The following is a 57,671-nucleotide window of genomic DNA, read 5'->3' as shown; positions in this document are numbered from 1 at the left end:
TTGACCTTAGGGAAAATTAAATGGGGAAATGTCTCTCTTGTTGATCCAGATAAAGTAACATTAGTTGCACTAGCGCTTGGTGCATTACTCGCATTTGTTGCGGCGATGCGTATTACAAAATCAAAAATAACAACACCTGTACAAGAAGGAAGCAGACTATTACAAGCTGTTGGCTGGGCTGTAATTTTACCACAAATGTTAGCAGCACTTGGCGGTATATTCGCGAAGTCTGGCGTTGGACAAGTTGTTTCAGACTTAGTCGGACAAGTGCTACCGACAGAGTATCCGTTCGTTGCCGTTATGGCGTACTGTTTAGGCATGATGCTATTTACAGTCGTAATGGGAAATGCATTCGCAGCGTTTGCTGTTATTACTGGCGGAATTGGCTTACCTTTAATAGTTCAAATGCACGGCGGAAACCCAGCAATTATGGCAGCACTCGGTATGTTTGCTGGATATTGCGGAACGCTGCTTACTCCAATGGCAGCAAACTTTAATATCGTACCTGCGATGCTTTTAGAGCTAAAGGATAAAAATGCGGTTATTAAAGCGCAAGTACCAATTGCTCTTTCAATTTTTATCATAAATATGTTTATTATGTACGGCCTAGTATATCGTTTCTAATTAGGAGGATAAAACTATGAAAACAGTATTATTAACAGGGTTTGATCCGTTCGGCGGAGAAAATATCAATCCAGCTTGGGAAGTAGCAAAAGGTTTGCATGAAAAAACAATTGGAGAATACAAGATAATAAGCAAACAAGTACCAACTGTATTTCATAAATCAATAAGCGTATTAAAAGAGTATATAGAAGAACTAGCGCCGGAAATTATTATATGCATTGGACAAGCTGGGGGCAGACCAGATATTACGATAGAACGTATCGCAATTAATATTGATGATGCAAGAATCGCTGACAATGAAGGGAATCAGCCGGTAGATGTACCGGTTGTAGAAGAAGGAGCGATTGCGTATTGGTCTACACTTCCGATGAAAGCAATCGTAAAAAAACTTCGCGAAGAGGGTATACCGTCATCTGTTTCACAGACGGCAGGCACATTCGTTTGTAATCACTTATTCTATGGACTTATGCATGAACTAGAGAAACATGATAAGAAAATAAAAGGCGGATTCATTCATATTCCGTTTTTACCAGAACAAGCGAGTAATTATCCAGGGCAACCGAGTATGTCACTTTCTACTATTCGTAAGGGGATAGAATTGGCAATCGAAGTAACGACGACAGTTAAGGTAGATATTGTAGAGGTTGGGGGCGCAACGCATTAAGTAAAATGAATTGTACAACACCTCCTGTAAACAACTGGTATAATAAGAATAGGAAAATACATAGAGGTGATTTTTGTGCAACAATTTGAAGAAGTACGTTCAATTTTAGAAAAAGCGAAGAAAATTACAGTATTAACAGGCGCTGGTGCAAGTACGGAAAGTGGTATTCCAGATTTTCGTTCAGCAAATGGGTTGTATGCTGATGCGAATGTGGAGATGTATTTATCAAGAGGGTATTATAATCGAAGTCCGAAAGAGTTTTGGAAGCATTATAAAGAAATTTTTCAAATTAATACGTTCCATCAATATAAACCAAATCGTGGACATCGCTTTTTAGCTGCGCTAGAAGAACAAGGGAAAGATATTACGATTTTAACGCAAAATATTGACGGTTTACATCAATTAGGTGGCAGTAAGCATGTCATCGATTTACATGGAACACTTCAAACAGCACATTGTCCAAAATGTAAATCAGGCTATGATTTACAGTATATGATTGATCATGAAGTACCGCGTTGTGAGAAGTGTAATTTCATTTTAAATCCAGACGTTGTTTTATACGGAGATACATTGCCGCAATATCAAAATGCTATCAAACGTTTATATGAAACAGATGTGCTTATCGTTATGGGAACATCACTAAAAGTACAGCCTGTCGCTTCATTCCCGCAAATTGCAAAGAGGGAAGTAGGAGCAACAACTATTTTAGTAAATGAAGAGTTAACAGGACAGGAATATAACTTTGATTTTGTTTTTCAAAATAAGATTGGTGAGTTTGTTGAAGGGTTATCTTCAATGAAATAAGTTATCGAAAAAACTGAGGTATCTGCCTCAGTTTTTTATTTGAGTAATCACTGTTTTAAGCCATATGAAAACATTTTGATAATGTAGTAACAACATCTCTATAATTTATAAAAATCAATTTGCCCCATTTTTCTTTTAGAATAATATTCATGTTATTGTGCATTAAGGGAATGGTAATAAATAGGATGTAAAAACAAAAAACTGAAAATTAAATCTTTTATTTCTTTTATAATTAATATAAAATTCTATATATATCATATAAATAAATTTGATACATAATGATTTTGCGTAGAAATGTTAATAGAATGAAGCGAGGGAGCGAAATGAGACAGAAAAAGGAGCAGAAAAAACAATCGAAAAAGAAAAAGACTCATATTCCATTTCGGTTAAATGTACTATTTTTTATTGTCTTTCTTTTATTTTCAGCTATTATAATTCAATTAGGTAAAGTACAAATCATTGATGGAGAAACGTATAGAAATGAAGTAAACAAAAAGGAAGATGTAACGGTAAGTACTCCCGTTCCTAGAGGGAAAATGTTTGATCGGCAAGGTCACGTTATTGTAAATAATAAACCATTACGAACCGTTACATATACGAAAATGAGAGGAGTAGACTCGAAAGAAGTTTTACAAGTAGCAAGAGATTTAGCTAAGCTAATTGAAATGTCGCAAGAGGACATGGATAAGTTAACAGAGACAGATAAGAAAGATTTTTGGATGCAGTTAAATGAAAAGCGGGCAGCGGCGAAAGTAACGAAAGAAGATGAGAGTAAATTTAGAAAGCAAGAAATAGAAGGAAAAGAGTTAGATAAAAAAGTAGAAGAACTGCGCCGGGAAAGAATTACACAAGAAGAACTAAATGAGCTTTCAAAGGAAGATATAGAAGTATTAGTAATTAAAAGCAAAATGAATGCGGGATATAAAATGACGCCGCAAATCGTTAAAAAAGATGTAAGTCAAAATGAATATGCTGTCGTTAGTGAAAGGTTGGCAAGCTTACCAGGGGTAGATACGACAGTAGATTGGGAACGTGAATACCCAAATGATAAAATACTGCGCTCTATACTAGGTAGCGTTTCTAATGAAAATGAAGGATTGCCAAGAGAACAATTAGATTATTATTTAGTTCGTGATTATAATCGAAACGACCGTATTGGTAAAAGTTACATTGAAAAACAATATGAAGATGCACTACATGGAACGAAGGAACAGTCTAAAAATATTATGGATAAAGCAGGGAAGATTGTTCGAACAGAAAAAGTGACTGAAGGAAAAAGTGGAAATAACTTGATGTTAACAGTCGATATGGATTTACAGAAAAGAGTAGAGGGCAGCCTTGAAAAGAATTTACGAGCCTTTCATGCTGCAGAGCCAATGATGGATCGTGCGTTCGTAGTAATGATGAATCCGAAAAACGGTCAAATTTTATCAATGGCAGGAAAGAAAATTGTAAATAAAGATGGCGGTATGCAAATAGAAGATTATGCATTAGGAACGATGACAAGTTCTTATGAGTTAGGGTCAACTGTAAAAGGGGCTACTTTATTAACTGGATATCAAACAGAAGCGATTAAGCCGTATACACATTTCTTTGATGCGCCAATGTATTTTAAAGGAAGTTCTAAGCCGAAGAAATCGTGGAAAGAATTTGGGGATATTGATGATTTAAGAGCTTTGCAAGTGTCATCGAACGTTTATATGTTTAATACGGCTTTAAAAATGGCAGGCATTAATTATGTCCCAAACAATCCATTAGACATTAAACAAGAAACATTTAATAAAATGCGCTACTATTTTAGACAATTTGGCCTAGGTGTGTCGACTGGTATTGACCTGCCAAATGAATCAATTGGTCAAGTAGGTAGAACTGATAACATACCCGGATTTTTACTTGATTACGCGATTGGACAGTATGATACATATACGCCGCTTCAGCTTGCACAATATATTTCCACAATTGCAAATGGCGGTTACCGAATGAAACCACAAATTGTACAAGAAGTTAGAGAGCAACCGAATAGACCAGAGGATGTAGGAAAAGTCGTTCGGTCGATTGAACCAGTTGTATTAAATAGAGTGGATATGGACACTTCGTACATTAATCATGTAAAAGAAGGATTTAGAAGAGTTTTTCAAGAAGCTGACGGAACAGGTACCGGAACGTTTAAAGGTCTACCATATAAACCAGCGGGAAAAACAGGAACAGCTGAGACAGTATATGGTGGAGAAAGTGATATTGGAAGAGATGAGAACAACAACCGAAAAAAATGTTATAATTTAACTCTTGCCGGTTATGCACCATATGATGCTGATCCGGAAGTAGCTTTTTCAGTTGTTGTACCATGGGTGAATGATGATAAATCAGGAATTAATTCTGCGATTGGTAAAGAGATTTTGGATGCGTATTTTGAATTAAAAACAAATAGATCAAATGCAAATTCAATTCCAGTAGAACAACCGAACAAGGCACAGTAAAAATAGTATCACTGCATGGAAACATATTGTGCAGTGATATATTTTTTGAGTTAAAAAGCGCTTTATAAGGTGGGAATGGATATGAAAAAGGAGATTAAGAGAGGCTGGGGAAAGTACATACTATTTATATTGGTGATAGTCATAGGCTACCATTCTTTTACTTTATGTAAGGTGGAAGGGGAATCGATGCAGCCGACTTTATATGAAGAAGACTACGTATTTGTAAATAAAGCGGTAGTACGTCTTTCTAATTTACAACACGGAGAAATTGTCATTATAAAAGAAGAGGATGAATCGAAATATTATGTGAAACGTGTAATAGGGCTTCCTGGTGATGTAATTAACATAACGAACGGAAAGGTATATGTGAACGATAAAAAGCAAGAAGAACCATATACAAACAAAGATTTATTTAACAACACACAAGTGTTTTATAATTTTCAAAAGACAAAAATTCCGCCAAATAAGTTATTTGTAATGGGAGATAACCGCGAAGTAAGTAGAGATAGTCGAAATGGCTTAGGATATATTGAAGAAGATAACATAATAGGCAAGGTGGAATTTGTATATTATCCTTTTTCAAAAATGAAAATGATAGAATAAGTGGGGGATGAGCAAAACCCCACTTATTAAAGTTTCACTTTATTTTCTTTAAAAAACCTTTTGGATTAAATGATATGAAAAATTTATGTTTAGACTCGTCGATTATGAAGTTATTATTTTTAGTTAAAAACTCATCCACAGCTTCCATCGGGCCAGGACCCCAATCGGGAAGAAGCGGATTTCCATTAATGGAGGTATCTTCTACAATCATATAACTGCCAGTAGTGACGATAGATTTATATAGTAATAGTTCTTTGGAGACATGTTCTTTACTATGATCAGAATCTAAAATAACTAAAACCACATCATCAGGTTTGCGCATGCTTACAATTGTTTGGATGGCCTGCACAGAAACAGAAGATGCTGTTAAATACGTAATCCGATTATGTGATGGCCGATTTGGCTGCGGAGTTATATCGATAGTAAGTACGTGACCTTTTCCAATTAAATCTAACATAGAAGCTAAATACAGTGCACTACCACCGTGAAAAGTCCCGCATTCAATAATTAAATCGGGCTTTAATTCATAAATAATTTCTTGATACAAAAAGAGATCAGAGGGAAGTTTACAGATTGGAACCCCGAACCAGTGTGTATCGTTTAACCACACGAGGCTGTTGTAATATTGGTTTAGAAATTCATTGCTTATATTATCGATTTTAAATTCTCCTTTCTAAAAAGGATTCTCTCGTTTGACGTAAAGTGTTTACGCATGAAAGTTGTACTATATATTATGTAGTAAGGAATTGTAAGGCGAGTGTTTTTACTTGAAAATAAGCCAAATAACTCATGTGGAAAATGAAAGGAAATGATCGTATGTACAAATACACAATTTGTTTTATTAGAAAAAGCGATAAAATACTGCTATTAAATAGAAATAAAAAGCCGAATATGGGGATGTGGAATGGTGTTGGAGGAAAAATAGAAGAGAATGAAACGCCATACGAAGGAATAATTAGAGAAACGTTTGAGGAAACGGGTATAGAACTTTCAAGTGTAACGTATAAAGGGACTGTTGTTTTTAAAGGTAAAGATGAGCCCCAGGCTAGTGAAGGAATGTATGTGTTCGTTGCTGATTTTCCAGATGGAATGCAAATGAATACACCATTACGTACGGCTGAAGGATTATTAGAATGGAAAGAAATTGATTGGATATTAGATGGTGATAATAGAGGTGTAGTTAGCAACTTACCAAAATACTTACCGACAGTAATAACAGAAGAAAATAAGTTAAAACATATATTCACGTACGATAACCGGAATATTATTAATTACACAACTGCATGTTTGACAGAAGATGATGCGAACAAGCGATATGAAAAACAACTCATTTCTCAATAGAAGAGGATAGTGAAAAATCACGTTTTGTTCTCATTATATATACGAAGTGATTATATGTTTCAGAAATACAATTTATTGGTCAGAATTGTAATATGTATGATATAACTTTTCTTATGGTGAAAGCGTAGAGAACATACGTAAACGGAACAAAAAAGAGGTGGCTTTGCCGCCTCCTTTTTGTTAGCTGTGAATCGCCTTAATCATAAATCGATGTTGCTTCACATCAAAATATCCTTTTTGTAAGATAATTTCATGTATACGATATAACTCCTCATAATACCTTTCGATAGTAAAATCAGGAATTTGCCACGGAATCGCTTTTAAATAGTAGACGATAGCGCCAATATCATAAAAGCGTTGGAAAGGGAATTCTTCCTTTGCTTCTAAAATAGTAAATCCAGTTTCCTCTAACTCACTACATGCTGCTTCAAGTGACCAACTTGCAAATTCGTTATTTAGCGGTGCGTTAAATTGCTCATTAAGTTCCACACAATCAAGACCACCAACTTGTTGTGTAAGGAAAATCCCATTTTGAGAAAGGATTCTTTTTACTTCAGAAGCAGCATATGATTCATGTTGGTTTAGGATTAGATTAAACTGACCATCTTGAAATGGCAATGCAGTATCATCGTTCACCTCTACAACAGTAACCCCTAAAGGCTCTAATTTCTTTCGAGCAATTGGCACGTTTGGAGCGTAGCCCTCAGTAGCATAAATAGTTGACGGGAACGGTTGTAACATAGATAAAAACTCTCCGCCGCCAGTTCCCATATCTAGCATTGATTTAGCGCGTTGCATAAGTTGGAAAGCAGTACTGCCGTACGACCACGATAAAGGCTCGCTCTTCATTCGACCCGTTTCTGAAATGAAAGAAAAATCCCAACCGCTAAAATGTGTATTTGCACTTTCTAATAAAGTTAAAAATAATGGATCACGTTTCATAATTGTATCCTCCTATTTTGTAAGTAAATGATATGGTGAGAAAAGAAAAAAGGAGGACCTCTTATGAAAGGGGAACGGTTTTACATTTCGTGTTCGAATAGATTCATATAAATTCGCTCCTTGTGAGAATAGTAATTTATATATTCGGGATAATCGAGTGGGAATCCTTTGAAATTATGGGATAAGGTAGTTGTTTGATGAAAGATTGGATGGAGTGTACAGAAAAAGGTTGCACTCAAACTTTAGAAAAGGTATTTAGTAAACTTAAATTTCCGCCCAGCCCTTTTATGAGATATGTGATATTTCTCACTACTATTAAGTAACAATAAAGTCGTACTGTTTATAAAAGAAGTGACGTTTTTGTATCCCTTTGGATTTACTTATCTATGGGATAAGTAAAGAAGTAGACATATAAACTGAATATAAAAACGTTTTAATTCTTTGAAACATTCCATAATTTAGTATTGTTATATATGGAATAATTTATTTGTACGAAAAGAGGAATAAGATGTTTATACAAAAGTATAAGGGTTTGATGCTGGGGGTAGTTGGTGCTGTATTAGGAGTAATATCCTTTGTTTATTTTAAAGATTTAGATTATATATAAGACGGGCCTTAAGTTATTATCTGTAACATTAATCATTATAGGTCGGGTTATTGCCTGTGATTCGACCCGTTTCAATAAAAAAAGAGAATAATAACGTATAAGATTATTATTATATAAATTTAGCTTGTTGAGCATGAGGAATACTAATCTTACAAAATTGTAAGATTAGAAGTCACATAGTTAGATAGAAGTCATTAACTTATGAAAAAAACTCATCTATAATCCAGATATAAATCATTTACTAAAGGAGTATTCTAATGAAAAAAATTATAAGTTATACGGTTGTTATTGCTATTTTTATAGGAATAGGATTAGGAGTAAAACGTTATGTGCAAGGTCCAGGACAACCAGTCGATGGGATTCTAGTTAGTGGTACTGCAACTGACGTAGAAAAAGTTAAACAAGAGTTTAAAGATGACACTAAACAATCAATAGACTATAAGGTAAAGTACGTCACAACAACAAAAAGGAGTCCATTATCAGAAGAAGATAAGAAACAAAATGATACAAATGAAGAATTTGAAATCAACACTACAGAATATGCAGTTATTAATAGTTCTACCGCGGTAAAATTATTTAATAAGGGACTTCTAAGAGCTAGAAAAGATCCAAATTTAGCATCTATTATTTCTGAGAGGGTGAAAGATAAAAATAAAGTATCTAGTGATCAGAATCTATTATTTTCTTATGCGGCTAAGGATTCTATGGTTGATAATTTTGAAAATAACCAGTTGAATTTGAACGGTAAGATGGTATCTGCCCAGTATGTTAAACAGCAAATTTGGATTGGGTATGCCCCAATGAACCTTGTTATTCTAAAAGACCAAGACTATAATGCAATTTCTGAATCAGAGTCAATAATGAAATTAATTCAATTTAAAAAACGTGATTTTGATTATAAAAACAAACAAGAAGTAGATAAAGTTTTACAACAGATTGATAAGGTCTCATCGAATAATCAGTATAAAATAAACTTTGTAGAGGTACAAGACTAACTTAAAATGATAAGAAGGTGATATAAATGGAAATCGTAAGAATAGAAAATGTAGTCAAAAGTTATGGTGAAGGAAATAGTAGGGTAGATGCTTTGAAGGGCATAAATCTTTCTATACAGCAAGGGGAATTTGTATCAATCGTAGGAGCTTCTGGCTCAGGTAAAAGTACATTGTTACATATTTTGGGAGGGTTGGACCGTCCGAGTTCAGGACAAGTATTTATTGGAGAGAACAATATTTATAATTATTCAGATAATGAACTTTCGATATTTAGAAGAAGAAAAGTTGGTTTTATATTTCAGTTCTTTAATTTAATTCCTGTATTGAATGTACAAGAGAATATAGCTTTACCCACTTTACTAGATAATGAACCTGTAGATAATCCTTATATGGACGAAATTATTGAAATTCTGGGACTTCATGAAAGACGAAATCATTTACCATCTGAATTATCAGGAGGTCAGCAACAACGGGTTTCGATTGGGAGGGCACTTATAAATCGCCCACATTTAATCTTAGCTGATGAACCTACAGGAAATCTGGATACTCAAAATACAAAAGAAGTCATGGATTTATTAAGATTGACAGCAAAAAAATATAATCAAACTATTGTATTGATTACTCACGATTTAAAAATTGCATCAACTTCTGACCGTATTATTACAATTGAAGATGGCCAAATCATTTCCGATCAGTGGCTATCCACGAATAAGCCTAAGACGGGAGGAAACTAATCTTGATTGGTAATTATAAACAATTAAGCAGGAGATACTTAAAGGGAAATAAGAAACGAACAATTTTAACTTTGATAGGAATCGTACTCTCTGTATCGTTAATTTCTACAATCGGCCTATTTATGAACGGTACTCAGATTTCTCAAATCGAGAATACGAAAAAGAGGCAAGGGTATTCTTTTCATGCCGTTGTATTAAATTACGATGAATCGATATTGAAAAAAATTAAATATAACCCGCAAATTGAATCATTTGGTTTAATGTCACAGGGAGAAACAGTCCAAGTTGGAGAGGCTGCTGTACAAATGAATTTTGCTGATGATAACGCCTTGGAATTTTTAAAATACAGTATTATTAAGGGCAGATTGCCATCTAATGATCAAGAAGTTGCTGTTGATCCCTGGGTATTACCTTATATAAAAGAAAATATTCAAATAGGTGATTCATTCGAATTAAATGAAAAAAAATACAAATTGGTTGGTTTTCTAAGTGATAGTACATATACACAGGAAAATAAGGTGGGACGGTTACTAACCTATAAGAGTAAGTTTAGCGCTGGTGAAGGAAAAATATTAGTTGGAATTAGCTCAAAAGCAAACTTTAATGAGGTTTTAGAGGGACTCAAGGCCATTTCCGGAGAAAATAATATTAATATAAGTAATGAATTAATTCAATTAGAGAAACCAGGTTACAATAATTCGATTATGGCTACGCTAATTATTACAATCAGCATTGTTGTGATAGCGACAATTGTTGTGATTTACAACGCTTTTCAAATCAGTGTCGTAGAACGAACGAGGCAGTTTGGCTTGTTGAGAAGCATTGGTGCAACACGAAAGCAAATTAGACAAATCGTTCTGAGAGAAGCTACTTTTCTGGCTGTTATCGCTATACCAATTGGAATTATATGTAGCCTAATAGCACTTGCCTCTCTGCAGTTCACTTTTTCACTTTTAATGGAAAATAGTAAAGCGGTCTCGATATTTTATGTTGATTGGAATATTTTAATAATCAGTTCGATTATTACCTTGCTTTCTGTAATAGCGTCAAGTTTGTACCCAGCTTATTTTGCAGGGAAAATCTCCCCTTTGTTGGCAATTAGTAGCAGGTTGTCAATTAAAAAGGAACAAATCAAAAAACAAAAGAATTCCATGGTGAAAAAACCTTTATCTATTCCTTTGAGCATGGCTATGAAAAATGTTAAGCGAAATAAAAATCGCTATACCATTACAATCTTATCAATTATTATAAGTAGTGTGTTATTTATTACTTTCTCGTATTTAATGAGTGTTGCATTTGCATCTAAATCTTTTGATAAGTTATCTGTTAAATCGGATATTACAATTAAGATAGTGGATAATAATCCAGATCATTTAGCTGAAAGTGAACAAGTTTTGCATCAATTGAAATCACTTGAAAATATATCTAAAGTATACGAAAAACAGGAGAATAGCTTTGAAACTAAATTAAAGGATGTAACTCAATCTTCCGCGACAGTAAAGGAAATAGAAAACACGATTGGAAAAAGCTATACCATTACAATCGTAAATAATTATCAAGAAAATAAAACAAAAAAAGAAGAAAAACTTACTTTACAAGTGCTTGCATATGGTTTCATCACAGTCATTTCTTTAATTAGTAGCGTTAATATCCTCAATACTATAACTATAAGTATCATGACTAGACGAAAAGAATTGGCCGCTTTGAAATCCATTGGTATGTCACAAAAGGATTTGAAAAAAATGATTACCTATGAAGCTTTGATTTACGGTTTTTCTGGAAGTTTACAAGGAATCTTTTTTGGCTGTATATTGTCTTATATTATATATTTAGCTATATCTGATATGTTGAAAATGACATGGACGATTCCCTATGAGGCTTGTATCATTACGTTTGTTTCAGCTTTAATAATTAGTTATTTATCAGTCTTAAATCCATTGAAAAAAATTCAACAAGATAATATTATTGATAATATTAGAGAACAATAATATTATAAGCCTGGCTAGATTATAGCCAGGCTATTGTAATTGGAGTATAAGCTAGGGGAAAAAAGGAGAGGGCATACTTGAATAAAAAAATATTACTAGTTGAAGATGATGAAGCTCTTGGCATAGCCATCGAATTTTCATTGAGAAATGAAGGTTATGAGGTGATTAGAGCGTCCAGTGTAAAAGAAGCTAAACACCAGTTTGTTCACAATACATTTGATTTGTCCATCCTTGATATCGGCCTACCAGATGGTAATGGTTATGACTTATGTTTGTATTTTAAAAAGAAAAACGAGAATTCGATTATTATTTTCTTAACTGCACTAGATGAAGAAGCAAATGTGGTAATGGGGCTGGATATAGGCGGTGATGATTATATAACCAAACCTTTTCGGGTTAGGGAACTCATGGCCAGAGTGAAAGTACAATTGCGTAAACAAGCGTCGCTAGAAACGCCATCTCAAATTTTAAGATCTGAGAATATAAGAATCGATACGAACCTAGTCAAGGTTTATAAAAATTGTGAAAGTATTACATTGACGAATTTAGAATACAAGCTGCTATTGAATTTCATGAAGAATTCTCACAAAGCATTAAAAAGAGATGAACTCCTACAACAAATAACAGAAGGAGAAAATGCTTTTTTTGATGAAAACACGTTATCTGTATACATAAAGCGTTTAAGAGCTAAAGTTGAAGACAATCCTCAAAAACCACAGTTTATCGTTACCGAAAGAGGATATGGTTATCGTTGGAGCAAGGACGTGATTGGGTGAGCAAGATAATGAAAAATACCGAGTTAAAAAGCTATATGACGATACTAGCCGTCCTTTTATCTATATTTGTGATTTACCAATTTATTATTCAACAATTATTTTATGATCATTTGAAAAGAGACTCTATTGCAACATGGGGGGAAATTACAGCTAGGTTGGTAGAGCAGAATCCAGAAAATGAAGCGGAAATTATGAAAGTCTTATCAAGTCATTCGTCTCACTCAAGTAAATATCAGGAAAAAGGGACAGAGATCCTAAAGCAATATGGATTATATGAAGACTTGGATTCAAAATTTTTTCCTCACTTAAATAATCTAATTATTAATCACAATCAATTTATGATGTGGGGATTGATTGCTTTTGGATTTTTACTTTTTGTTGCAAACTACATGCAACAAAAAATTATTTTCAATAAGATTAGCCAGCTTACTAGAGCTGCAAAAAAGATAATCGAGGGAGATTACTCGGTTGTCATCAATGAAAATAAAGAGGGGGATTTCGCGAAACTGGCGATTTCATTTCGTTCAATGAGGGATATCATTAGAAAAAATATGCATGATTTGCTTGAAGAGAAACGGTTTTTAGGAGAAATGTTGCAGGATATATCTCATCAGTTAAAAACGCCGCTTTCAACTATTTCTATCTATAATGAAATGTTGTTAAATGAGAAACTATCCCGAGAGCAACAAGCTCAATTACTACAAAATAATGATATTCAGATTTCTAGAATGAATATCTTAATTCAGAATTTGTTAAAAGTAGCAAAAATTGATGCAAAAGCGATTTCGTTTGATAAAGAGCCAGGGAATTTAGTAGATACGACTGAGGAAGTACTAAATCGCTTGCAAAGCATGATAAGTGATAAAAATATTTTGATTGATTGGAATGCACCAAGAGAAATAGTCGTTATTCACGACAAATTATGGATGCAGGAAGCTTTGTTAAACCTGTTGAAGAATGCAATCGAACATTCTAAACCCGGTGGTAAAATAATGATTCAGGCCAAAAATTCTCCAATCTATACAGAACTAGTAATCCAAGACTTTGGAGAGGGAATTTCAGCTGAAGAATTACCCCATATTTTTGAACGATTCTATAAATCAAGTAGTTCTAAAAAGCACGGATCGACCGGAATTGGATTGGCACTTGTCAAAGCTATTATAGAGGCACATCACGCCTTAATTACAGTTGAAAGTGAAAAAAATGCTTATACAAGATTTACAATTATTTTTATGAAATTTTAATAACAGTTTGGTATATATTTTAATCTTTTTAATATAAAGGGGTTTTTTTATGTTTAATAGATTGAAGTGTTTTCTTTTATCTGAGAAAGACATAGTTGATACTGTGAAAAAATACAAGGAGGAAAAAATACACGTTTCCATAATAAAAGATTTTTTAGGGGATTTAATCTTAATAAGAACTTTTACATTTTTAATGTTTGTTCCAGTATCAACTTTTATTTTTTCAGTTATAATTTATGGAGCTGTTTTCTTTATATCAGGCATTAAGATTACTGTTTGGGGCATCACTATAATGTTATTAGTTCCAATAACATTACTTTTCTATATGAATATAACTAATACATCAATTATTATTACTGATTTAGTGAGAAAATTTTTATTAACCATAAAATATCTAAATCCATTTTACTCAATCATAAATAAACCTTGGCTCTTTATTTTTGAATTATTAATTGGTTTTTTATATGTATTTCTGCTATCTTTATTTTCTATTTGGATAGTATTACATTCATTAGAAATAGATTTTTCTGAATTTAGTTCGGAGGACAATCGAAGTTTTCAATTTTCAATTATTATTTTACATACAGCAATTTATTTGTTTATAAGAGTTCATGGCCAGTATTGTAAGACAACTAAGCAAAAAATTAAAAAGCTGAAAATGAAGTTTTATTTATGGTTTTGTTCTATGATTGCAAGTATTGTATATATATTTGAATCACTCTTTAATTATATGAATGGAATCCAAGCAATTTATTTTATTTTTGTTTTAATGATTGCTTTAGAAAGAACAGTGACACATTATAAGAAATTTATAGATTTTTTAGAATGTGAAAATTTGTATGAAAAATATTTTTAGAGAGAAAAGTCTTTTGAAATATAAAAAGTTATACCTACTAAATACTGGACGAGTAAAAAAACGCTATTCTTTTTCTAGAATCATAGGAAAAGATAGCGTTTTTGTTTAATATACTCAAAAACAAAAATCTTTTGGTAAATTACCATTTTTAATAACTGTTCTTAACCCATGTTTTATAATCCAAGGATTAATAGGATGCTGTTTATCACGTAATTGCTGTAACCACTGAAAAACGAGTTCTTTATCTTCTTTCGTAATATCGTTAATATGATTGGCTACAGATTTTTGAACATATTTAGAAGGGTCATTCATTAATGGTTCAAGAAGTTGTAAATTGTACTGAAAATCACCTTTTAGAGCTCCTATTTTTTTAGCCCAAGGAAGCCTTGGTCTTGTACCTTCAGAAACTAATCTCCTAATGTGGCTGTTTTCGTCATGAATCCACTGTTGTAATATGTTTAGTGTATCTTCATGGTATGTTTCAAGAAAGGGCCGAATGGCATATTCAGCAGTATTCCTTTTCGTTATTTCATACATTGCATTAAACGAGATTTTAAAATCGTTAAGCCCATATTTTTCAACGTATTTTGCAACAGGCATGTACATATATCCATTTGTAAATGTGCCTACTCCGGTTGTATTTTCTGGTCCTAATGTTTTCAGTAATATATGTATTGCGGCATTAAAATCTTTTTGTAAAGCATTGTGTAATTCATCTGCAATTACTTCAATACGCTGTTTTAACTCTAAATTTTCAACTTTACAAGCTACAGAATCTACAAAGATGCTTTTAGAGAAACAAGGATCGTGTTTACAAATAGAATCAGCTATTTTTTCTGCTAATTCTTCATTAAATAAAAATTTTAACGGAACATATTTACCCATTTTTTCACCTCGGTGGTCAAATGAAAACAATTTTTATTTTTTAATCGACAATCCATAAACCAAAGTCTCACTCGGAGTCGTAATACTAAAACCTGTCGTCTTATAGTCAAGCTTCACTGTATCACCAGTGTAGTCTTTCGTAAATGAATCCATTTGTACGATAAGCTCCGCATCTTCATATACAACATCATCTGCGTTAAATGTATCCCAAATTAAATCGACATCAACGAAAATACTACAAGAGTTTGTCATTGTTCCTCTAATGCGAATGATCTTTTTGTCTTCACGTTCTAATCTATGTATAGCTGCTTTTGCTTCATCAGTAATGCGAATGTTCATTGTATCCCAACCTTTTATTTATATTTCTTCTATTATGGCAAAAACAGGAGCAATAGGGAAGGAAAGAGGTTTGCAACAAAAAACGAGCAAACAAATTTGTTTGCTCGTTTCACTTTATTTTAGTTCACATTTATCAAGTGGAATCACTTTTGTTTTTTTCGTAAATTTATATCCTAACCATAGTACTAAGAAGAGTGGTAAACCGATGTAAGAAACGAGTACGCCATTCCAATCGATTGATTCACCCATAAATGCGCCGTAGTTTTGTCCTAAAATTACGATGATACAAAGTGTAAATGCGAAGATTGGACCAAATGGGAACCATTTTGCTCTATATGGTAAGTCTTTCAAATCTTTTCCTTGTGCAATATATGCTTTACGGAAACGGTAATGACTAATTGCAATGCCGACCCAAGCGATAAAGCCAGACATTCCTGATGCATTTAATAACCAAATGTATACAACACCGTCACCGAATAAAGAAGCAATGAAAGCGATACTACCGACAATTGATGTTACGATTAATGCGTTAACAGGTACACCGCGGCTATCTAATTTACCAAGAAACTTTGGTGCTTTTCCTTGGCGAGCTAAATCCCAAAGCATACGAGTTGATGCATACATACCAGAGTTACCAGCAGATAGTACTGCCGTTAAAATAACAGCGTTCATAACAGAAGCAGCAAAGGCAACGCCCGCTTTTTCAAAAATAAGTGTAAACGGACTTACTGTAACATCACTTGCAGCAAGGCTTTCAGTTGTATAAGGAATTAATAAACCGATAACGAGAATTGCAAGGATATAGAATAAAAGAATACGCCAAAAGATTGAACGAATCGCTTTCGGAATATTACGCTCTGGATCAGAAGTTTCACCAGCAGCTACTCCTAATAGTTCAGTACCTTGGAATGAGAAACCAGCTGCCATAAACACACCGATAATTGCCATGATACCGCCGTTAAATGGTGCATCTGCAACAGTGAAGTTTTTAAATCCAACCGTTTCACCGCCCATAATTCCAAAAATCATCATGAAACCAACAATTAAAAAGATAATAATCGTAACTACTTTAATAAGTGCGAACCAATATTCAGATTCACCAAACCCTTTAACAGATAAATAGTTTAAAAGGAAAATAATAGCTAAACATAATCCGCTCCAAATAAGAGAAGGGGTATCTGGGAACCAAAATTTCATAATTAATGTTACGGCTGCAAGTTCAGCAGCAATCGTAATTGCCCAGTTATACCAATAGTTCCATCCAAGTGCAAAGCCAAGTGATGGATCAACAAATTTTGTTGCATACGTACTAAAAGATCCAGTAACAGGCATGTAAGCTGCAAGTTCAGCTAAGCTTGTCATTAAAAAATAAACCATAATTCCAATTGCGGCGTATGCAATTAATGCGCCACCAGGTCCAGCTGTATGGATGACACCACCACTGGCAAGAAATAGTCCGGTACCAATTGTACCACCGAGAGAAATCATCGTAAGGTGACGAGATTTTAACCCGCGTTTTAATTCACCTTGTCCTTGTGTAGTTTGCGTTTTAGAGGTAGATTGATTTGTTGCGCTATTCATGTTCAACACTCCTTTTCTTGTAGGTTAGGAAGGAGCGGGGGAGAAAAATACAAAAAACCGCCAAAGGAATTTGGCGGAACGTTTCACAAATAACCACCCCATCATACCCTTCCGTTAAGATAGCACCCCACGTTTACACGGTAATTTTGTAAACGTGACAGTTCTGTTCCTTTCGGAGACAGCCCCAGCTCATATTTCCAGAGAAGAAATATAAACTTCGGCAACTTTTCCTTTCAAACGGAGTCAGCTGACATTCTCTGTGTCTCGTCCGTTTTACTATTAAAAGTCGCAACCTCTACCTCATCGGATTGATGAGGATTTATATATTGCTAAGATTTTTAATATATGGCAATTGTAATGACTTTCTGAATATATTGCAAGATATTTTGTTAGGAAAAGTCAAAAAATATCGGTTATTGTATAGGAAACGCTTGCAAAACTCCACCCGAACCTACTATTATGTAGCAATAAGCAAAGAAAAAATTGTTATACAAATGTTTCGCAAAAAATATTGAAAAACCCTCTAAATTAAAAGAAAATTCAGAAAAATATAATTCGACATTCATAATAAAGTCATATTATTTGTTATAATTAGGGTAACGTTTAAGCAAAAAGGGGAAATCAAAATGAAATTAGAAACAGAAAGGCTCTATATAGTGCCGTGTACAGAAGAGAGGATTCAAGTCGCTAACGAGCAAGGATACAATAGCGGCCCGCATATTGTAGGGCATGTAAAGAATGTAAAAAAAGATGCAACTTTATTACCATGGGGGGCGTGGTATGTTCTTCGAAAAGAAGATGATAGCGTTTTAGGTGATATTGGGTTTAAAGGGAAACCAAACGAGAATCAAACAGTAGAAATTGGCTATGGATTCATTGAGAAATATTGGAATCAGGGCTATGCAACAGAAGCTGTAAAAGAACTAATCGATTGGGCTTTCAAAACAGGTGAGGTAGAAACAATAATTGCAGAGACACTTCTAGATAATTATAGTTCGATGCGTGTTTTAGAAAAGTTACATATGAAGAGAGTAAATGCTACAGAAATGATGATTAATTGGAAAATAGAAAAATAAAAAATACCGCTCTAAATTGAGCGGTATTTTTTATAGTTATGGTAGCATTTGCTTCTGATCATTCGGATACTCAGCCGTTGACGTATTAGGACGATTGGAATGATTACGAACAGCAATGAAAATAGAAATAATAACGACAAGACCAACTGCAACGTAAGAAAGTGAAATAATAGTTGGATCCACTTTAAATGTAGTAAGCAGTGTACGAATGTTTGTAAAGATAATAAGACCACCAACTAATACGCCAAGTAAATGAGAAGGAACGATGCGAACTAGCCATGCCGCGATTGGTGCCGCTACGATACCACCGAGCATGAGAGAAAATACCCAAATCCAGCTTACTTGTTCCCAGCCAAGTGAGATGAAGAAGCCGATTGTTGCAGCGAGTGAAACAGGAAATTCACTCGTATCTACAGATCCAATAACTTTTCTAGCTTCATTTCCTCTTGCTAGAAGAACAGGTGTCGTAATCGGCCCCCAACCACCGCCACCAGTTGAATCAACGAATCCAGCGAATAAACCAAGCGGCACAAGTTGTTTTGCAGACATACGCTTATTTGAAGTGACAATTTGTTTTTGAATGATGAATCGTAATAAAATATAAACCCCTAAAGTAAATAAAAATACGGAAATGTACGGTTTAATTACATCACCAGGTAAATTGCTTAAAAAACATGCCCCAACAAATGCGCCGATTGCCCCAGGTAATGTAAGCCTGGAAACTGTATATTTATCAACGTTTCCAAATTTGATATGAGATGCGCCAGAAGCTGCAGTTGTAACGACTTCAGCTAAATGAACCGATGCGGAAGCTACAGCCGGTGCAATACCAAACATTAATAATAGTGAAGTAGACGTTACCCCATACGCCATTCCGAGTGCTCCATCGATCAGTTGAGCGAAAAATCCAATAATAGCAAAGACAATTAATTTCTGCATAAATAATCCCCCTGTAATAATAAATGAAAAAGACACTTTTCCCGTATGAGAAAAGTGCCTTTGGTTTTTCCAATCAGCAATAATTAAATTTGTTTCATTATAATACATATTAATCGTATAAATCAACTAGGTTTTAAAGTTTTTGAATTGAATGAAAGAAAAATAAAATATACAATAAAAGGATGGAGAGAAAGGGGAGAAAGAATATGTTAGCATTTGATCATCTCGTTCACGCAGTGCAATATACACCGGAGGAAGCGGCAAAACAAATGCAGGAGCTTGGATTTCATACTGTATTAGGCGGAGAGCATACTACTTGGGGTACTTGGAATAGTTTAAGTTATTTTGACTTATCATACATAGAATTTTTAGCAGTTCAGCATGAAGAAAAAGCGAAAGAAGCAGAAAATCCATTAGTACAAGAAACAGTGGTGAAACTACAAAATGGAGAAGGAATGCTACAAATCGCGATCCGAACAGATGCAATTGAGGAGCTAGCAGTTAACTTTAATAAGTACGGCTTACATACGATAGGGCCATTTGAAGGGAAACGCATGAGAAAAGATGGCCGGCTTTTAGAATGGAAAATGTTATTTGTTAAGCAAGAAGAGAACGGACCGAAATTACCTTTCTTTATACAGTGGAATGAAACGGACGAAGAAAGAAGAAACGATTTACGTAACAGTGGGATGATCACTGAACATAAAAACAAAGTGCAACAAATTGAAACGATTCATTACGCAGTAAAAAACGTTCGAGAAACAGTAAGGAAATGGAAAAAAGTAATGGGACTATCTACAAGCTCAGTTGTGAAAAATGAAAAATGGAATGCTGAGAGTCAAAGTGTAGTGTTTGGAAATATTCATGTGCAGTTTTGTGAACCGATTGGAGAAGGGCTAGTACTAGAACATTTGAATAAGAATGGCGAATATCCATTTGCAGTAGAGTTTAAAGGTGGAGATAAACGAGAGCATGAAGTGCTAGGTAGTTTGTACATATATTAATAGAGGTGAACGTTGTGAAAGAAATGCTTAGGGAGATAGAGAGAATACTAGAATGGCCTCGTATGTTAAAAGCGACTGTTATTTCAAAAGGCTTTTCATTCGATGAGAAATATAAAATTGAATTAGAGAGTGGGGCCTCGTATTTTATTAAAGTATGCGATTCATCATATTTTGAACGGAAGCAGGAAGAATATGAATATATGCAGCAGCTAGATTCTTTACATATTCCTATGCCAAAATTAATTCATTTTATTAGTCTTACTAAATTCAATAAATGTGTACAAGTTTTTGAATGGATTGATGGATTAGATGGTGAAGATATATTAAGAACGTTGTCTACAGAAGAGCAGTATAGGGCTGGAAAAAAGGCTGGAGAAGTACTAAAAAAGATTCATTTAGTTGAAAAAGAAGATAAAAGTAATTCATGGGAAATGTCTATATGGAGTAAATATGAGAGATACTTAGAAGCGTTGAAAGAATATGAAGTAGACTTTTTTCGTTTAAATACAGTGATAGATTTTGTAGGAAATCATAAAGATTTATTGAAAAATCGTCCCATCGTATTTTTACATGACGATTTTCATCCGGCTAATATAATGATTGACCAAAATGAGTTTCGGGCTGTCATTGATTTTGCTAGATTCGATATTGGTGATCCTATTCATGATTTTTATAAAGTAGCACTATTTACAACGAATATAAGCAAACCATTTGCGGTTGGACAAGTTCACGGTTATTGCGGAGGAGAACCTGATCTACATTTTTGGAAACTGTACTCATTATATGCAGCAATGATATTCCCGGCTGATATCGTATGGACAAACCGAAGCACACCATATTTATTAGATGATATGAAGGAAAGATTAAATGGAATTTTAGAAGATCATAATGATTTTTCATCCTATATTCCAAAATGGTATCAATCAAGCGAATTTAATAAATAAAGGAGTAATTTATATGGATAAAATAGCAGTAATTTCAGATATTCACGGTAATATTCAAGCATTAGAATCCGTGTTGAATGATATTAAATTAAGAGGAATCGAGCGCATTATTTGCCTTGGAGATTTAGTAGGAAAAGGACCTCATTCCAGTGAAGCAATTGAAATCATTCGTAAAGAATGTGAAGTAGTCGTAATGGGAAACTGGGATGATTTTATTACAAAGCCGACTGAATTTGAAGCATTAAAATGGCATCAAAAACAATTATCGGAAGAACAAAATGATTATTTAAGAAGTTTACCATTTTCAATCGAATTTTTTATGAGTGGAAAACTCATTCGTATGTTTCACGCTTCACCGAGAAGTTTATATGAAAGAATTCAACCACACGCTTCAAGAGAAGAACGTATTAGTATGTTCGAAAATAGTGATCTGACAGAAAATATAGAAGGAGAAAGAAAACCAGATGTCGTTTGTTACGGCGATGTTCACCAAGCGTTCGTTCAAAATTTCAGAGGGAAAACGTTATGTAATGCCGGTAGCGTAGGAAACCCACTTGAAATAACGCAAGCTTCCTATTTAATATTTGAAGGAACATATAATGAAAAAGAAGCGGCGAGCTTTTCTATTCAACTTGTACGAGTACCGTATGATATTGAATTAGCTATCAGATTAGCAGAAGAACTCGAAATGCCAGAAATTGAAGAGTATAAGCAAGAGTTACGGACGGCCTTATATCGGGGGTTTAAGGGGAAGTAAGCTAATAATATATCAACGATTTTTCAAATATATCTATCATAACTTAAAATATATCAACGATTTTTTCGATATATCAACGATTCGACAAAGGATATCGATTTACCGACAAATAGTGACATGAATTGTTACTTATAATTATATTATGTAAACTAATTATAAAGGGAGATATCATGAACCGAAAACAACGAATCAAAGAAATTGCAGATCATATTGTAAAGCTAAACTTAACCTATCCAACAAGAGTTGGAGTAAGTGGTATTACAGCATCAGGAAAAACAACATTTGCAAACGAATTAGCGGAAGAAATAAAAAAACGAGGATTACCAGTAACACGCGCCAGCATTGATGATTTTCATAATCCAAGAGTGATTCGCTATGCAAAAGGAAAAGAATCTGCAAGAGGGTATTATGAAGATGCACACGATTATACAGCTTTCAAAGAAAGATTATTAATGCCTTTAGGACCTAACGGGAATTTACAGTATGAAACGATTTCTCATAACTTAATAACGGATATGTCTGTACATAATGAGCCGCTATTGGCCACGCAAAATATGATATTAATAGTAGATGGAACGTTTCTATTGAAAAAAGACGTTGCGTATTTATTTGATTACAAAATCTTTGTAGATACAAATTTTGAGATTGCGAGAAAACGTGGTGCTAAGCGGGAAACTGAAGCTTTTGGAAGTTATGAAGAAGCAGAGAAGATGTTTTTGAACAGATATCATGCGGCCTGTAAGTTGTATATAGATGAGCATAATCCGAAAGAACTTGCAGATGTTTTATTTGAAAATAGTAAATTTGATGATCCAGTAGTTCTATTTAAAAGACATTAATACAGTTTATATAGGAGGAATGAACATTTGTTTAGATGGTTTCAAAAAAATAATAAAGTGAATGAAGAGAAGGATGGACAATATTTAGAAATCAAAAATGAACAGATAAATGAACAGTTAAAACAAAAAATAATGGAACTAGAGAGTATAAGTGAAGACATTTGCAGTAAGTATCAAAAAATATATGAAGAACGTTTTGCGCAAAATGGTAAATTAAATTTGAAGCTGTCAATTAAAAGAGATATAGACGGTGATGAATTAGAAGGACTAACATCTAACAATTGTTTAGACTATGAATATAGATCAGAAATTAATTTTGAATATGATGCTTCAAAATCATGGGAAGTCTGTACTATTTCGCTTTGGTACTATCACCAAGGATATCGAAAAAGTAGTAGCATAGGAACACTTTATAGCGGAACGATTAATGAATTAGAAGAAGAAGTTAAAGTAACATTGGAAGAACTGTTACATAGTGAAGATAATTAATGATTCCATTTTATATTGCGTTAAGAATGGGTTTAATTTTATGATACTAATAGGGAATAATTTAGGAAGAGAAATTTAAAGGGGATAAAAAAATGACAGAAGTACTAGAACTAAAAGAAGAACTACTACAAATTAAAAATAATAATTATGCTGTACCAGAAGACGTAGATGCATATCCATATGCGCAGTGGATGCTAGATTATATCGGATCACCAGATGCTGAATTACGTGATGATTTAATTTATAGTACGCTTCATACATGGATTACAAATGATGTGTTTAGACAAAAAGAATTACGAGGGTTAATGCTACAAGCAATTAGCCCTGATTATTTATTTTATAAAATCGGTGAAAAGGGAACAGACTCTGTTTTTAAACGTGCATTCTCTGTATTAATTCCACCACTTATTTTATCTGTTCATGAAAGAGAACCGTTGTTATCGGAAGAACAATTGTACAGTGTGGCAGAACAAGTGTTGGAATATGTATATTTAGAAGAAGATGTAAGGGGCTATGTAGAAGGAAAAGGCTGGGCACACTCTACTGCACATGCAGCAGATGCACTTGATGCTTTAGCACGTACAATACAAAATCGTGAGTTCTCATATGCAATACTAGCTGCCGTTCGTCAGAAGGTACGCTTACATGACTACGTTTACATTCACTTTGAGGATGAGAGATTAGTAGCACCAATTATGTCGTTACGTAACCAAAATCTTTTAACTGAAGAAGAGTGGAGCAACTGGTTACATAGTATAGCAACTGTTGAGGACATCCGACATCCGCAGCATGCTATTTTAGTACAAAATATTAGATCGTTCTTAAGAAGTTTATATTTCAGAGTTTTAGAGACAGAGGGTAGCACAGCCTTTACAGATGATATATTGGAGACTTTGAAAGGGTTGCGTAGGTATTAAAAATACGTTTTTCTAAGAGAAAAGTACATAAAACCACTACCTCCCAACCATACTAATAAAATGTGTTGGAGGTGAGTTTTATGGACAAAAAAGACTTTGAAAAGGTGTATAATGATTATTTACATCAAGGAGAAGAGCAAGCTCAATTTGAAGTAGGCCATGAAGTCAATACAGGAGCAGAACAAATTGTTGCTGTTCGTAAAAATGATGATGGAGATTTAATAGCGTTTAAAACAAGTAGCGGGAGAGAGTTAGATTATATGACTGCTCTTAATGAAGCGAAATCAGGGAAGTTAGCTCATGTGGACGTATTTCATAAGTATGGCAGAGATATTATACGTAGTGAACCGGATGGAATAAAAGAAAATAACTTAGATAATTTACCTTCATTTTAAACGGGTAAACCTCAAGAAGAGAATGTTCATTACGATATTCTCTTCTTTGTTTTGCGAAGTTTTCCTAGCAAATAGACGATTCATTTTTAAAGTGCGATCATACTTTTAAAGAGCGCTCTAAATTTCTCTTTATCTTCTGCTGTAAATGGTTTCGGTCCCTTTGTACGTTTACCACTTTTTCGAACCATTGCACTTAAATATCGTGTTTGTAACAATTGTTCAATGTTATCATTCGTATACTTATAGCCTTTATGGTGTAGTACGATACAGCCTTTTGCTAAAGCGAGCGAAGCAAGACCGTAATCTTGTGTTACGATTAAATCTTCTTTTTTTGCTAACTGCATAATTCGGTAATCAGCAGCATCTGCTCCGGAATCAACATATATTGTTTCCACACCTTTCGGCTGCTCTGCATTAGAATAATGAGAAAAACTAGTAACGAGTGTAACAGGAATTTCCGCATTCGTAGCTTCAAAAATAATTACATCTTTTACAGGACAAGCATCTGCATCAACGTAAATTTTCATTTTTATCACTCCTATAAATAGGTTCGTGTTGATAATAATGGTAGATTTAGGTTTTGTCAAATGAGTAATATCTTCCTCAATTTAATACGTATGTATTTTTATAAAATAAACGGATATTTCGAACTAAATAACGAATGTACTATAGATTTTAATAAGTGGTTATATGTAGTGATGTGAAAATTTCTTAATACGAAAGTATTAGGAAGTTTTATTTGAATTTCATTCTGCGGATTGATTTTTAATAGTGTTTATTTGGATAAAATAGCAATAGAATATATAAATAAAATGTATTTTAAATTAGAGGATCATTTCATGTTACTGCTCTATGCAATGGTTTCAAAAGATAAGTAAGTCTGAAATTAATCAGGAGGGCCGAATGAGGAGTTTCGATTTATCACAAACAACTATTAATATATCAAAAAATGATCTTATTTATAAAACGAATGATAATAAGTATTGGGTGTATGAAGTGATTTTTCAATCGCATGAAGGCATACCACCTCATAGCCATCCATTTGGAGAAGATTGTGCAGTTGTGTTGTCAGGTCATTTGGATTATTATATTTCAAATAAAATAATGATTCGTGCATCAAAAGGAGAGATTGTGTTTGGGTGGAAGAACCATATACATGGCTATAAAAATAATGAAACAGAACCCTTGCATCTATTAATTTTCGTTGCGCCGAATAAAATTGGGCTAGAATATTTACCTGATGATGATCCAAAAATTGTGCACGTACCGGAAGAAAAGCGAATAATGAAGCTTTCCGAATATCAAGTAGTACATTCCCCTTTTTCTTCTTTTGAAAGAATAAAAATAGATGGTGAATATTCAGAAGCATATAATGAGAATGGACTTATGGTGTTTATTGATATCGAAAATAAACAAATGTATATATTTGAGGGTGAGAATGTGGAGATAAAAACTTCAAATCCCATAGTATTTATTAAGTATACAGCTAGATTGTGAGAATGGAGAGTTGCTTTTCTGTATTTATAATAGATATGTAGTTAAGAATATTAAAGAGGAATATTTTACAGAAAATAGGGGGTGGGTTTTATTATTTAACTTGTAGACAACGAAATAGAAATGACCATTTATTGAGGAGAGCGATATTTATATGCAGTTATATTTTTATAATGAAAACTTCAGAAATACAATAAATCAATATACATTGTCAGAAGAGCAGCTTTGTTATACAGGTTTACCTAAAAAGCTTGTAAAACTATCGAGTGAGGATTCAGATCGGCATTCAATTTTAGCTATGAAAGATAATGAGCTTGTAACGTTTTTTGTTTTACATAAAAATGACGGGGTTAAACCATATACAAATAATGAAAAATCTATTTTAATAAGAGCATTTTCAACAGATTTTCATCATCAAGGGAAAGGATATGCAAAACAAGCTTTAAAGATATTACCTGACTTTGTCCGAAATAACTTCTTAGGTATAAATGAAATTATTTTAGCAGTAAACGTTAAAAATGTAGCTGCACAATCTTTATATGAAAAATGTGGTTTTTGTGATAATGGGGTTAGAAGGATGGGGCGGAAAGGTGAATTAATCATAATGAGTTACAATTTATAAGAATCATTCTTAGAAGTAGGGAAGAAAGATAAAGAAAAACGAAAAATTTCGAAAAGAAAGCCCCTGTATCAATCATCAGGAGCTTTCTTATAATTTAATTTTGGAATGAAGCTTCTTTTCATTATTTTTTGCTTACTTATTATCTGGAGTTAATGAATAAAGAAGTTTTAAATGTATTAAAAAGTTATTTTATTTCCCACAAACCAAAATAGCCTCCCGCAAATGAGAAATCCCTTCCTCAATTTGATCAATATTCACTTTTCCATAAGATAAACGAATATAACCATCTTTCGCGCCGAAAATACTACCCGGCATAAAGGCGATTTCTTGTTTTAAACTTTGCATAATGAGTTGTTTTTCGTTTATAGGTTCTTTTAATTTCCCCCAAATGTATATACCACCAGTAGGGTTTGAAAAAGAGATTTTGTCGTGAAGTTGCTCATTTAAGGCGCGAACGATAACGTCTCTTTTTTCCGCTAATTGTTTTCGTAACGGTACGATATGCGACTGAAATGGCACAGTTTCGAAAAATTGCTGCATAAGCCACTGCGGGAAAATACTCATACCTAATTCCATTTGGTGTCTTGCGTCGGATAACCTTTCTACTACAGACTGCGGGGCAACAAGCCAACCAACTCGTAAGCCTGGTGCAATCATTTTTGATAAAGAATGTACATAAATGACAGTTCCGTTTTCATCTATTGATTTCAAAGTAGGACAAGGTTGTTTCTTTTCTAGCGTAAGTAAACTAGACGGATCATCTTCAACGATTGCAATTCGTAAATCTGCACAAAGTGATAATAGTTTTTTTCTACGGTTTGGATGAAGCATCGTTCCCGTAGGGTTTTGGAAATTTGGATTTAAAAAGATCATTTTAATACGGTGTTTTCTATATAACTCCTGTACATCATCTGGGTTAATCCCATGTTCATCAACAGGTAATGGGAAAATACGAATACCTGCTGATTGGAATAGAGGCAGGGAATAACAGTGTGAAGGACTTTCGAAAGCAACAGCATCACCTGGATTTAATAAACATTGTACGATAAGATGAAGTGCTTGCTGTGCGCCAGATGTAATCATAATGGATTGTTCAGTCGCCTCAACTTTTAAATATTCTTTCATATATTTTACGACCGCTTGTCTTAGCGGGAGATAGCCTTGCGGATGATCGTAACTTAATGAATGCGTTAACGGTTGTTCACGTAAAATCGCTTGTAGTTGATCGTGGGGATAAAGATTACAATCGAGCTCTCCGTTTGCAAAATCAATAATATTTTCATTTTGTTGTACTTCTGCCCGAATATGGCGAAGTAGTGGTAAGTTTGGTAAAAAAGTACCACCTTCTACGAAATTTCTCCAGTTCGGCGTTAATGTTGGAGAAACACCCCACATATGTGTACTCACGCGTGTTCCTTTACCAGTCGTACTCTCTACAATTCCCATAGCACGTAGTTCATTATAAGCAGTCGTTACTGTACTTCTGTTTACATTTAACTGCGTAGCTAATTTCCGTTCTGAAGGGAGGAAGCTTCCTGGAGGAAGTTCTCCATATGTAATACGTTTTTCAATAAAGTCAACAACTTGCTGATAAATAGGGATTTTACTGTCACTATCTAGTTTCCATTCCATAAAAAACGCCTCCGTATCTCTTATATACATCAAGTATAGCAAATTGGCTGGGTAAAAAAACAGCCAATTGGACGGTGTTATATCCAGCCAATTTTACTATGCTAAATAGGGAAGGGGAGATTCGGATGAAACGATGGCAAATGGAATGGCTCCTAGTATCAGTTGCATTAGTATGGGGAGCAAATTATACAATAGGAAAGTATGGAGTGGCATATATGTCATCCATTCAATTTAATAGTTTACGATTTTTAGTAGCATCACCGGTATTATTACTTATCACTTTTATGATGGAACGCTCATTACGTATTGAAAAAAAAGATTGGTTACGATTAGTAGCAGTCGGTATCGTTGGTACGGCAATGTATCAAACGATGTTTATGCTATCTGTGAAATATACTTCAGCAACGAACGCCTCATTATTAATTGCGATGTCACCTATTTTTACAGGGATATTAGCAGTATTGCACAAACAAGAACGTTTTTCGATGAAAGTACAAATTGGTTCAATAGTAGCGTTTATTGGTGCAGCATTCGTTTTATTAACAGGACATACAGGAGGAACTACTTACGAATATGCGTGGCTCGGAAACATAATTGGATTAGTCGCAGCGATTGCGTGGGGATGGTATCCAATATTAGCGCAACCTCTTATAACAAAATATTCCGCAATGAGAGTCACATCTTGGTCAACTTTAATTGGAATTGTACCTCTCGTTGTATATTGTTTATTCAACGTAAATACATTAACGTGGCCAGTAGACATGCCAAGCTGGGGGTCTCTAGCATATTCAATCGTCTTCGCGACAATCTTCGGACTTGCAATGTGGTATGTCGGTATTAGTCAAATAGGCTCAACGAAAGTAATGGTTTATATGTATCTTGTACCATTGTTCGCAGTTATTTTTGCGGCAGTAACAATAGGGGAGCAAATCAATATGATGCAACTGGTTGGCGGACTTATTATCTTTGTGGGTCTATATGTTGTAAAAAAAGGTGGAATCAAAAAGCCAGCTCTCAATTTGAAAAAAGTAAGTTAACAATAAAAAGGATCTCTTTCATATAGAAGGAGATCCTTTTGGTTTTTGTAATAAAAGCGCTTGTTCAACAGCCCATTTTTGATGATCATGAATGAGAAGCTCTACAGCAAGTAAAGGAGACATCCACCGCAAAACATGATCTTCCTCACAGTTTTCAGTTTGTGTCTGCACCATGTTCGCAATATAAAAAAATCCATCGTTTAAATAATATGTATCTTCTTTTTCTGCATAAAAATATCGCATTGCATTACCGATATATTGATTAATTTCAATTGCCCATCCTAATTCCTCTAGTAGTTCACGATGTAAGCATTCATCTTTTGTTTCGGTACCTTCCATACCGCCACCAGGTAAAAAATAACGGTCTCCTTTTTGGATAATAGCAATGTTTGAAGAAGTTGAGTTAAAAATAATTGCATAACAACTAGGCCGTAATACATATTGCTCAGTAGGCTTTTTATAACCAAAAATAAGTTTAGATATCATAAGACACGTCACCTCTCTATAAAATACACAAAAGGAATAATAAGGTAAAAATAGAATTGTATAAGTATAATCTTACGAGATTGGAGTGATAACAAAATGATAAATCGAAAGTGTTCGCGCTGTAAAGAAATTACAGGTACATTGCACGGTGGTAAAAAAATTAAGGAAGAATTTCTATGTGAGGACTGTTTACAAAAAGGAATTGCGAGCGGTGAAATCGAATTATCACAAGTGGAGCAAGAACAAACTTCGTATCTTTCTATAAAAATATTAAAAATAATGAGTGTGATTTATTTAATAGCATCTATTTTAATGGCTTTTTCAACCGGTCCATTTATACATAATATAGGATTTGATGAAATGTCCATTTCAGGCCCAGAATTAGGTTTAATAAGTATTGTTATGCTAGGTTCTTTATTCCAGTCTGTTCTTGTATTTTGCGGGATATGGGTATTCATCCTTTTAGTAGAAACAGTCATTAAAATTTATGAAAAAATGAAGTGAGTGAGAGGGAGAAACATATGCGAGTAAGAAACATCCAAGGGGAAGATTATGTAAAGATTCATTCTGTTTTAAATGATTGGTGGGGCGGGAGAGACATGGCTGCCATGTTGCCAAAATTGTTTTTCGTTCACTTTCAAGAAACGAGTTTTATCATTGAAGAAGATGGCGAAACGTTAGGTTTCTTATGCGGATTCTTTTCGCAAACGCATAAAGAGGAAGCGTACGTTCATTTTATCGGGGTAAATCCGAAGTATAGAAGAAGAGGAATTGCATCGACATTGTATTCGTATTTCTTTGATGTCGCACGTGCAAATAATTGTAAAGTTGTAAAAGCAATTACGTCACCAGTTAATAAAAAATCGATACAGTTTCATAGGGAGATTGGCTTTCAAATTGAGGCTGGGGATGATGAGATAGAGGGTGTATCGGTACATACAAATTATGATGGGAATGGCGGTAGTAGAGTTTTATTTTTGAAAAATGTGTAGAAAAATAAGCTTTACCAAAACCCACTGAGTTAAATGTATATGAAAATGTTATCCGTTGCATAAAGAATAGCTGACTTTGTTAGCTTGATAGAAGCTAGTATGATAGTCGAAAGGAATTTCCATAACATAATTTCATCTAAAAAAGAGGGATCTATATGAATTTTGAGAGGGATAGATATTTTTTACAGATGGCATTGGAAGAAGCAGAAAAGGCATTAAAAGAAAACACATATCCAGTAGGAGCAGTTATTGTTGATGGAAATAATAATGTCATTGCAAGAGGAAGGAATAGAGTGCATCCAGAAAAAGACATAACAGCTCACGCAGAGTTAGACGCTATTCGCAATGCAGGGGAAGCAATGTTTGATGCAAAAATAAAAAATGAGAGGTTTACTATTTATAGCACGTTGGAACCGTGCCCAATGTGTACAGGTGGTATTTTATTTGCAAAAATACAGAGAGTAGTCTGGTTACTAAATGATGACTTAGGTTTTGGTGGATATAAAAAGATAAAAAATGCTTTAGTTTTCGAAGGGAAATTTAATAAAATCGACATGGTGGAAGAACCATTTGAAGACTTAAAAACAAGACAAAGAGAACTTATGAGACAATGGGAGCTAAATCCCAATAATATTATTAACTTGCGTAGGGCTATAAAAAAATAGTTATTTCTTTAAATTAAATTAGGATAACGCCACATTACCATCAGCTTAAAAAATATAGTGAAATTATATCGATTTAACAATAAAATATGGAAGAATCTATTACGAATAGAAAGCCGTCCTAAAAGTATTCTAGGATGGTTCTTTTTGTTGTGAGGAGCTAAAAGTATGGAGAGTAAACAAAGTAGAAATGAATACTTACGACGCATTTATAAAGTGCAAGATTATATAGAATCAAACATAAATGATTCACTTTCAATTGAAGAGTTAGCGGATGTAGCAGGATTTTCAAAGTTTCATTTTCATCGGATTTTTAAGGGGATAGTAAACGAGTCATTATCACGGTATGTAAACCGATTGAAGTTAGAAAGGGCAACACATCTACTTACATATCGGACAGATATGACGATTACAGATATTGCGTATCACTTCGGATTCACAGATTCAGCAGTTTTCTCCCGAACATTTAAAAATTATTACGGCGTAAGTCCGTCTCAATATCGAAACTATAATAGCAAGAATTGCAAAGACGTAAGGGGAATTTCTCAATACAATGAATGTAAGAAGGTTCGAGGAAATGTTGAAATTGTAACAGCGGACGATATAAACGTCGCATACATAAGACATATCGGTACATATGAGGAGTTAACTATAGCTTTTCCAGAAATGATAGAAAAACTATTTCATTACGCAGCTAAGCAAAACTATCATGTATTTGATGATACGAAAGTATTAACCATTTACCACGATCATCATGAATTTACTGAGGAATATCATTTAAGAACAAGTTTATGTATAACAATTTCAGATGAATCCACAGTAGAAACGAACGACGTTGGAATAATGGTAATACCTTCTGGAAAGTATGCAGTAGGACATTTTGAAATATGCCAAGATGAATATAAAGGAGCATGGGATTTCTTATACGGTGAATGGCTGCCAAATAGCGGATATAAACCGAGAGACTCGTATCCTTTTGAAGTATATAGAAATGATCCAAAGCAGCACCCGGAAAATAAACATATAGTTGATATATATGTACCTATCGAACCTTTTTAATTATAGGTTAAAGGGGAAGGAATAATGAAAACTGCTGAAAAGTTAGATCAAATTATACAAGAAGAATATAAAAATATGAATGGCATGTTAGTAGTGCGGAAAGGTAATGTTATTTTTGAAAAATATTATAACGATTCCGGTCCAGATGATGCATTTCACATAGCGTCAGTCACAAAAACGATAATCTCTGCGCTAATTGGAATATGTATAGATAAGGGCTATATAAAAAGTGTTGATCAAAAAGTAATAGAGTTTTTCCCTGAATATAAAGTAAAGTCATCTGAAGTAACAGTGCGACACCTACTTACAATGACAGCTCCATACCCTTTTGTAGACTGGCAGGAACCGTTAGAAGAATTATGTACACAACCAGACTGGGTACAGTATACACTTCATAGAATGGGGAACGGTGGAGAGATTGGAGCTTTTAAATATTCATCTGCAGGAGCGCATTTACTATCAGCAATGATTACGAATGCAACAGGGAAAAGTGCACGTGAATTTGCGAATGAGTACTTATTTCAACCACTCGGCATGAGCGAAATTCCAAACTACAATATGAAAGCATTTGGATTCGATGACTTATTCGGAAAAGATGTAAAAGGATGGGTTCACGATCCAAATGGTATTTCGACGGGCGGCTGGGGAGTAACGTTAACGGTTAGGGATATGGCTAAGTTTGGACAGATGTATTTGAATGAAGGTATTCATAATGGAAAACAAGTTCTATCAAAATCATGGATAAAAGAATCGACAGAAATGAACCAAAATCAATATGGTTACTTATGGTGGTTACGAGAAGAAGATGGAATCTTTTCATACTGTGCTATGGGTGATGGGGGGAATATGATTTGTTGTATTCCAGAGAAGGAATTGGTGGTGGTGATGGCTTCTGAAGTTGTGCCAGAAGCAAATGATAGATGGAGATTAATCAAAGAGTATATACTTTTAACAGAGTAATGGTGAGCTTGTAGAAAAATTTAAACGCTCCCCGTAACTTTCCTCAATAAAAAATCGTTAAACATTAGGAAGGGTTATTAATCACGAATGGGGGAGAACTATGAAGATATTAATTCTAGGCGGTACACGATTTTTAGGAAGAGCATTTGTAGATGAGGCTTTACAGAGAGGGCATGAAGTCACGTTATTTAACCGCGGAACAAACAAAGAAGTTTTTCCTGAATTGGAGCAGTTAATCGGTGATAGAAATAACGATGTATCAAGTTTAAAAAATCGAAAGTGGGATGTTGTCATAGACACGTGTGGATTTTCTCCACATCATATTAGGAATGTTGGAGAAGTGCTCAAAGATAATATTGAACACTATGTATTCATCTCAAGCCTTTCCGTATATAAAGATTGGATTCCGCATGACATAAAAGAAGATTATATATTACAGCCCGAACCGACGGATGATCAAATAAAGGCTATAGAGAATGGTGAAGTTTCACCTTATGAGTATTATGGTGCACTGAAAGTATTATGTGAAAAAGAAACAGAGAAGTATTGGCCGGGGCGTGTGTTACATGTAAGAGCAGGTCTTCTTTCAGGAATGTTTGATTATACAGATCGACTTCCATACTGGATTCAGCGTGTAGCAAAGGGTGGGAAAGTATTAGTACCAGGAAGAAAAATTCGTCCCGTGCAATTAGTTGATATAAAAGATGTCGCGAGATGGGGGCTAAATATGGCAGAACATCATAAAGCAGGAACATTTAATATAACAGGTCCGAATGATGAATTGACGATGGAAGAGCTATTAAATACGTGTAAAAAGGTTACGAATAGCGATGCTGAATTTGTTTGGGTAGACGAAGCGTTTATGAGTGAACATAATGTGCAGCCTTGGACAGAAATGCCTTTGTGGATTCCAGAAACTTTCCCATTAGATGGTGAGACGAAGCCGTGGAGAGGCGGGTTTTCTATTTGTATCGAAAGTGCGGTTAATGAAGGGCTTACTTTTAGAAGAATAGAAGAGACAGTTACAGATGTGTATGAGTGGATGGAGAGTACGGAAGAATGGGAATTAAAAGCAGGTATTTCAGGCGAGAGGGAGAAGGAATTGTTAGAAAGATGGTATCAATAAATTTAGCGGAGTTCTTTGAATATGCTTGATTGCACATAAGGAGGAAAAGGTGATGTGGAAAGACACCATTCACAGTATCTCATCAAATTTAAGCTTGAAAAACCCAGCTACGAAGGATGAACTTACTGATATACAAAAATGTTTACATGTGGAGTTACCGAATGATTTATATCAATTATTACAGGAAACAAACGGTATAGAAGGTGAATACGGTGACTTTATATGGTCTGCTTCAAAAATTAAAACTGAAAATATGAGTATGAGAAATATAGTTGATTTTAAGGATTTATACATGCCTTTTGACTGTTTATTATTTTTTGCTGATGGGGGAAATGGTGATTTGTTTGGCTATTCCATTTTGAATGGAAAAGTACAAAGAGATGACATATATGTATGGAACCATGAAAATGATAGTAGAACGTGGGTTGCTCCTTCTTTAAAGACTTTTATGGAGTGGTGGGAGAGTGGAAAGATGATAATTTAAATATAGTATCAAAAAAAGTGCCTTGTTACTAAAGAAACAAGGCATTTTTTCACGAATAATTAATCTACCACTCAATCGGTTCTTCCCCGTACATCTCCCATAGCTTAGGAAACATCTTTTTTAAACCTTCTTCATCGTCTTCATCCCAATCTAACTCGATATCAACTTCCTCAAACTCTTCATTTGTTAAGACATGGTATAGTGTAAAGTATGTATCATCTTCATCCCCAGTCTTCTCCATGTAAACTTCTTGCCCGAAATATAGAGTAAGTTCTTCAATCTCTGGGACGTCATACTCACTCAAATTTTCTAATACAGGAATTAATCGTTCTGGATCTTCAATACAAGCTTCGTATGTCTCTTTTCCTTGATATAATAACCATCCGCGGAAGTAATCGAAAGTATCATCTGAACAGCCACCCATAATAATATAGGCTGCTGCCCATAAACGGGAGGTATAGGAGTCTTTCAAAAGGCGATGCATATGCGTATCAAAAGCTACAATTTCATGTACTGTACGTTTAGCAAGGTGAGAAGTAAGCCATTCTATTTGTTCTTCTTGGTCCTCACCTTTCGTTTTTGCACGATGAAGTAGCTCCCAAAATTCTTCTTCGGTTATCGTTTTTTCTTTTATGTAATCTTCCCCAGGCAACGGGTCTGTATATCCTTTTTTACGTTTGGAAGCAACTAGTTTATTAGCTTCATTCATACATTCTTCTTCTGTTTCAAACTCTTTCGCTTTCACACTGCCAGCTGTGCCAATTTTTCCGTAAAACACAACATAGTCTTTTTCTTTCACAACGATTTTCCAAAACTTATTTGATTTCTCAGTTTGCTGGATTAATAACGTTTCCATCCGTACCCCCATAATGTTTTCTAGTGTGCAATATGATTGTAACATATGTATATACACTTGTAATGATGAAAAATAATAGTTTAGAAAATTCAAAAACCATTGAATGGAGTGGATAAATTTAGTAACCTTATTTGTACAGTAATTACATAATTGTTTTGTAATAATTCGATATTTATATAAGGGGGCGTTACGGATGAATCTTACGTTTAAAGTTGAGGAAACATGTTTTAATTACCGAGTCGGAGCAATTTGTAAACAGGATAATAAAATACTTATTCTGCAAGGTGACGGTGAAGATTTTTGGTACGTACCGGGCGGAAGAGTGAAAATGTTAGAAAACAGTGAGGATGCGTTACAACGGGAACTTGCAGAAGAACTAGCTGCTCCTATTAAAGGGAAGAGATTAATATGGTCAGTAGAAAATTTCTTTACACTTTCTGAGCAAAAGTTTCATGAGATTAGTTTTTATTATGAAGTAGAGCTACATGAATTACCTGTAAATGGAGCGGATCAATATATTTTGGAAGAAGAGGATAGAACATATTTGTTTAAGTGGGTGCCGGTAGAAGAGTTACATGCATATAATTTACAGCCTGCATTTATAAAAGAGAAAGTAAAGAATATAGCAGTTCATACAGAACATTTCATTTTACAAGATTAAATGTATTCGGAGGAGAAAAGGATGAAGGGGATTAAAAAAGAGATACATATAAATGACAAAGTAATTTATTACACACATATCGAAAAAGGTTCTAGTACCGTTTGCTTTATGTTTTCAGGTTCAGGATACAATTATGATAAGCCGTTATTTTATTACGCGACGATGCTTATGCTTGAACATAAAATTGATGTTGTACATATTCATTATTCTTACGACGAACAAGTAATGAATAAACCAATGGAAGAAGTAACAAAAATAATGATGGATGATATTAATCCTGTAATGAAGGAAGTATTAAAAGCTGAGCAATACAACGATACTATATTTTTAGGGAAGTCACTCGGAACAATTCCAATTGCGAATGATTTAATGAAGAGAGAAGAGTTTTTACAGTCGAAAATGATATTATTTACACCTTTACTGACGTTTGATACAATTTTTGATTCTATCTTACATAGTCGACACGAAGGGTTTTTAGTTATTGGGGATAAAGATCACCAATACAATGCAGATCAAATTGATCAGTTACATAAAACGAATTTACAGATTGAAGTTGTCAAAAATGTAAATCATTCTGTAAATGTTGGGGGATATGAAACGGAAAATTCAATTGAGGCTATAGCGAAAATAATAGGAAAACTTAAAGAAGTTGTTAGGACAAACTAACCTATTAATACATGCAAAAGAGGTGCGAATTGCACCTCTTTTACTTTAATAAGCCTTCAAAACATGAAGTAAATAATCCTTACGATTCAGCGGATTATAATCAACACGTTTTCGAGTAGGGAAGGGAGCCATAAGCTTTGTGAAACCAGCTGGCTTCGTTGTAAATATGCCTTCTCCTTCTGTAAATGAATGTAGTATTCGTTTGAAACTCTCTGTTTTCGCAACAGATAATGATCCTGTTAACTGATAAGAATTGTTATTGAATATAGGCTCTGCAAAAGTTGCTGGAACGGCAGCGAGCTTATACATTGCGGTACTAATTGCTTGCTCCGGTACAGTTAATTCAAACGCATTAACTGGTTCATATACATATGTTGCAGCTTGTTTTAAAGCATCCATTAAAACGAGCGGTGTTAAGTTTCTAAAGTCACTCGCTGTTGTAACAGGACTAGCATAACCAGTATGTGTTAACGTGACGATAATATCTGTAACTTCCCACCCATATAATCCTTGTTTTAACGTTTGAAATACCGTATCTTCAATCGCTTTATGAAATGCTAAAGGTAGTGAGCCGAGCTCAACACCTAATTTATATGTTATACCGCAATTAAGTTCACCACGTTCAACTTTGAATCCGATTGTTGCGTAAAATGGATTCTCTTTTTCACCCATTACTTCAACAGAATTGCCTACGCCAATTGGTTTCTCGATACATACAACTCGCGTATTTGAAAAATTAACCTGCAAATTATATTTCTCATAAAGTGTTGTTTCAATTACTTCTTTTTGTACCTCACCGAAAAGGCGAATATATAGTTCATTATGAACATCGTCTTTCCAAACTTTAATGAGCGGATCTTCTTCACATAGTTCCATAAGAACAGCGTATAAATTATGAATTTGCTCTTTAGGTACCGCATCAATGGCAGCTTCCATTTGTGGTTCGGCAAAGTGAATATCTTTTATATAATCCGTACGTTCACCGATAATATCACCAATTTTAATATCATTCAACCCCCACACTTTACAAAACTCACCGCTAGGAACGGTAGAAGTTTGAACGGTATCTCCATTATGAAATAGGCACATTTTTTTTATCTTTTCTTTATGGAATAGAGACTTACTGCGCTGTATATTAACATATTTTCTAACATGTAAGCTACCTGAAAAAACTCTTATATAAGCAACCTTTTCTCCAGAAGGTTCACGTTCAATTTTAAAAACAACACCGGATAATGGTTCCTCTTGTGCCGATGTAAGAGCTGGAATGAGAGCCGGAAGTTTTTCAAGAAGTTCTGTTACGCCCATACCAGTCATTGCTGAACCGAAAAAGATTGGATACACATTCGCTTGCTGTATTTGCTGTTCTAGTTTTTCTCTTAATAGTGCGTCCGGTATTATTTCGTTATTTACATATGATTCAAGTAATGATTCATTAAATGGTGCTAACAGTTCCATACAATCGTCATATGATTTGTATTCAATGATCCGGGCTTCTTTCGTTCCTTCGTTTAGAACAGAATAGAAGGGGAATGCTTCATTTGAAAGAACCTCTTTTATTTGTTTCATAACTTTTTCATTGTTTGCGCCACTACGATCAATTTTATTAACGAATAAAATAGTCGGTATGTTTAGTTTCTGTAATGTTCGCATTAAAATTTTTGTTTGTGCTTGCACACCTTCAACGGCAGAGATAACTAAAATCGAACCGTCTAGAACGCGGAATGATCGCTCCACTTCAGCGATAAAATCAGCGTGTCCAGGTGTATCAATGACATTTACTTTTACAGCATCAATAAAGAAAGAAACGACAGATGCTTTAATCGTAATTCCGCGTTGTCTTTCTAATTCCATTGAGTCAGTTTGTGTATTACCACTATCTACTCGGCCAATTTCTTTAATCACATTCGTTTCATAAAGAATACGCTCAGTCAAACTCGTCTTGCCAGCGTCTACGTGCGCGACAATCCCTATATTTATTGTTGTCATTTGTGAATATCCTCATTTCATTTTCCATTTTCAATTCCTCATTTCTATTTGTATATTGCCGCATTATCAATCACTCTCCAGTTCTTTAAATTAGTATTATTATAGTGCAATTAACATTATTTGTAACGCTACAAAGCGCCTTAATTTGGAAAAAATAAAATGAAAACAAAATGCTTGCATTCTAAATCGATATAGATTATATTAATTGACATATCAACTATTGATACATCAAATGTTTTTATTTTGATTGTAAAGGAGGGTTAATTTGACAAGTTCATGCTCAAAAGAAGCGATTATTTTATATAAATTACACTTTCTAAATAAAGAAGTAAGTTCGAAATTTGAAGGGTGTACGGGTATGAGCCAGTCTCGATTAGAGCTTATACTTCAATTATTTGAAGTAGGTGAAATTAGTCAAAAAGCACTTCAGCAAGAAGTGAATATTGATAATGCTGCGATAACAAGGCATTTAAAGCAGCTTGAGGCCAATGAAATGATTGTAAGACGTAAAAATCCAGATGATAACAGAATTACGTTAGTTTCTCTTACTGAAGAGGGGCGAAATAAAATTCAGGCGTTTCAAGAAGAAAAAGAACGTTTTGCAGCATCTGCATTTAAAGGATTAAGTGAGGAAGAACGCGATAATCTTTTAAATATGTTAAATCACATTCAAGAAAATATAAAAGAATTATAAAAAAGGGAGAATACAACTATGACTAACTCAGTAAAAACAAATGATTTTAACGAAATTTTAACAGGACGTCGTTCAATTCGTAAGTACGACCCTTCAGTGAAAATTAGCAAAGAAGAAATGACAGAAATTCTTACAGAAGCAACACTTGCACCATCTTCAGTAAACATGCAACCATGGAGATTCGTAGTGATTGAAAGTGACGAAGCGAAAGCAACACTTGCGCCACTTGCGAAATTCAATCAATCTCAAGTAGAAACGTCTTCAGCAATGATTGCTTTATTTGGTGATTTAAACAACTTTGATAACGCAGAAGAAATTTACGGTACAGCAGTAGAGCGTGGACTTATGCCAGCAGAAGTAAAAGAAGATCAAATGAAAAAACTTTCAGCTTACTTCTCTATGGTTACACCAGAAGTAATGAAAGATACGGTATTAATTGACGGTGGTCTTGTAGCAATGCAATTTATGCTAGCAGCTCGTGCGCACGGTTATGACACTTGTCCAATTGGTGGATTTGAGAAAGATCAAATCGCAGAAGCATTTGGACTAGATAAAGAAAGCTACGTACCAGTTATGTTAATTTCAATCGGGAAAGCTGCAGACAGTGGTTACCAATCAGTACGTCTTCCAATTGAAAAAGTTGCAGAGTGGAAATAATTTTATAAAAGAACTTCAATAAGTGAAAGATGAGAGGGGAAGCACCATGATTATTATTCACGCAATATTTCAAGTAGACCCAGCAAAACAACAAGCATTTTTAGAAGAAATTCAGCCACTCATTCATGGTTCAAGAGAAGAAAGTGGCAATGTATCTTATGACTTATATAAAGATACAGAAAAAGAAAGTGTTTATACGATGGTAGAAGTATGGAAAGATGAAGCAGCAGTTGCGAGCCATAATACGAGTGAACACTTCACATCTTTCGTTAGTAAAGCAGCACAATTTTTAACTGCTCCTCTTGATATAAAAGCTTATAATGGAGAGTTAGTAAAATAATAAGGTAGAAAAAGATGACTTTAGCATATGGCTGAAGTCATCTTTTTTGTATAAGTAGAATCCATTTTGGACTCAGTTATGTTGATAGATAAGCGTTGCTCGTATCCTCAGTAACAGTGCTGAATTGTATGTTAAATTCGAACATTCGGTTTATTGGGATATTTTTCCGTGGTATAATTTTCTTGTAAATAAAAGGTAGAGAGGAGCAAGTAATGGGAGAATTTCAAAGTAATTTGCATACGGCAACGCGTACTACACTATCTGTGAACTTCAAGGCACAAGAAGCAAATCAACAAAATTTACAGATCACGAAACAATTTTGTACTGCTTTTCAACAAACAATTGATAATATCCATTCCGTAGCAAATGAATTTGAGAAAATGGATACAGGACTTCAAAAGACTTTTCAATAATGTAACAACCTACGTAAAGGGGAAAAGGTAGGGGGAAAAGATGAGTCAAGGAATTGAAACGAGAATCAATCAATGTAATCAAAAATTACGAATTATATTTGAAGAACAAAATGAAAACCGAATCGCGCTGCAAAATCAAGAACGAGCTGAGGCTAGTTTTCATGAATGGAAAAATAGAAGTAATCGTTTATTTAACCGAATACTAGAAACTTGGCACGGCGACAAAGAAGTGTTTCACCTTTTTACGAATATGCGGCAAGAAATCGGACAGTATGAAAGAAAACTTACATTCGAATTAGAAAATGAAAAAGAGACGTTGCTTAAAGAAAAACGGCATCTCAGTGAGAAAGAAAACGACCTTTCCTATGAACAGCAGCAACTACAAAGGGAGGCCAATACATGAGTTTAAACATGTATTTGGGAGAAGTACAAAGTCAAACTCAAAGTATGAACGCTATATGTAATGCTACGATTCAAAGTATGGAACAAGTCATTCAATCTATTGATGCCTTTGCGATAGACACAGTATTACAAGGACAAACATACAGTAGTGCAAAATCCTACCTTGTCCAAACATTTCGGCCATTAGCGCAAGGAATTATATGCTTATGTGAAGAATTAATTCGCCAAAACGAAGCATTTCCAAATGAGTTCCAAGCGAAAGTTGCTTCGACAGATGTGATTGAACAAGAAATAAGAGAACAAATAAGGGGAATTAATCAATCGATTACAAGTATAGAAGCAATAGAAGTACTTACACCAATGCCCGGAGTAGGTGCAATTGTAACGGTATTAGGTACAATGAGAAAAAAACTGGAAGAAAAACTAGAGCATTTATATGAATTCAATCATTCATCCAGCAACAACTACAGCACCGCTCTCCAATTAGCAGCTAGCATCACAGCCGGACTCGCTGAAGTGCAAAGTGGGAAAGGATTTAGTCCTGTGAGTGGTACGTTTAGTACACAAGGGTTGAATATGGATTGGGTGAGTTCGATTCAGGGGATTATAGAAGAAACAGCTCGAAAAAATGATCAGTCAATTAATGATATAGAAACAAATAACATAATTGAGAAGAAATCTCCGGTTAGAAATGCTTGGGACGATGCGACAGACAGTATAGTTGGCACGTTTGAAACAGCGAAAAAGATGTGGGAAGCTATTCAAAGAGGATCGGGGAAAGCTATTGGTGATGAAATCGAGTCCGCAATAGCTTTAAGTAATATGGACATAGGAACTTTTATTAATGTAACCTATGCACTTTTCCATTTGGATGAAACTGCAAAAAATATGTGGCATGCATTTTCAAATAAAATAAAACGAGATATGATAGAGGGAGATGCAGAGAGTCGTACAGAATTGACTACCTATGGATTAACACAAGTAGCTACCACAATATTAGGCGATAGGGCACTAAATAAAGTAAGCCATATCACAAAAGGAGCAAAAGCATCAAGTGGAGTAAGTACATTTGCTAATGCAGTAAAACTAGCAAAAGAATTGAAGCCTACGCTTGAAATGTTACAATCATTTAAGAGAGAGGCTTCCTATGCATTCTCTAGTATTGGTGGAACTATCGTAACCAAAATACCTCAAGGCGAATTAATAGAAGCTTATTATAAGTTTGCGAAGTCTAAAGATGGTGGTAAGGGTACGGGTGAAACACTATCTAAAAAGAAATCAATACCGGACTTTGTGAAAAAGCAATGGGAAGCAGGGAATAGATTTAATAAGGAAAATCGTCCTCGATATCCTTATAATGAAGTAGAGTTAGAGGCAAAGGAAATCAATGGGAAGAAATATGTTGTAGATTCTTATATTCCGGGTGAAGAAATTGTCTCGAGGAAATTTACCCAATTGGCTGAAGTAAAAGAAAAGACGGCATTAAGTTATCTAAGTGAGTTTACTAAAAAGTATTCTTCCGGTTCAGAAATTTCTTCAGGTAAATTTAATCCTAATGCTTTAAAAGGTGGTCGACTAGATGGAGAGTTAATTTTGGAAATCCCTGTACAAACAAAGCCAGTTCCACAAAAAATTATTGAAGAGGCGAATGAGAAAGGGATTATTATTCGTGATATTAATGGGAAGGTGTATAATTAATGGAAATTTATTATTGTGATAAGTGGTCTAATATAAAAAAGAAGCCTTGGAATATTATTGATGAGAATGCAGCCAAGACACTTCATGAAAATCGTCATTCTTATACTGCTGTTCTTAGTGATGGAGAGCAGCCAAAGTATTTAGTAAATGTCACTGAGAAATGGGTATCGGTAAGTTTTTTGGATGATTTTCTTCGTAAATATTTACACTACGATTTTATTGTTAAAGAAGATAATAGACTATTCCTAAGGACAATAATGTATTGGGAATATGACGGGGATACACAGTTAAAAAGTATGATTTTGGGGTATCAAGAAAATGGTCATATTGCTATGGAGCAAAAAGATTCTAAAACTGGAGAAGTAGAAGAGCGAGAGACAAAAGATGATGTATCTAGAAATTGGGATACATTCCCTGAGTTTGGCCAATACTTATATTTGTGCAAAGAAGAGAGATAATTCTTTTGAATATAAGAACAATAACTAGGCGAGATAGCTATTAGTGAGCTAAGAATATAAATAAATGGAATAAACATGAAACTAATGAATTCCTAAGTTTTAAAGATATTGTAAAGTTAATTGAAAATCCCCTCAAATGATCCTACTTAATAAGCAGATGAACTTAAAGCACTTGATTGCCGACTAAAAGCAACAAGTGCTTTTTATTTCGGAATTACAATATTTGGTGAATTATATATCCAAAAATACCAAAACAAAAGTTTCAAATGATGAAGTGCTTCCACAATTCTCTTTCATGATATGAAGAAGTTTTCAACGACTGGATTATCGTAGCAGAAGTAGGAACTGGCGGGTTAGCGTCACAAATTGTTATTCCATTAGATATAGCAGCAACAGCTACTGTGGCAAGTCTTTTTGTACATGGTGGATTTGTTTGGAATAAATCGATTCAAAATACTAAGGATACTATTCAAAAAATCCAGTCTTCTGGTGGGGGTGCGGCTAACGGTAAACCTAGCAGTAACAAAAATACAAATGTAGATAATTTTGATGCAAAAACAGCTACAAATAAGCAAAAAGGGAACTATGGTGAAATAAAATCTAGTGACAATTTATTGAATAATCAAAGTTTAAAAGAAGCTGGATTTGATTTAAAGCCAGTCGGAAAAAGTGCATCATCAGGCATAAATGATAAAATAGTAAAAGGGATTGATGGATTATACGAAAATGCAAATGCAGAATCAAAGATCAAATACGTTATAGATGAAGCTAAGTTTGGTAGTTCACAATTGGGGAAAACTAAAGATGGACGACAAATGTCAAATGATTGGTTGAATGGTGCGAAGACCCGAAAAAGTAGAATATTGATGGCAGTTGATGGAGATGCAAAATTAGCATCAAAGATTACGAAAGCATTACAAGATCAGGAAGTTGAGAGAGTGTTATCAAAGGTTGATAGTAGTGGAAATGTGAAAACATTTAGAATAGATGCAAAGGGAGACATAATTGGAGAATGGCCATAATTTAAGGAACTAGGAGGAATTGAATAGTATGAGAGATCCTTTATGTATAGAAGAAAAATGTAGAGAAGGAATAGAATATAATAAAGAGTTTATTGAGGAAAATAGAGAGGAGATTAAAAGTTTTGAAGAAGATGAAAGGAATGGTATTCAAAGAAAGGCTAAAGATAATAAAAGTCTTATAGAAGGAAGGTATCTATTAAATTTTAATTATGAGTTAGAGGATATTAACGCAAAATATTCCCTAGGAGAAGCTATCCATACAATAGAAGGAGATTTTGACAAAGCTCTTATTAATTTGAGGCATATAGGGGAAAATGAAGTTGGATATTTAAATCTAATTTGGATGATATCTCTAGGGATTTTATTAGAAACAGATAAAAAGAATCTTGTAAGTTTAGCCAAGCTAGTTGAGAAGGAAAATATGAACGACGCAGTAATCGATTTCCTCTTATGCGCTAGTGATATCGGATACACAAAAATGACGAATAGATATTATAAAGAAAATCCATATGCAAAAACGAGAGAGATTATAGAACTTGCACAAACAGATAAAAAAGAAGCGTCTAAAAGATTGCAAACGTACATGGAGAAAGAATGGTTTAAAGGCCATTATGATTATGAATGGAAAAATGCACATAAAGAACCTGGATATGTGGGGTATTGGAGCTTTGAGACAGCTGCAATAGTAAAGATACTCGGACTTGATGATACAAGTTTAAAAGATAATAATCATTATCCATATGATTTGGCACATTATAAAAATGAAATGAAATTCAAGCATATAGACCTAAGTGAATATCACTATGAAGATGAGACAGAAGAAATCGAGGATATAGTAGAAGGAATTGAACATAATCCTGCATTGGAAAATATTATTCCGCCAAAATGGCATTCATTGGTCAATGAATTAATACATGATTATGAGAATATGGATGATAGTAGTTTTTATGAAAAATACAAAAAAACGATAGGAATAGGTCAAGTGTGGTTCTTACCACAAGAGTATGAAGAAGAAAATGAGCAAAAAAATCTATTAGGAAGTTTAATTGTGTTTGCCCTGACGGTAAGAGATTATATATTACAACTGGACTATAAAGACGATTTAGAAGACTACATTGATAATCTTAAAAATTTCTGGAATGTTTCAGAAACAAAGTTAGTTCAATTTATATTAGAAAATGATCAAAATTATTATGCATGGGTACCAAAAGAAGCAAGCATCCCAAATATGTATGAAGTGAAGATTGAGAGTGTCGATGTACAGGAAGTTCTATAACGAACAAATCGAAATGGTTTTTATTATATGTAATATTAGAATGCATTTTACTAGTTAATTGAAAACAATGTATGCGTGGGAGTAAAAAGGATGTATTGTTACTAAAAATTAGAGGGAAAGAAGGCTGTTGGATTGAGTTAAGCACCTCATTGTCAATATACGACAATAGGTGCTTTTTTGCGTGCAATGAAGAAAAAATAAAAGATTCATTTTCACTCTATTTCATCTTCGAATTACATGTTATAATTTGGAAAAAATATATTCTTAATTTTTAGATAATTAAAAGGTGGTAGATAATATATGAGTACATTAAAGAAAATTACTAATAATATTTCGAAGGTTATTATAGGAAAAGACGAATCGATTGAACTGGCAGCTATAGCTCTTATAGCAAGAGGACACATTTTATTAGAGGATGTACCTGGGACAGGAAAAACAACATTAGCGAAAAGTTTGGCTAAAAGTGTGGACGCCAAATTTCAAAGAATACAATTTACAGCGGATACTTTGCCTGGAGATGTTATTGGCCTTGAATACTTTGATGTGAAGGAATCGGATTTTAAAACAAGGTTAGGACCCATTTTTGCAAATATCGTATTAGTGGATGAAATTAATCGAGCTGTACCGAGAACACAATCTTCGTTACTTGAGGTTATGGAAGAGCGTACGGTTACAATTGCGAAACAGACACATTCATTACCAGAACCTTTTTTAGTTATAGCAACGCAAAATCCACTCGAATCAGCGGGCACATTTCCTTTACCAGATGCTCAATTAGACCGATTTTTACTTACGATTCGCCAAGGTTATCCTACGAGAGAAGCTGAAAAGGAAATGATGAATCGGTTTCAAATGAATGATCCGTTAGAAACATTACACTCTATTATTTCAAGTGAAGAAATTATTACGATGCAAAAGCGTGCAAGAGAAGTGTTAGTAGAGAATGATGTGCAAGATTATCTTCTTGAAATTATTGAAGCAACTCGTAACCATGAGTTAATTGAAATTGGTGTAAGCCCTCGGGGAACGTTGGCATTTATGAGAGCGATTCAAGCACGGGCAATATTAAATGAAAGAGATTACTGTACGCCAGATGATATTAAGACGCTCACTGCATCAGTTTGTGCTCATCGTTTAACGTTAACGATTGAGGGAGAGATGAAAACGACGAAAGAACAAATTATGAAAGAAATTCTTCATACGATTAGTGTGCCAGTGGAGAATGTACGATGAATCAACAGCTTGTGTATACACCTTTAGCGGAGCCTTTCGTAATGGGGGTTATGTCAGTTGTAGCCGTTATTTTAAGTGTATTTTCAAGTAATCTACTGTTTTTATCTCTCGTATTTTTATATGTAATTTTAATAGGTGCTATGCATGTATATATACGTAAAGTATCTCGTGTTGAATGGGAATACAGTCAAGGGAATTCGAATGTTTTTATAGGTGAAACGAATATGTGCAAAATGAAAATTTCAAACAAGTCGATATTTCCTATTCTTAATATCGTATTTCGATTTAAATGTGAAAATAAGCTAACTTGGAATCATGATGAAATAAACAAAAATCATAGTACAGGTTCAAATTATTATATGAATTTTAATTTAAAAGGAAGGGAGTCAGTTTCATTTGATTTGCAAGCTGTAGCGTTAAAAAGAGGCATCGCGAAATGGGAAGAAGTTGAAATTGTTATTACTGATCTCTTTGGATTTATAACGAACCATATAACATATAAACAAGTTGATACGCCCTCTTATTTAGTCTTACCAGCTGTTCCGAAAATACAAGTTCCTGAATTACAAGAATGGTCACGAGGATTTCGAAAAGCGATGTCTTCACCCTTATATGATGAAACGAAAGTAATGGGAGTAAAGTCTTATGAAAATGAAGATTTTCGTTCCATCCACTGGAGTGCAACAGCGAAAACAGGGACGATAATTGCGAAAAAGTATGAGCGAACACAATGTGATAAATACGCGATTTATCTCAACTTGCAAAATAAAAGTGGTGTTTCTTTGCGAAATGATATAGAGGAACTAATTGAATTAACAGCAGGTATATGCAAACAACTTCTTATGCAAAACTGTTCGTTTGAAGTATGGATCAATAGTGTAAAAGATAACGGTTTGCTACATATAAAAAATGGGGATAATCGGAAACATTTGCAAAATGTATTAAGGGTACTTGCCTCGATATCAGACCAAGATACGCCTATATCTTCTTCTTACTTTTACACAGCAGGCTTTCGTCGAAAGGAACTGGATGCGGTTCCTTTAATTATTGGTACTTCACCAAAGAAATACAGTAGAACGAATAAATGGATTGTAATGAAAGAATAAGAAGGGGCTTATGTCATGGTGAATAAAAAGCGACATATGAAAGTGAAGTTATGGAGTGTGAGAACTTTAATCATACTTTTCTTTGCGATTAGTGCGATAACGTTATCACAAGGTATTGTGTATGTACAAGACATAGTAAAAGAGCGTTTTTTCAGTAAGACTAAGACAATATCGGAAAGAAATTATGACTTTACTAGTATAGGTGAAAATTTTGATGATTCCAAAATAGATGAAGATGAATATGAAGAAGTAAAAGATACGGGTATAAGAACGAAAACGGGTAAAAAATTTCAACCTTTCGAAAGAGAAAGTCTATGGAGTGACGTGCTTTCTGTTCTTTCAAATGTATGGATTACTATAGTTTTTTATGTGATAATCGCAATATTAATTATATATGCCATCTACAAGTATATTAGGAACAAATTGATGAGAACAGAAATAGTACAGGAGAAAGAATCGATCACAAAGCAAACTGCGGTAAGAAGCATAAAGAATGAAAAAGTCATTCATCAGTTAGAACGGCCGTTACCGACAGATAAGATAAGAAAAACGTTAGTTGAATGGGAAAGAACATTACCATTTCATGAACAGAGAAGGTCCTATGAAACGATACAACAATGGTTAAAAAGAATTTGTAGAACAAGAGATATTATCTCGTTATATGAGTCTGTTCGTTATGGTGAAAAGACGTATACGGATTTAGATGTGGAAGAAATAATGAAGTGGGTAGAGGGAGACGGGAAGGTGGATACATAAATATCCACCTTTTCTATTTTTATACGGAAATTTGATTAACATGAATTATTTTCTTATATGAAATCGTCTTCAAATAGGTAAACAAAATTAACTTTATTTACTTATACTTCATTACATGTTAACCTATACTTAATTTTTATAAATTATAATTAATTTTTGATTTTTTAAGGGTGTGAAAATGTAATGAAATCGGTATTAAAAAGCATACTTATTTCCTTTGTTTTTTCAGCAGTAGGTATGTGTTGGTTACTGTACGTATTATTCAAAGGAGACGGAGACTGGTTATTGTCTTGGATAGGTGTATTAATGGCATATTTATCTTTATATACTTTAATAGATTTATATTGTAAAAATACATACGATAAAAAAATAAATAAATGGCTTATAAAAACATCGGTGACTAGTTTTAGTTTTGCTGTATTAGGAATCTCATTTTGTATCATACATGAGCTATTAACACCGTGGAGTCTTAGTTTAATGGTGTGGTATTGGTTGCTAATGTTAGTATTATTTTTAACAACTATAATATCATTAATCAGTTTAGTATTTGTTAATCGTAAAAATCACAATTTCACCGTTGGATATAGAATGCTCATACTTCTAAATATATTTCTTACACTAGGACCAGTATTATGGCCGCTATTACTTTCTATTATTGGAAATGGTATGAATGCTAGTGCGGGCTGGTAAAAAGGAATATAAATTAGTTGTGTAAAGAATAGGATGAAAAGTTGATATAGAATTTTAAATGTTTAAGAGAACATGTTTACATAAAAAATGAAAACATGTTCTCTTTTTATTTGCATGCATAACTCTTCCTCAGTTTACCGTATTTAAATTTAAACGTAAGTATTTCGTAAGGAATGGATAAGAAAAAAGAGAGATTTATCATATAGGATGAAAGTATAGCTTGAATCAATCCGATATTAATGGAGGAGAGAAAGCCTTATGAAAAAATGTAATTCAATTAAGTTAGCAAGTTTTGCAGTTTTATTAGCGGGTACTGTTCTATTCACACCTGGTTTTACTGTGACTGCAGAGTCAACTCAAAATATTTCTAGTTCGTCACAAGTACATGATCAAAAGAATCGTAATGGCTGGAAACAAGTAATGCAGGAAACAGTACAGCTTGGTGCTGTAGGAATATTAGCTAAGGCGTCTAACAACGGAAAAACTAGTAGTTTTACTGCTGGCGTGGCGGACTTAAGTACAAAGAAACCGGTGAATTCGGATTATCGCTTTCGGATTGGTAGTGTGACGAAGACGTTTACTGCGACGACTGTGCTTCAATTAGTAGGAGAAAATCGCTTACAACTTGACGATCCAATTGAAAAGTGGCTACCGGGTCTCGTGCAAGGAAATGGGTATGATGGTAATCAAATTACGATACGACAACTTTTGAATCATACGAGTGGTATCGCTGAATACTTAAAGTCAAAAGACGCGGACATAATGAATTCGAAAAAAACGTATACAGCAGAAGAAATAGTGAAAATAGGCCTTTCGCTGCCTCCAGATTTCTCGCCGGGTAAAGATTGGTTGTATTCAAACACAGGATACGTAATACTAGGAATGCTTATTGAAAAAATAACTGGAAATAGTTATGCGGAAGAAATCGAAAAGCGAATTATTGAACCTTTGGATCTATCAAATACGTTTTTACCAGGAAATTCACCCGTCATCCCAGGAAAGAATCATGCTCGTGGATATGTGAAAATGGAAGGAACAGGCGAGTTCAAAGATATTACGTATTATAATCCGAGTTTAGCTAATGCAGCTGGAGATATGATTTCTAATGCGGATGACTTAAATAAGTTCTTTTCATCTTTACTTGGTGGTAAGTTACTGAAGGAACGCGAGCTAAAAGAAATGCTTACTACAGTTCCTATAGAAGGCAAAGGGGTTGGTGACGCATACGGTCTTGGAATCTATGAGACTAAACTTCCAAACGGTGTTTCAGTTTGGGGGCATGGAGGAGGAATTCCTGGATTTGCAACTTTTGCTGGGGGAGTAATTGGAGGCAAACATACATTAGCTATCAGTCTTAACTCAATAGGTGGGGTCGATATTGTTCCGCAGTTAAATAAAATGATGCAAATTGAATTTAATAAATAGATGAAAAGAAAATGAATAGAATTTTGTTATAGTTGTATTTAAAAGAGGTGCTTTTTTAAGTTCGCAACTATGGACAGTAGTTGCATTTATGATATGACATCAAGTGTATTCCAAAGTGAAAATCAATCTTAATGCTTACGACAAAATAAAAAAGGATGTCAGTTACATGACATTCTTTTTATTTTGGATAAAAGAGGTATGTATATAGTTCTGAAAATTGTTATTTTTTAAATTTTTACATATAATGAAGGATATAGGGGCACCAATAGGGGAGTTATGAATGGAAAATACTTTAGTTAGTTAAATATTACTCGTTTTAATCAAAATAATTATGAGTTGATTTGGAGTTGAATACAATGGGGAAAAATCATTATAAATGGAGTAATAAACAATTACGAGAACATGTTGAAGTACTAGATGGTAAGAGAAGCACACACATATTATTAAAGAATGCAACATATTTAAATTCTTATATGCGCGAGTGGATGACAGCGAACATTTGGATATATAATGATCGAATTGTATACGTAGGGGAGCAGCTGCCAGAGCAATTAACGGAGTGTGAAGTTGTTGATTGCGAAGGAAAGTATGTCGTACCCGGTTACATAGAACCACATGCACATCCGTATCAGTTGTATAACCCAGAGACGCTAGCGAATCATGCGATGCAGTTTGGGACAACAACTTTTATTAATGATAATTTAACTTTATTTTTCACATTAAAGCGTGAAGAAGCATTTCGTTTATTAGATGAATTCAATAAGATTCCAGCAAGTATGTATTGGTGGTGCCGTTTTGATGGACAGACTGAATTGCAAAACGGAGAATCTTTGTTTAATCGTGAAGAAATAATAGAGTGGCTGCAGCATGAAGCGGTTCTTCAAGGCGGCGAGCTAACAGCATGGCCAAAACTATTACATGGCGATGATGAAATGTTAACTTGGGTGCAGGAAACGAAGCGATTGCAAAAGAAAGTAGAAGGACATTTTCCGGGTGCATCTGAAACGACTTTAGCGAAGTTAAAACTGTTAGGTACAGATTGTGATCATGAAGCGATGACAGGGCAGGAAGTTTTCACTCGTCTTATGCAAGGTTACACTGTTTCCCTAAGAAATTCTTCAATCCGCCCAGATTTAGAAGTTTTACTGAAAGAATTGTTGGAACTAGGCGTAAAGCAGTTTGATAGATTCTTTTTTACAACAGACGGCTCACATCCTTCGTTTTATGAGAATGGAATGACAAACGTTATGATTTCTACCGCGATAAAACAAGGCGTGCCAGTAATAGATGCATACGATATGGCAAGTTATAATATTGCTCGCTATTATAATATGGAACATGTACATGGTTCGATTGCGACAGGTAGAATTGCTAATATCAATATTTTAGAAAGTAAAGAAAACCCAGTACCAATCAGTGTCCTTGCAAAGGGGAAATGGGTGAAGCGTGACGGTGTAAATACACATGAAGCATTACATATAGACTGGAGTAAACATAAAGTAACTCCATTATTATTAGATTGGTCAATAGAAAAAGAGGATATGATTTTCTCTAATAAAACGGGGATACACTTATTAAACAACGTTATTACAAAACCATACACTAGTGAAATTAATATAGACTGTGATGAATTGTCCACAGATCATGATGAATGTTTCTTTATGATGATTGCTCGTGATGGCAGTTGGCAAGTGAATATAGCTGTGAAAGGTTTTGCGAAAGAACTAGGTGGGCTTGCTAGCTCTTATTCTGGTACAGGTGACATCATTCTTATCGGAAAAAGAAAAGAAGATATGCTCACAGCTTTTCGTAGAGTAAAAGAGCTCGGTGGTGGAATGGTCATAGCAGAAAACAATGAAGTGTTACACGAAATAGCATTACCATTGCTCGGGATTATGTCTAATTTAAAAATGAGAGAATTAATACAGGAAGAGAAACAGATGGTGAAATTACTACAAGAGCGTGGCTACGCGCATGATGATCCAGCATTTACAATTTTATTCTTTTCTGCGACGCACTTGCCTTTTATACGAGTAACACCTATAGGATTATATGATGTGAAAAGTAGTAAGGTAGTTGCCCCGCCCGTGAATTTGATAAAGCAATATTAAAAGGAAAGATCCTATAAAAATTTTATAGGATCTTTCTCATTATTAGCATAAGAATATTGTAAGCCTCAAATGATATAGTATCTAAATCATTTGAGGTGATATGTAAATATGAAAAAAATATTTTACATTTTAAGCGTATTTATTCTGTGTGTATCGATACAACACGTTGTACATTCCCAATCAGATGCACCAGAATTATCTTCGGATTGTCTCGAAGAAAGAAAAGTTAGAGATGAAAAGCATGTGAAGAATATAATACAGGACATTAAATCCACATTTAATTTAAATATTGATGAACATAGTTTTTGGGAAGTAAGTAAAAGAGATCTGGAGGCTGCTCATTTGATGTATGGTGGAAAGGAAAATGATTCTTATTATAATTCGCTAACTAAAATTTATGATAGTGGTGGATTTAGCGAACAGCCCAGCTTATTTGTGAGGGCACAAGAAGCATTTTTACTTTATAAAGAAAAAGATAATATCAATGTAATGAAACGCCTAAAACTAGACGTTGAAAAAGGGGAATGGCTCGTTATAAAAACGAAAAAGAAGAAAGGGAAAAAAGTGAAATTCAAGCTGTTGCAATGTGAAAAAGATTATATGAAAAAGAGAAATGAATAACAAAATACTTATTCATACTGTTTTTATTCAACGATATTTTGCTGTTGATGTGAAATAGAAAAAGGTAAACGAACATATTAGCTTTATGGAATATGTTTGTTTACCTTTTTTTGAGAGATTTAATAATTGGGGATTATTTACTGGCTAATGAACTTATAATATTCAATGAATTTGTTCTTCATAAACATTAGATTTTGTGTCAAATGATTTATACATTACCGAACCACCTATGTATATTTTATTCTACAGTATTTATAAAAGAATGTTGGCTATTCATAAGAAATATGATTGGCACGGTTTTTGCTTGTATTACATGTAAGGAAGGGAGATTGTATGTAAGGAATCTGTACTCGTAATAGTATAAAACAAGCTACTATTGCATTATTAATCATAGTTGTATTTATAGCGGAACTGTAAATACATACAAATAAGTGGTTTTTTTGAATTTAAAATTCTGAATTTTCCTTTAAGTTATTAGGGGGCAATGGGATGGTTAAATATTCGAAAATTTCTAAGTGGATTCTTGGTGTTGGATTAGTGACAATAACATGTAATGGTTTGCAAATTCAAGCAGAGACAAAAGAGCAAAATGTGAAGAACGTATTACAAATGGAGCCGGTAGGAATACAGAAATCTGTTGATGAATTGGCGCACCCTTCAAAAGTACAAGAAAATGCATCTTTTACAAAACGGTTAAAATTAGCGGATTTATCACAGCGCCCACTAGCACCAACCGATAATATTAAACCGTTAGCTGAAGAAAAAAAGTATTCAATGGCTGAGTTAAATCAATTAAATAATAAACAATTAACTGATCTTCTTGTGACAATTAAATGGTATCAAATTCCGGAATTATTTCAGTTTAATAGTGATAGTCTTAAATTCTATCAAGATGATAGCCGAATGCAAGCAATTATTAATAAACTAGCAGAACAAGGACAAGCTTATACGAAAGATGATTCAAAAGGGATTGAAACATTAGTAGAAGCTCTACGTGCAGCATTTTATTTAGGTTTTTACCATGATGAATTAAGCAAACTAAATGAGCGTAGCTACCATGATAAGTGTTTACCAGCTTTAAAAACAATTGCAAAAAATCCAAATTTCAAACTTGGTACATCAGAACAAAATAAAATAATTGCATCATATGGAAAATTAATTGGAAATGCATCAGCAGATGTTGAAACGGTTTTATATGCAGGTGAAATTTTTAAACAATATAACGATAATCTTGCAACTTTCATTGAAGACCGAACAAAAGGAGACGCTATATATGAGTTGATGAAGGGAATTGACTTTGATATTCAGACGGATATGTACACGACTGGAAAAGAGCCAAAAGATACGATGTGGTTTCGGAATATCGATAACTTTATTAATGAAGTAAATCGTTTTGCACTACTTGGTACAGTAACAAATAAAAACGGATGGTTAATTAATAATGGAATTTATTATGCTGGCCGATTGGGCAAGCTTCATAGCACGCCGACAAAAGGACAACAAGTTGTTACAGATGCAATGCGAATTTACCCATATTTAGGAGAGCAATACTTTGTTGCGGCAGAACAAATTACTACAAATTATGGAGGAATAGATGCGAATGGAAAAACTGTAAATTTAGATCAAATTCGAGAAGAAGGTAAAAAGAAATATTTACCGAAAACGTATACGTTTGATGATGGAGCAATTGTCTTTAAAGCTGGGGATAAAGTTAGCGAAGAGAAAATTAAACGTCTATACTGGGCGGCAAAAGAGGTGCGTTCTCAATTTTATCGTACAGTTGGTAGCGATAAACCACTTGAAAGTGGACATGCTGATGATGTGTTAACGATGGTTATTTATAATAGCCCAGATGAGTATCAATTTAATCGTCAACTGTACGGATATGAAACGAATAATGGTGGGATTTATATTGAAGGGACAGGAACTTTCTTTACATATGAACGTACACCAGAGCAAAGTATTTATAGTCTGGAAGAATTGTTCCGCCATGAATTTACGCACTACTTACAGGGAAGGTACGAAGTTCAGGGATTATGGGGCCAAGGGGAAATGTATCAAAATGAACGTTTAACATGGTTTGAAGAAGGGAATGCAGAGTTCTTTGCAGGTGCAACTCGATTAGATAGTGTAGTACCGCGAAAAAGTATAATTGGCGGGTTATCTAACGATCCTGCAAAACGTTATACAGCATCACAAACGTTAAATGCGAAATATGGAACGTGGGATTTTTATAATTATTCGTTTGCGCTGCAATCATATATGTATAATAAGCGCCCAGAAATGTTCGATAAAGTACATGATTTAATTCGCGCAAATGATGTTTCAAGTTACGATGCATACCGTGCTACATTAAGCAAAGATAATAAGTTAAATGAAGAATATCAATCTTATATGCAAATGCTTATTGATAATCGCGATAAGTATACGATTCCACAAGTATCAGATGAATATTTAACTCAACATGATCCAAAATCGCTTTCGGACGTTACTTCAGATATTACGAATGAAGCGAAATTAAAAGATGTGAAAGTAACAAAGAATAAATCACAATTCTTTAATACATTTACACTACAGGGAACATATACAGGAAGTGTGGCTAAAGGAGAAGTTGAGGACTGGAAAGTGATGAATGAAGCAACAAATGATATGTTGAAACGTCTTTCAGGAAAAGAGTGGACTGGATATAAAACATTGACTGCTTATTTTGTAAATTACCGTGTAAATAATGCTGGGCAATTTGAATATGATGTTGTGTTTAGCGGAGTGAATACGGAAGAAGGTACGGCTGTAGAAAAAGAACCAAATAATTCATTTGAAACAGCAAACCCACTATCTTTGAATATTTTGTTAAGAGGAACCTTGAGCGATCAAGATCAGGGGGATAAATTTGTTATTGATGTAAAGGATCAAAAAGATTTACAAATTTCTGTTACGAACGAACAAAATCTTGGACTGAACTGGGTATTATATTCTGAATCAGATTTAAATAATTATGTAGCTTATGCAACAAAACGTGATGGAAACAAATTGCTTGGAAATTATAATGCAAAGCCAGGGAAATATTACTTAAGTGTATATAAGTATGGTGGTGGAACAGGGAATTATACGGTACAAGTAAAATAGTTTACTATAGTTTGTTTTGAAAGGCTACTTATCGCATTTTTTAGCGAAATAAAGTATGTAATGTTAAACATTAAACTAAGCCAACATATCCCTGTTC

General features: G+C 34.1%; 60 protein-coding genes and 1 riboswitch (1 of these 61 running past the window's edge). Of the genes, 49 read left to right on the top strand and 11 right to left on the bottom strand.

What is annotated here, in order from left to right:
* The 5 genes from DN401_RS11510 to lepB form a co-directional block, all read left to right on the top strand.
* On the top strand, positions 1-624 hold the 3' portion of the coding sequence (locus DN401_RS11510; protein WP_001021658.1) for a DUF979 domain-containing protein. 339 nt of this gene lie to the left of the window's left edge; only the last 624 of its 963 coding nucleotides appear in the window; its start codon lies beyond the left edge, outside the window; it ends in the stop codon at positions 622-624.
* Positions 625-640: 16 nt separating this feature from the next.
* On the top strand, positions 641-1,288 hold the full coding sequence (pcp, locus tag DN401_RS11505; protein ID WP_000859708.1) for a pyroglutamyl-peptidase I: 648 nt from the start codon (positions 641-643) through the stop codon (positions 1,286-1,288).
* Positions 1,289-1,363: 75 nt separating this feature from the next.
* Positions 1,364-2,092 carry an NAD-dependent protein deacylase gene (locus tag DN401_RS11500; protein WP_001183793.1) on the top strand — a complete coding sequence of 243 codons (729 nt, stop codon included), beginning with the start codon at positions 1,364-1,366 and terminating at the stop codon, positions 2,090-2,092.
* Between the two features lie 323 nt (positions 2,093-2,415).
* Complete coding sequence (locus tag DN401_RS11495) at positions 2,416-4,569, top strand: peptidoglycan D,D-transpeptidase FtsI family protein (RefSeq protein ID WP_001249191.1); 2,154 nt, start codon at positions 2,416-2,418, stop codon at positions 4,567-4,569.
* Positions 4,570-4,650: 81 nt separating this feature from the next.
* Positions 4,651-5,172, top strand: a complete 522-nt coding sequence (lepB, locus tag DN401_RS11490; protein ID WP_002094069.1) for a signal peptidase I — start codon at positions 4,651-4,653, stop codon at positions 5,170-5,172.
* 34 nt (positions 5,173-5,206) lie between these two features.
* Here lepB and DN401_RS11485 read toward each other — a convergent pair whose 3' ends face one another.
* Positions 5,207-5,830, bottom strand: coding sequence for a cephalosporin hydroxylase family protein (locus DN401_RS11485; RefSeq protein ID WP_265736937.1), 624 nt, complete (start codon positions 5,828-5,830; stop codon positions 5,207-5,209).
* Positions 5,831-5,988: 158 nt separating this feature from the next.
* On the opposite strand from DN401_RS11485, the gene DN401_RS11475 reads away from it, so the two are divergent.
* Positions 5,989-6,513: an NUDIX hydrolase gene (locus DN401_RS11475; protein ID WP_002182860.1), complete on the top strand. Its 525-nt coding sequence runs from the start codon at positions 5,989-5,991 to the stop codon at positions 6,511-6,513.
* 180 nt (positions 6,514-6,693) lie between these two features.
* Here DN401_RS11475 and DN401_RS11470 read toward each other — a convergent pair whose 3' ends face one another.
* The gene (locus DN401_RS11470; protein WP_000817573.1) at positions 6,694-7,455 is read right to left on the bottom strand and encodes a class I SAM-dependent methyltransferase; all 762 of its coding nucleotides are present in this window, start codon (positions 7,453-7,455) and stop codon (positions 6,694-6,696) included.
* A gap of 864 nt (positions 7,456-8,319) precedes the next feature.
* Between DN401_RS11470 and DN401_RS11465 the strand changes: the two genes are divergently transcribed.
* From DN401_RS11465 to DN401_RS11440, 6 genes are all read left to right on the top strand, one after another.
* Positions 8,320-9,057 (top strand): lipoprotein BA_5634 family protein, encoded by a 738-nt coding sequence (locus DN401_RS11465; RefSeq protein ID WP_000720910.1) that lies wholly within the window; start codon positions 8,320-8,322, stop codon positions 9,055-9,057.
* A 26-nt stretch (positions 9,058-9,083) separates the two neighbouring features.
* Positions 9,084-9,791: an ABC transporter ATP-binding protein gene (locus tag DN401_RS11460; RefSeq protein ID WP_000407086.1), complete on the top strand. Its 708-nt coding sequence runs from the start codon at positions 9,084-9,086 to the stop codon at positions 9,789-9,791.
* A 2-nt stretch (positions 9,792-9,793) separates the two neighbouring features.
* Positions 9,794-11,779: an ABC transporter permease gene (locus DN401_RS11455; protein WP_000580036.1), complete on the top strand. Its 1,986-nt coding sequence runs from the start codon at positions 9,794-9,796 to the stop codon at positions 11,777-11,779.
* Positions 11,780-11,856: 77 nt separating this feature from the next.
* Positions 11,857-12,555, top strand: a complete 699-nt coding sequence (locus DN401_RS11450; protein ID WP_001035093.1) for a response regulator transcription factor — start codon at positions 11,857-11,859, stop codon at positions 12,553-12,555.
* Positions 12,556-12,563: 8 nt separating this feature from the next.
* Positions 12,564-13,799 (top strand): HAMP domain-containing sensor histidine kinase, encoded by a 1,236-nt coding sequence (locus DN401_RS11445; protein ID WP_000798887.1) that lies wholly within the window; start codon positions 12,564-12,566, stop codon positions 13,797-13,799.
* Between the two features lie 49 nt (positions 13,800-13,848).
* Positions 13,849-14,655: a hypothetical protein gene (locus DN401_RS11440; RefSeq protein WP_000483291.1), complete on the top strand. Its 807-nt coding sequence runs from the start codon at positions 13,849-13,851 to the stop codon at positions 14,653-14,655.
* Between the two features lie 114 nt (positions 14,656-14,769).
* On the opposite strand, the gene DN401_RS11435 is transcribed toward DN401_RS11440, so the two are convergent.
* From DN401_RS11435 to DN401_RS11425, 3 genes are all read right to left on the bottom strand, one after another.
* Positions 14,770-15,540, bottom strand: coding sequence for a DNA alkylation repair protein (locus DN401_RS11435; protein WP_000521694.1), 771 nt, complete (start codon positions 15,538-15,540; stop codon positions 14,770-14,772).
* Between the two features lie 33 nt (positions 15,541-15,573).
* Positions 15,574-15,879 (bottom strand): iron-sulfur cluster biosynthesis family protein, encoded by a 306-nt coding sequence (locus tag DN401_RS11430; RefSeq protein WP_002026004.1) that lies wholly within the window; start codon positions 15,877-15,879, stop codon positions 15,574-15,576.
* Between the two features lie 114 nt (positions 15,880-15,993).
* A complete protein-coding gene (locus tag DN401_RS11425; protein WP_001083395.1) occupies positions 15,994-17,460 on the bottom strand; it encodes an amino acid permease in 1,467 nt (488 codons plus the stop codon).
* A gap of 112 nt (positions 17,461-17,572) precedes the next feature.
* Positions 17,573-17,766: riboswitch (Lysine riboswitch) on the bottom strand.
* Positions 17,767-18,086: 320 nt separating this feature from the next.
* Between DN401_RS11425 and DN401_RS11420 the strand changes: the two genes are divergently transcribed.
* Complete coding sequence (locus tag DN401_RS11420; protein WP_000764606.1) at positions 18,087-18,536, top strand: GNAT family N-acetyltransferase; 450 nt, start codon at positions 18,087-18,089, stop codon at positions 18,534-18,536.
* Positions 18,537-18,572: 36 nt separating this feature from the next.
* On the opposite strand, the gene DN401_RS11415 is transcribed toward DN401_RS11420, so the two are convergent.
* Positions 18,573-19,583: a sulfite exporter TauE/SafE family protein gene (locus DN401_RS11415; protein ID WP_002041401.1), complete on the bottom strand. Its 1,011-nt coding sequence runs from the start codon at positions 19,581-19,583 to the stop codon at positions 18,573-18,575.
* Between the two features lie 98 nt (positions 19,584-19,681).
* On the opposite strand from DN401_RS11415, the gene DN401_RS11410 reads away from it, so the two are divergent.
* The 7 genes from DN401_RS11410 to DN401_RS11380 all read left to right on the top strand — a co-directional run bounded on the left by DN401_RS11410 (position 19,682) and on the right by DN401_RS11380 (position 24,820).
* The gene (locus tag DN401_RS11410) at positions 19,682-20,479 is read left to right on the top strand and encodes a VOC family protein (protein ID WP_000879130.1); all 798 of its coding nucleotides are present in this window, start codon (positions 19,682-19,684) and stop codon (positions 20,477-20,479) included.
* A gap of 14 nt (positions 20,480-20,493) precedes the next feature.
* Entirely contained in the window at positions 20,494-21,423 is a 930-nt protein-coding gene (locus DN401_RS11405) for an aminoglycoside phosphotransferase family protein (protein ID WP_000661756.1), read from the top strand.
* Positions 21,424-21,436: 13 nt separating this feature from the next.
* On the top strand, positions 21,437-22,180 hold the full coding sequence (locus DN401_RS11400) for a metallophosphoesterase family protein (protein ID WP_000357656.1): 744 nt from the start codon (positions 21,437-21,439) through the stop codon (positions 22,178-22,180).
* Between the two features lie 170 nt (positions 22,181-22,350).
* Entirely contained in the window at positions 22,351-23,019 is a 669-nt protein-coding gene (locus DN401_RS11395; RefSeq protein ID WP_001080563.1) for a nucleoside/nucleotide kinase family protein, read from the top strand.
* Positions 23,020-23,046: 27 nt separating this feature from the next.
* The gene (locus tag DN401_RS11390) at positions 23,047-23,508 is read left to right on the top strand and encodes a hypothetical protein (protein ID WP_000490272.1); all 462 of its coding nucleotides are present in this window, start codon (positions 23,047-23,049) and stop codon (positions 23,506-23,508) included.
* Between the two features lie 92 nt (positions 23,509-23,600).
* A complete protein-coding gene (locus tag DN401_RS11385; protein ID WP_000141232.1) occupies positions 23,601-24,425 on the top strand; it encodes a DUF2785 domain-containing protein in 825 nt (274 codons plus the stop codon).
* A gap of 80 nt (positions 24,426-24,505) precedes the next feature.
* A complete protein-coding gene (locus DN401_RS11380; protein WP_000358176.1) occupies positions 24,506-24,820 on the top strand; it encodes a DUF3892 domain-containing protein in 315 nt (104 codons plus the stop codon).
* An 86-nt stretch (positions 24,821-24,906) separates the two neighbouring features.
* Here DN401_RS11380 and DN401_RS11375 read toward each other — a convergent pair whose 3' ends face one another.
* Positions 24,907-25,347: a YaiI/YqxD family protein gene (locus DN401_RS11375; protein ID WP_000708761.1), complete on the bottom strand. Its 441-nt coding sequence runs from the start codon at positions 25,345-25,347 to the stop codon at positions 24,907-24,909.
* 376 nt (positions 25,348-25,723) lie between these two features.
* Here DN401_RS11375 and DN401_RS11370 point away from each other — a divergent pair, with 376 nt between their 5' ends.
* Both DN401_RS11370 and DN401_RS11365 read left to right on the top strand, forming a co-directional pair.
* Entirely contained in the window at positions 25,724-26,317 is a 594-nt protein-coding gene (locus DN401_RS11370) for a cupin domain-containing protein (protein WP_001255984.1), read from the top strand.
* A gap of 151 nt (positions 26,318-26,468) precedes the next feature.
* Positions 26,469-26,936 carry a GNAT family N-acetyltransferase gene (locus tag DN401_RS11365; protein ID WP_001177782.1) on the top strand — a complete coding sequence of 156 codons (468 nt, stop codon included), beginning with the start codon at positions 26,469-26,471 and terminating at the stop codon, positions 26,934-26,936.
* A gap of 189 nt (positions 26,937-27,125) precedes the next feature.
* On the opposite strand, the gene pdxR is transcribed toward DN401_RS11365, so the two are convergent.
* Positions 27,126-28,568, bottom strand: a complete 1,443-nt coding sequence (gene pdxR / locus DN401_RS11360; protein ID WP_000454913.1) for a MocR-like pyridoxine biosynthesis transcription factor PdxR — start codon at positions 28,566-28,568, stop codon at positions 27,126-27,128.
* Between the two features lie 125 nt (positions 28,569-28,693).
* Here pdxR and DN401_RS11355 point away from each other — a divergent pair, with 125 nt between their 5' ends.
* The gene (locus DN401_RS11355) at positions 28,694-29,605 is read left to right on the top strand and encodes a DMT family transporter (RefSeq protein WP_000832977.1); all 912 of its coding nucleotides are present in this window, start codon (positions 28,694-28,696) and stop codon (positions 29,603-29,605) included.
* Positions 29,606-29,623: 18 nt separating this feature from the next.
* Here DN401_RS11355 and DN401_RS11350 read toward each other — a convergent pair whose 3' ends face one another.
* A complete protein-coding gene (locus DN401_RS11350) occupies positions 29,624-30,091 on the bottom strand; it encodes an NUDIX hydrolase (protein WP_000623966.1) in 468 nt (155 codons plus the stop codon).
* A 96-nt stretch (positions 30,092-30,187) separates the two neighbouring features.
* Between DN401_RS11350 and DN401_RS11345 the strand changes: the two genes are divergently transcribed.
* The 7 genes from DN401_RS11345 to DN401_RS11315 all read left to right on the top strand — a co-directional run bounded on the left by DN401_RS11345 (position 30,188) and on the right by DN401_RS11315 (position 35,374).
* Positions 30,188-30,595 carry a DUF3980 domain-containing protein gene (locus tag DN401_RS11345; protein ID WP_000610496.1) on the top strand — a complete coding sequence of 136 codons (408 nt, stop codon included), beginning with the start codon at positions 30,188-30,190 and terminating at the stop codon, positions 30,593-30,595.
* A gap of 17 nt (positions 30,596-30,612) precedes the next feature.
* Complete coding sequence (locus DN401_RS11340) at positions 30,613-31,083, top strand: GNAT family N-acetyltransferase (RefSeq protein ID WP_001266045.1); 471 nt, start codon at positions 30,613-30,615, stop codon at positions 31,081-31,083.
* Between the two features lie 155 nt (positions 31,084-31,238).
* A complete protein-coding gene (locus DN401_RS11335; RefSeq protein WP_001008618.1) occupies positions 31,239-31,748 on the top strand; it encodes a nucleoside deaminase in 510 nt (169 codons plus the stop codon).
* 165 nt (positions 31,749-31,913) lie between these two features.
* Positions 31,914-32,804, top strand: a complete 891-nt coding sequence (locus DN401_RS11330; protein ID WP_000444285.1) for an AraC family transcriptional regulator — start codon at positions 31,914-31,916, stop codon at positions 32,802-32,804.
* Positions 32,805-32,828: 24 nt separating this feature from the next.
* Positions 32,829-33,764: a serine hydrolase domain-containing protein gene (locus DN401_RS11325; RefSeq protein WP_000844680.1), complete on the top strand. Its 936-nt coding sequence runs from the start codon at positions 32,829-32,831 to the stop codon at positions 33,762-33,764.
* Positions 33,765-33,864: 100 nt separating this feature from the next.
* Complete coding sequence (locus tag DN401_RS11320; protein WP_000697698.1) at positions 33,865-34,890, top strand: SDR family oxidoreductase; 1,026 nt, start codon at positions 33,865-33,867, stop codon at positions 34,888-34,890.
* 52 nt (positions 34,891-34,942) lie between these two features.
* Entirely contained in the window at positions 34,943-35,374 is a 432-nt protein-coding gene (locus DN401_RS11315; protein ID WP_000265342.1) for an SMI1/KNR4 family protein, read from the top strand.
* A gap of 64 nt (positions 35,375-35,438) precedes the next feature.
* Here DN401_RS11315 and DN401_RS11310 read toward each other — a convergent pair whose 3' ends face one another.
* Entirely contained in the window at positions 35,439-36,230 is a 792-nt protein-coding gene (locus DN401_RS11310; protein WP_000449125.1) for a DUF4240 domain-containing protein, read from the bottom strand.
* A gap of 193 nt (positions 36,231-36,423) precedes the next feature.
* Between DN401_RS11310 and DN401_RS11305 the strand changes: the two genes are divergently transcribed.
* Positions 36,424-36,891 carry an NUDIX hydrolase gene (locus DN401_RS11305; RefSeq protein WP_149287676.1) on the top strand — a complete coding sequence of 156 codons (468 nt, stop codon included), beginning with the start codon at positions 36,424-36,426 and terminating at the stop codon, positions 36,889-36,891.
* A 21-nt stretch (positions 36,892-36,912) separates the two neighbouring features.
* Complete coding sequence (locus DN401_RS11300; RefSeq protein ID WP_000676198.1) at positions 36,913-37,557, top strand: hypothetical protein; 645 nt, start codon at positions 36,913-36,915, stop codon at positions 37,555-37,557.
* A 45-nt stretch (positions 37,558-37,602) separates the two neighbouring features.
* Here DN401_RS11300 and DN401_RS11295 read toward each other — a convergent pair whose 3' ends face one another.
* Positions 37,603-39,546, bottom strand: a complete 1,944-nt coding sequence (locus tag DN401_RS11295; RefSeq protein ID WP_000207802.1) for an elongation factor G — start codon at positions 39,544-39,546, stop codon at positions 37,603-37,605.
* A gap of 265 nt (positions 39,547-39,811) precedes the next feature.
* Between DN401_RS11295 and DN401_RS11285 the strand changes: the two genes are divergently transcribed.
* The 17 genes from DN401_RS11285 (at position 39,812) to colA (ending at position 57,574) form a co-directional block, all read left to right on the top strand.
* Positions 39,812-40,240, top strand: coding sequence for a MarR family winged helix-turn-helix transcriptional regulator (locus tag DN401_RS11285; protein ID WP_000204162.1), 429 nt, complete (start codon positions 39,812-39,814; stop codon positions 40,238-40,240).
* Between the two features lie 18 nt (positions 40,241-40,258).
* Positions 40,259-40,897 carry a nitroreductase family protein gene (locus tag DN401_RS11280; RefSeq protein ID WP_000185393.1) on the top strand — a complete coding sequence of 213 codons (639 nt, stop codon included), beginning with the start codon at positions 40,259-40,261 and terminating at the stop codon, positions 40,895-40,897.
* Positions 40,898-40,943: 46 nt separating this feature from the next.
* Positions 40,944-41,237, top strand: coding sequence for a putative quinol monooxygenase (locus DN401_RS11275; protein ID WP_000583804.1), 294 nt, complete (start codon positions 40,944-40,946; stop codon positions 41,235-41,237).
* A gap of 212 nt (positions 41,238-41,449) precedes the next feature.
* A complete protein-coding gene (locus tag DN401_RS11270; RefSeq protein ID WP_370512898.1) occupies positions 41,450-41,650 on the top strand; it encodes a TIGR04197 family type VII secretion effector in 201 nt (66 codons plus the stop codon).
* A gap of 40 nt (positions 41,651-41,690) precedes the next feature.
* On the top strand, positions 41,691-42,053 hold the full coding sequence (locus DN401_RS11265; protein ID WP_000077520.1) for a DUF3958 family protein: 363 nt from the start codon (positions 41,691-41,693) through the stop codon (positions 42,051-42,053).
* A complete protein-coding gene (locus DN401_RS11260; protein ID WP_000056124.1) occupies positions 42,050-43,750 on the top strand; it encodes a T7SS effector LXG polymorphic toxin in 1,701 nt (566 codons plus the stop codon). Before DN401_RS11265 ends, DN401_RS11260 begins: the two co-directional genes overlap by 4 nt.
* Positions 43,750-44,208: a hypothetical protein gene (locus DN401_RS11255; RefSeq protein WP_000409336.1), complete on the top strand. Its 459-nt coding sequence runs from the start codon at positions 43,750-43,752 to the stop codon at positions 44,206-44,208. Before DN401_RS11260 ends, DN401_RS11255 begins: the two co-directional genes overlap by 1 nt.
* A 401-nt stretch (positions 44,209-44,609) precedes the next feature.
* Positions 44,610-45,230: a hypothetical protein gene (locus DN401_RS11250; protein WP_000157554.1), complete on the top strand. Its 621-nt coding sequence runs from the start codon at positions 44,610-44,612 to the stop codon at positions 45,228-45,230.
* A 28-nt stretch (positions 45,231-45,258) separates the two neighbouring features.
* A complete protein-coding gene (locus tag DN401_RS11245; RefSeq protein ID WP_001205552.1) occupies positions 45,259-46,506 on the top strand; it encodes a PoNi-like cognate immunity protein in 1,248 nt (415 codons plus the stop codon).
* A gap of 300 nt (positions 46,507-46,806) precedes the next feature.
* Positions 46,807-47,739, top strand: a complete 933-nt coding sequence (locus DN401_RS11240) for an AAA family ATPase (protein ID WP_000105659.1) — start codon at positions 46,807-46,809, stop codon at positions 47,737-47,739.
* Positions 47,736-48,845, top strand: a complete 1,110-nt coding sequence (locus DN401_RS11235; RefSeq protein WP_001075941.1) for a DUF58 domain-containing protein — start codon at positions 47,736-47,738, stop codon at positions 48,843-48,845. The genes DN401_RS11240 and DN401_RS11235 overlap by 4 nt, the downstream gene beginning before the upstream one ends.
* 15 nt (positions 48,846-48,860) lie before the next feature.
* A complete protein-coding gene (locus DN401_RS11230; protein WP_000247497.1) occupies positions 48,861-49,601 on the top strand; it encodes a hypothetical protein in 741 nt (246 codons plus the stop codon).
* Positions 49,602-49,784: 183 nt separating this feature from the next.
* The gene (locus DN401_RS11225) at positions 49,785-50,291 is read left to right on the top strand and encodes a DUF3902 family protein (RefSeq protein ID WP_000843838.1); all 507 of its coding nucleotides are present in this window, start codon (positions 49,785-49,787) and stop codon (positions 50,289-50,291) included.
* A 258-nt stretch (positions 50,292-50,549) separates the two neighbouring features.
* Positions 50,550-51,716: a serine hydrolase domain-containing protein gene (locus tag DN401_RS11220; protein ID WP_000710640.1), complete on the top strand. Its 1,167-nt coding sequence runs from the start codon at positions 50,550-50,552 to the stop codon at positions 51,714-51,716.
* Positions 51,717-52,072: 356 nt separating this feature from the next.
* Positions 52,073-53,827, top strand: a complete 1,755-nt coding sequence (locus DN401_RS11215; protein WP_000517625.1) for an adenine deaminase — start codon at positions 52,073-52,075, stop codon at positions 53,825-53,827.
* A 108-nt stretch (positions 53,828-53,935) separates the two neighbouring features.
* Entirely contained in the window at positions 53,936-54,448 is a 513-nt protein-coding gene (locus tag DN401_RS11210; RefSeq protein ID WP_000719372.1) for a hypothetical protein, read from the top strand.
* A gap of 489 nt (positions 54,449-54,937) precedes the next feature.
* On the top strand, positions 54,938-57,574 hold the full coding sequence (gene colA, locus DN401_RS11205) for a collagenase ColA (RefSeq protein ID WP_000241891.1): 2,637 nt from the start codon (positions 54,938-54,940) through the stop codon (positions 57,572-57,574).
* Positions 57,575-57,671: the final 97 nt, after the last annotated feature.

Source organism: Bacillus sp. BF2-3, from assembly GCF_008368795.1.
Classification (GTDB): domain Bacteria; phylum Bacillota; class Bacilli; order Bacillales; family Bacillaceae_G; genus Bacillus_A; species Bacillus_A cereus.
This window is presented reverse-complemented; position numbering and strand designations above follow the sequence as displayed.

Bases quoted from the DNA above. Each gene is read 5' to 3' on its own strand.
- DN401_RS11340 (WP_001266045.1), top strand. From the start codon at position 30,613: ATGCGAGTAAGAAACATCCAAGGGGAAGATTATGTAAAGATTCATTCT.
- DN401_RS11445 (WP_000798887.1), top strand. From the start codon at position 12,564: ATGAAAAATACCGAGTTAAAAAGCTATATGACGATACTAGCCGTCCTT.
- DN401_RS11375 (WP_000708761.1), bottom strand. From the start codon at position 25,347: ATGAAAATTTACGTTGATGCAGATGCTTGTCCTGTAAAAGATGTAATT.
- DN401_RS11270 (WP_370512898.1), top strand. From the start codon at position 41,450: ATGGGAGAATTTCAAAGTAATTTGCATACGGCAACGCGTACTACACTA.
- DN401_RS11210 (WP_000719372.1), top strand. From the start codon at position 53,936: ATGAAAAAAATATTTTACATTTTAAGCGTATTTATTCTGTGTGTATCG.
- DN401_RS11415 (WP_002041401.1), bottom strand. From the start codon at position 19,583: ATGTATTATAATGAAACAAATTTAATTATTGCTGATTGGAAAAACCAA.
- DN401_RS11245 (WP_001205552.1), top strand. From the start codon at position 45,259: ATGAGAGATCCTTTATGTATAGAAGAAAAATGTAGAGAAGGAATAGAA.
- DN401_RS11230 (WP_000247497.1), top strand. From the start codon at position 48,861: ATGGTGAATAAAAAGCGACATATGAAAGTGAAGTTATGGAGTGTGAGA.
- DN401_RS11215 (WP_000517625.1), top strand. From the start codon at position 52,073: ATGGGGAAAAATCATTATAAATGGAGTAATAAACAATTACGAGAACAT.
- DN401_RS11410 (WP_000879130.1), top strand. From the start codon at position 19,682: ATGTTAGCATTTGATCATCTCGTTCACGCAGTGCAATATACACCGGAG.
- DN401_RS11295 (WP_000207802.1), bottom strand. From the start codon at position 39,546: ATGACAACAATAAATATAGGGATTGTCGCGCACGTAGACGCTGGCAAG.
- DN401_RS11395 (WP_001080563.1), top strand. From the start codon at position 22,351: ATGAACCGAAAACAACGAATCAAAGAAATTGCAGATCATATTGTAAAG.
- DN401_RS11470 (WP_000817573.1), bottom strand. From the start codon at position 7,455: ATGAAACGTGATCCATTATTTTTAACTTTATTAGAAAGTGCAAATACA.
- DN401_RS11330 (WP_000444285.1), top strand. From the start codon at position 31,914: ATGGAGAGTAAACAAAGTAGAAATGAATACTTACGACGCATTTATAAA.
- DN401_RS11300 (WP_000676198.1), top strand. From the start codon at position 36,913: ATGAAGGGGATTAAAAAAGAGATACATATAAATGACAAAGTAATTTAT.
- DN401_RS11335 (WP_001008618.1), top strand. From the start codon at position 31,239: ATGAATTTTGAGAGGGATAGATATTTTTTACAGATGGCATTGGAAGAA.
- DN401_RS11365 (WP_001177782.1), top strand. From the start codon at position 26,469: ATGCAGTTATATTTTTATAATGAAAACTTCAGAAATACAATAAATCAA.
- DN401_RS11430 (WP_002026004.1), bottom strand. From the start codon at position 15,879: ATGAACATTCGCATTACTGATGAAGCAAAAGCAGCTATACATAGATTA.
- DN401_RS11325 (WP_000844680.1), top strand. From the start codon at position 32,829: ATGAAAACTGCTGAAAAGTTAGATCAAATTATACAAGAAGAATATAAA.
- DN401_RS11225 (WP_000843838.1), top strand. From the start codon at position 49,785: ATGAAATCGGTATTAAAAAGCATACTTATTTCCTTTGTTTTTTCAGCA.
- DN401_RS11440 (WP_000483291.1), top strand. From the start codon at position 13,849: ATGTTTAATAGATTGAAGTGTTTTCTTTTATCTGAGAAAGACATAGTT.
- DN401_RS11280 (WP_000185393.1), top strand. From the start codon at position 40,259: ATGACTAACTCAGTAAAAACAAATGATTTTAACGAAATTTTAACAGGA.
- colA (WP_000241891.1), top strand. From the start codon at position 54,938: ATGGTTAAATATTCGAAAATTTCTAAGTGGATTCTTGGTGTTGGATTA.
- DN401_RS11475 (WP_002182860.1), top strand. From the start codon at position 5,989: ATGTACAAATACACAATTTGTTTTATTAGAAAAAGCGATAAAATACTG.
- DN401_RS11310 (WP_000449125.1), bottom strand. From the start codon at position 36,230: ATGGAAACGTTATTAATCCAGCAAACTGAGAAATCAAATAAGTTTTGG.
- DN401_RS11265 (WP_000077520.1), top strand. From the start codon at position 41,691: ATGAGTCAAGGAATTGAAACGAGAATCAATCAATGTAATCAAAAATTA.
- DN401_RS11220 (WP_000710640.1), top strand. From the start codon at position 50,550: ATGAAAAAATGTAATTCAATTAAGTTAGCAAGTTTTGCAGTTTTATTA.
- pdxR (WP_000454913.1), bottom strand. From the start codon at position 28,568: ATGGAATGGAAACTAGATAGTGACAGTAAAATCCCTATTTATCAGCAA.
- DN401_RS11380 (WP_000358176.1), top strand. From the start codon at position 24,506: ATGGACAAAAAAGACTTTGAAAAGGTGTATAATGATTATTTACATCAA.
- DN401_RS11465 (WP_000720910.1), top strand. From the start codon at position 8,320: ATGAAAAAAATTATAAGTTATACGGTTGTTATTGCTATTTTTATAGGA.
- DN401_RS11355 (WP_000832977.1), top strand. From the start codon at position 28,694: ATGAAACGATGGCAAATGGAATGGCTCCTAGTATCAGTTGCATTAGTA.
- DN401_RS11495 (WP_001249191.1), top strand. From the start codon at position 2,416: ATGAGACAGAAAAAGGAGCAGAAAAAACAATCGAAAAAGAAAAAGACT.
- DN401_RS11385 (WP_000141232.1), top strand. From the start codon at position 23,601: ATGACAGAAGTACTAGAACTAAAAGAAGAACTACTACAAATTAAAAAT.
- pcp (WP_000859708.1), top strand. From the start codon at position 641: ATGAAAACAGTATTATTAACAGGGTTTGATCCGTTCGGCGGAGAAAAT.
- DN401_RS11240 (WP_000105659.1), top strand. From the start codon at position 46,807: ATGAGTACATTAAAGAAAATTACTAATAATATTTCGAAGGTTATTATA.
- DN401_RS11235 (WP_001075941.1), top strand. From the start codon at position 47,736: ATGAATCAACAGCTTGTGTATACACCTTTAGCGGAGCCTTTCGTAATG.
- DN401_RS11420 (WP_000764606.1), top strand. From the start codon at position 18,087: ATGAAATTAGAAACAGAAAGGCTCTATATAGTGCCGTGTACAGAAGAG.
- DN401_RS11320 (WP_000697698.1), top strand. From the start codon at position 33,865: ATGAAGATATTAATTCTAGGCGGTACACGATTTTTAGGAAGAGCATTT.
- lepB (WP_002094069.1), top strand. From the start codon at position 4,651: ATGAAAAAGGAGATTAAGAGAGGCTGGGGAAAGTACATACTATTTATA.
- DN401_RS11370 (WP_001255984.1), top strand. From the start codon at position 25,724: ATGAGGAGTTTCGATTTATCACAAACAACTATTAATATATCAAAAAAT.
- DN401_RS11315 (WP_000265342.1), top strand. From the start codon at position 34,943: ATGTGGAAAGACACCATTCACAGTATCTCATCAAATTTAAGCTTGAAA.
- DN401_RS11275 (WP_000583804.1), top strand. From the start codon at position 40,944: ATGATTATTATTCACGCAATATTTCAAGTAGACCCAGCAAAACAACAA.
- DN401_RS11260 (WP_000056124.1), top strand. From the start codon at position 42,050: ATGAGTTTAAACATGTATTTGGGAGAAGTACAAAGTCAAACTCAAAGT.
- DN401_RS11425 (WP_001083395.1), bottom strand. From the start codon at position 17,460: ATGAATAGCGCAACAAATCAATCTACCTCTAAAACGCAAACTACACAA.
- DN401_RS11460 (WP_000407086.1), top strand. From the start codon at position 9,084: ATGGAAATCGTAAGAATAGAAAATGTAGTCAAAAGTTATGGTGAAGGA.
- DN401_RS11305 (WP_149287676.1), top strand. From the start codon at position 36,424: ATGAATCTTACGTTTAAAGTTGAGGAAACATGTTTTAATTACCGAGTC.
- DN401_RS11350 (WP_000623966.1), bottom strand. From the start codon at position 30,091: ATGATATCTAAACTTATTTTTGGTTATAAAAAGCCTACTGAGCAATAT.
- DN401_RS11435 (WP_000521694.1), bottom strand. From the start codon at position 15,540: ATGGGTAAATATGTTCCGTTAAAATTTTTATTTAATGAAGAATTAGCA.
- DN401_RS11345 (WP_000610496.1), top strand. From the start codon at position 30,188: ATGATAAATCGAAAGTGTTCGCGCTGTAAAGAAATTACAGGTACATTG.
- DN401_RS11255 (WP_000409336.1), top strand. From the start codon at position 43,750: ATGGAAATTTATTATTGTGATAAGTGGTCTAATATAAAAAAGAAGCCT.
- DN401_RS11400 (WP_000357656.1), top strand. From the start codon at position 21,437: ATGGATAAAATAGCAGTAATTTCAGATATTCACGGTAATATTCAAGCA.